Below are 57,671 nucleotides of genomic sequence, written 5' to 3' on the forward strand. Positions count from 1 at the left end.
ATTGATGCTCCATGACGTGAAACCAGCAATATTGATTGGTCATATCATATTTTAACTGAACTTCGGCAAACCAAGCATCGTCTCTTTTCTTTAATTCTTCAATGGTTTTTGCTCTTACTTCATTATAAATATCTAAATAATATTGAATAGGATGTCCTTTAAACTCGTCTCGTCCACCTTGATCAAGATTTAAAGCGTTGTTCCAAATTTTCTTTTCTTCTTCATTAAAATCTCTGTTTTCAAAAGTAAAAACCTGATAATATTTTTCGGCTGTGGCCAAATGCATCACCAAAGCTCCAATTCGATTTGCTTCTTCATCATGAAGATAATCGATTTCATATTGACTCATGTTTTTCACCGTTCTTTCTACACGAGCTTTTAAATCTTCGAGCATCGAGATCATGTCAGCTATTTTTGGAGAAGCACCTTCAACATTTCCAATTCTTGCTTGCGGACGTGGCTTAATTCCAGTTCCTTCCAATAATATGCTGCTTTTTCCGTCAACACTTGATTTATCAGAAGTGATTTTATATTCCTTAACTTTAACTATTGCATCTTTTGATGTTCCTAAACTCCATTTCGGAATATCTCCATTTTTTGCAGGAGTTTCAAAACTTGAATTTAAAACTGTAAAAGGCTCAAAAATTCCTTTATCATTTTCGATCAATAATTCAAATTTATCAAAATAGAATTTTCCGTTATTAATGCACAAGCCTCCAAAGCTTACCGATTTACTATTGGCATCCAAAGTTCCTTCTACAGTATAAGAATTCCATTCTTTAGACTTTACTGGTCTGTCTTGCATATTATCAAAAAAGCCTTCTTCATCGTTTTTAGTATCGACACGCGCCCAAACTCCCGCCCACGCATTTGGTTCTGAAGTTTCAACTTTAACCGAAGCTATTACTTTAAATTTCTTCTTGACTTTAGTCTGAATATCAATTGTTTGATTGAAAGATGTCCAATCACTAGAAATTACTTTTTGCGTTTGAGCATAATTTACACTGAAAAACAAAAACAGTAGTGGCATTATTAGCTTTTTCATTTTTGGAAAATTAATGTTACTGTAAATGTAATATTGTTTTCCTAAGTAATAACTTACTTTTCAAAAAAAACTTCATAAAAAAACCGTATCAGGCAGGATACGGTTTAAAATATTTAAAACTAGAAAAACTTCTTAGTTCGTTTTCATTGGCGGTAAATCGAACGCTTTTGAATCGTGTTCGAAGTTATTTCTGTGCGCTCCATCGCAAAATGGTTTGTTTGCAGAATGTCCGCAACGGCAAAGTCCTAATGCTTGTCTTCCTTGTAAACCGTAAAGTGTTCCTTCTGGATCCATGATTTCAAAATCGCCTTCAATTTTGATTGATCCGTTTTTATTGATGATTAATTTTGTCTTGCTCATAAATTTGTTTTTTTCGGGCGCAAAGATTGCGAATTATATTCTTATTTATAAACTCGAAACGTAGTTTAAACTGGTTCTATTTTATGTTTGTCTTGCCACAAAGACGCTAAGACGCAAAGTGTTTTTATTAAGTTGAAAATAATCTCACAACCCCGATAGTTATCACGAGCCGAAACGCAAATGATTTTTGAATTGCGTCCAGCTTTAGCTGGATGTCATTATAATGATTCTACAAAATGGCTTTAGCCAAAAATGAGTCTGTTTGGCTAAAGCCCTGCAACATTATATTACAAAACCTCCAGCTAAAGCTGGAGGCAATTCATATTTATTTTTTTTAAATCTTTTAAATCTGTGACAATAAAAAAACTAAAGCGTCTTGTAAACAAAATTCCTAAACTTTACATTTCCTTTTCCAATAGAGCAAAGACCAATTCTAAGTCCAAGAAAACCGCTTAAAACATTATGGTTATATCCCGAAACCTCAACAGAGTTTTCGATTTTTTTCCAATCTTTTCCGTCTAAGCTGTAAAACATATCAACTGTGTTTTTAATGTTTTTAAGTTTAAGAAAGACTTTTCGCGTATGCGTATTTTTCTCTGTCGGAAACTGCCAACCTCTCAAATTTGCTAAAATATTGTTTTGATCAGCTAATATTCCGGAGTAATATCTATTATCGTAAAAAAGCGTTAATCCACCAATGGCATCGCCTTCAATTTCCATTTCAACTTCTGCTGAATAAGAATGTCCACCAGGAACAACTACAAGAGGCGAACTGTTTCCTACTCCATCGCCTTTTCCTTCAATAGTCAATGTATTATTGGCAACTTTAAATCTTGAAGCTTCCATTCCATTATAAAATTTCCATTGCGGTTTAAGAGCCGAACCTTCAAAATTATCACTTAAAGAAAACTCAGGAAGCGTTTTCCCTTCTGGCTTTACAATTGGTTTATCAGTCTCGATATTATCTGGAATTTTATACCAGCCCTCTTTTGTCCATTCTACTGGCTGAAGCAAAGTCTGGCGACCTAAATTGTAATAATCCTTTTCGTAACCGTGAAAAATCATCCACCATTTTCCGTTTACATCTTCAAAAATGGTACTGTGTCCTTTTGACCACCAAGTTTCAGAACTGCTGTTGGTTCTCACAATCGGATTATGAGGCGAGTTTTCCCAAGGCCCAAAAGGAGATTTTGATCGTGCAGAAATCACCATATGACTTGTCGCTGGGCCAGCGGTTCCACCTTCAGCAACCGTTAAATAATAATATTCGCCTCGCTTGAAAAGTTTCGGCCCTTCCATACAAAAACATTCAATGCTCCACTCACGTGGAATTTTCCATCCATCGTAAACATGTTTTAATTCACTTGTTACCGAAAGTCCGTCTTTTGATAAAGCGACATAGCCTCCGTTACTGAAATATAAAAAACGGTTTCCTTTATCATCTGTAATATGTCCCGGATCAATATTCCCGATTTTCAAATCTACTGGTTCGCTCCAAGGGCCATTAATAGAATCTGCTGTAACGACAAAATTGGTATTATTCGCAGGGAAATAAATGTAATATTTGTTATTGTACTTTATTAAATCGGGCGCCCAAACGGCTCCAACATATTTATGAAGCGCATTTGTAACAGGTTCCCAATTCATTAAATCGGTCGAATGCCAAATTAAAAGCCCTGGATAATAATCGAACGAAGAATGAACGACATAATAATCTTTCCCGTCTCTCAATAAACTCGGATCTGGATAATCTCCAGCAAAAATTGGGTTTGAATATTGTCCCTGCTTTAAATTCTTTTCCGATTGTGATTGAGAATAACCGTAAAACGAAAACAGTACTAAAAAGGTTAGATATATTTTTTTCATGTTTTGATATTTTTTTTTCAAATATAGTCAAAAAGACTATAAGGTTTGTATTGAGGAGATTTTTTGTGATTGTTACGCAGAGATGCGCGGAGGATTTTCGCAGAGGTTCGCAATTTTTTATGAAAGAAGTTAAAATTAATCTCGCAAAGTCACAGAGACGCAAAGTTTTCGATTTATTTTGTCATTTCGAGGAACGAGAAATCTCCACAAGAAGCTCGACAAAGATTGGCTCTTCTAGGAGTGGAGTTACTAGCTGAGATTTCTCGTTCCTCGAAATGACAAACTGCATGGTTAATCCTCAACTTAAAACAAAAAACTTTGCGTCTCTGCTCCCGATAGCTATCGGGATTGCGAGATTAAAACATCATAATTCTCAGTAAAAACTCTGCGAATCTCAGCGCTTTTTCTTTGTGAATCTCTGTGTAATATTAAAATCTCAATTCTATTGCTTATTTTTGCACTCAATAAAATTGAATTATGATACAAGATCCAAAGAGATATACTATCACAGCGGCATTACCTTATACCAACGGACCTATTCATATTGGTCACTTGGCTGGGGTTTACGTACCTGCAGATATATATTCGAGATATTTAAGATTGCAAGGAAAAGATGTAGCATTTATCTGCGGAAGCGATGAACACGGAGTTGCAATTTCGATGAAAGCCAAGAAAGAAGGAGTTACACCGCAAGAAGTTATTGATAAATATGATGGAATTATTCGTAAATCGTTTGAAGATTTCGGAATTTCATTCAATAATTATTCTAGAACTTCTGCTAAAATCCATCATGATACGGCTTCAGAATTCTTTAGGACTTTGTATGATAAAGGAGATTTTATTGAAGAAGTTACTGAGCAATTGTACGATGCAAAAGCAAATCAGTTTTTAGCAGACCGTTTTGTGGTTGGAACTTGTCCGAAATGTGACAATCCAGAAGCTTACGGAGATCAGTGCGAAAAATGCGGATCGACTTTGAACGCGACTGATTTGATCAACCCAAAATCGACAATTACGGGAGAAACTCCGATTCTTAAAGAAACAAAACACTGGTTTTTACCTTTAGATAGATACTCTGATTTCTTAACTGAATGGATTTTAGTCGGACATAAAAACGATTGGAAAACGAACGTTTACGGACAAGTAAAATCTTGGATCGATGCAGGTTTAGAACCTCGTGCCGTAACACGTGATTTGGATTGGGGAATTGATGTTCCTGTTGAAGGTGCTGAAGGCAAAAAACTATACGTTTGGTTTGATGCGCCGATCGGTTACATTTCTTCTACTAAAGAATGGGCAGCGCGCGAAGGAAAAGATTGGGAACCATATTGGAAAGATGAAGAAACGAAATTGGTACACTTTATCGGAAAAGACAATATCGTTTTTCACTGTATTATTTTCCCAGCGATGCTTAAGGCTGAAGGAAGCTATATTTTACCAGACAACGTTCCGGCAAATGAATTCTTGAACTTGGAAGGAAACAAACTTTCGACTTCTAAAAACTGGGCGGTTTGGTTACACGAATATTTAGAAGAATTTCCAGATAAGCAAGATGTTTTGCGTTACGCATTGACATCTAATGCTCCTGAAACAAAAGATAACGATTTTACTTGGAAAGATTTCCAAGCGAGAAATAACAACGAATTAGTTGCTGTTTTCGGAAACTTCGTAAACCGTGTTGTGGTTTTAACCAACAAATATTACGATGGAATTATCCCAACTCCAAACGAATTTACAGAAGTTGACGAACAAACTTTAGCTGAATTAAAAGCGTATCCAGCCGTGATTTCAAGTTCGGTGGAGCGTTACAGATTCCGTGAAGCTTTGGGCGAATTGATGAATGTGGCTCGTTTAGGAAATAAATACCTTGCAGACGAAGAGCCTTGGAAAGTTATGAAAGACAATCCAGAGCGTGTAAAAACTCAAATGTATGTGGCACTGCAAATCGCTGCTGCGTTGAGCGTTTTGGCTGAACCGTTTTTACCTTTTACTGCTGCGAAACTTTCTAAAATCTTGAATTTGGCTGACCTTAAAGAACATTTTGCAGGTTTCAGTAAATTCTTGAAAGAGAAAAATCGTGATGCAAAAGACATCTTTATTGATAAAACGTTAGGTTGGAATGACATTTCTGAAAACTCAGATTTATTACCTGCAGGACATAAAATTGGTGAAGCGGAATTGCTTTTCGCTAAAATTGAGGACGAAGAAATACAAAAACAAATAGACAAATTGGAAGCGACAAAAACCGCAAATATTGCTGAAAACAAACAAGCAGAACCGCAAAAAGATTTAATTCAGTTTGAGGATTTTGCGAAAATGGATATTCGTATCGGAACTATTTTAGAAGCTGAAAAAATGCCAAAAGCAAACAAACTTTTGGTTCTTAAAGTAGATACAGGAATTGATGTTCGTACCATTGTTTCAGGAATTGCTGAGAGTTTTTCGCCAGAAGAAATCGTAGGAAAACGTGTTTCTGTATTAGCGAACTTGGCTCCAAGAGCTTTACGTGGTGTTGAAAGCCAAGGAATGATTTTGATGACAACAAATGCGGAAGGAAAATTGGTTTTCGTTAATCCAGATGCTGATGCACCGAATGGAGCGACTGTAAACTAATTTTATACATTTTATAAATGGCGTGAATCAGTTAATGCTAATTGATTCACGCTTTTTTGTTTAATTAAGTGTAAATTTATTCCCTCAAAATAAAATGTTCCTCAAAAAATTGAAATGAAAAAAATTCTTATTCTACTATTATCAATTGTTTTATACAATTGCAGCAGTGACAAAAATACTGTTGATGAAACTGAAATATCCGAAGTAAAATTAACTGCAACTATTATTGAACCTATAAAAGATAGGGATCTATCTTTTTATAATAATGGCGCTGCAGGTATTTTTGAAGATCCAACAGTTAAAAAAAAATTAAAAGCAAAAATAGTACTCTCTGATGATAGCAATTCCAAAACTAATTTAGCAATTAAGTGGAGAAGCAATATCGACGGATCACTTTATGAAGGAAAACCAGACAATAATTTAGAAAGTGAAATTAATATCAATTTGACTAAAGGATTACATAAAATTTTCTTTGAGGTTTACAGTAACAACAACCTTTTGATTAAGAAGGATTCCATAACAATTTCAAATGTAATTAAACTTGAAGCATCGAATGATACAGGCAGATCGATAAATTTAAACTGGTCTAAATATGAAGGAAACGACTTTATTTCTTATTTGGTGTATGGTAATAACTCCCAACCACTAGCTGAAATTACGGATATTAATAAATTAACTTACGAATATCTAGAGACAAAATCCTTAATCGAAAAACAGAAATATCAAATTGTAGTTAAAACTTCTAGCTCTCCAAGCGAAGTTATAGGAAGTAATATTGTCGAGATCATAACGGGTAATTTCATAGAATTTCAATACTATATTCCGAAAATGATTAAAGACGCTCAGAGATCAAAGATATATGCAATTGTTGCACCTCAATATAGCTCTGATAAAGCTGACAAATATGGTCTATTGATAATTGATAGTAAAAATTTTAAAATTGAATCCCATATTTTAACCAATGAAAGGTTTTCAGATTTGGACATTTCACCTGACGGTCAATATTTATATCTAACACAACGTTACATAGACAAATTAACGAAAATTGACTTATCGACAATGTCTGTATATAACTTTCCAACTCAAACAGACAGCTGGGGTTTTCATAAAATTGAAGCAGGAAATAATAATGTTTTATTTTGCCATAGAACACCTCCAACCTCAGGTGCCACGGGTATTTATACAATTAATGGGGCAAATGGAAATGCAATTAACATTAGTTACAATGCATATAGTCACGGAGATATAGAATTTAATAGTAAAAACGGCAAATTATATATGGGAGAAAGTAATACTTCTTCTGGAGTAATTTATGCTAATACATACATTAATCAGGAATTAAAAATTGAAAAGAATTATCCCGTATTTCCAGATGGAGTTTTATATCCGGAACCGTTTCTTTTTATTTCAGAAGATAATGAATCTATTTTTTGGGAAAAGTATCAACTGGATTTAGGTCTTCAAGTAAAAAGAGAATTTAATACGAAAATGATAGCCGCAAGTCCGTCAAATATCTATTTATCCGATCTAGAAAAAGTATATAACTATGATAATCTTTCTGTTATTTTCAGCTATCCCCCATTTCCATTAGATGATAATAGGAAATCCATTTTGTTTATTGATGACAACACTGTAATTACCTGTAAAACTTATCAACCAAATGTATTAGGAGAAGCTGCCCAAACTTATTTTTTCAAAATGAAAATTTAATAATTTCGGATTTACATTGAACAAACAAAGAAGCTTTTAAAGAATTAAATCAGAATCTATTTATTAAAGTAAAAAATGAAACTCACAAAACCAAGATTAGCCCTAATCTGCGGTATACTCTGCATATCCATTTTCCCGATATTGGTAAAACTACGTTTAACACCAGGATTGATTTCGGCATTTTACCGAATGTTTTTTGCTGTGATGCTGCTTTTGCCTTATGTTATTTTCAGCGGAAACTTCAAACTTCCAAAACTAAAATTTGCTCTTTTGGCAGTGCTTTGCGGTGTTTTATTCTCTTCTGATGTTGCGGTTTGGAATATTGCCATTCAGGAATCAAGCGCAACTCAGGCTTCGTTGCTGACCAATTTATCTCCCGTTTGGGTTGGTGTTGGTTCTTTCTTTTTTCTAAAAGCAAAACCTGCAACGAATTTTTGGATAGGAACATTAGTCGCTTTATTCGGAATGGTAACTTTGGTCGGTTTTGAGTTTTTTATCGATTTAAACTTCGATAAAGCATTTCTATTTGCCGTTTTATCTGGCATTCTGTATTCCATTTATCTTTTGGTCAGCAAAAATGTACTTTCAGAAGTCGATGTTCTTTCGTTTATGACGATCAGTTTATTCGCTTCAAGCATCTATTTAGGGATTTTATGCTACGCTCTAGGCGAACCTTTTACCGGATTTTCAAATGCGGGCTGGTTTGTACTCGTACTTCAGGCCGTAATTTGTCAATTGTGCGCTTGGCTTTCTATTAGTTATGCGACTCAGCACATGCGTGCAACGAGGGTTTCGCTAAGTTTATTGAGTCAAGCTGTAATTACCTCAATTTTGGCTTGGTTGTTTTTGGAAGAACAAATAACTTTACAGATGGTTTTCGGCGGAATCATTCTGCTTTTCGGAATCCGAATTACATTTTACGATAAAACAATTTCTTTAAAAGGGCTTTTTTCTAAGGATTAAGAAAAAGGTTTCACACAGATAACACAGATTTGAGCAGAATATTTTTTTATCTTAACAGAAAATCATTAGAAAAAATTAGTGTAATTCACGATTAGTTATCAGAAGTAGCTAAAAATTTATTTTAATTCGTGAATTCGTGGCGAAAAAAAATCTCACGCAGATTTAGCAGATTAGGCAGATCAAAATCTTTTTAATCCTAATAATCTGTGGCTAAAAATTAGTTTAATTCGTGAATTGCTTCGCCTGTTCGCTATCGCTCGGGTCGTGGCTAAAAAACTTGAAACAAAGAAAACTTTAAACTTGAAACAAAAAACTTATGTTACATAAAACTAAAATACCAAATCTTAAAGTAATCGCATTTGATGCCGATGATACTTTGTTTGTAAACGAACCTTATTTTCAAGAAACCGAACATAAATTTTGTGCATTGATGGAAGATTATCTTTCTCATCAAGGCATTTCGCAGGAGTTATTCAAAATAGAAATTGCCAATCTGCCTTTGTACGGTTACGGAATCAAAGGCTATATCCTTTCGATGATTGAAGCCGCAATGAATATTTCAAACAATACGATTCCAATGGAAGTCATTCAAAAGATCATTCAATACGGAAAAGAATTGCTAGAAAAACCAATCGAACTTTTAGACGGAATTGAAGAAACTCTCGCGGCTTTAAAAGGAAAATACAAATTGGTCGTTGCTACAAAAGGCGATTTAAAAGACCAGCACAGCAAATTGCATCGTTCTGGTTTGGGGCATTATTTTCACCATATCGAAGTAATGTCAGACAAACAAGAAATCGATTATCAAAAACTGCTTGGTCGTTTAGATATTCAAGCACATGAGTTTTTGATGATCGGAAATTCATTAAAATCAGATGTTCTTCCGGTTTTAGGAATTGGCGGCTATGCCGTTCATATTCCGTTTCACACTACTTGGGAACACGAAAAAATTAATCACACTATAGAACACGAGCATTTTAGTTCATTTGAAACTATTGCAGAAGTGGTTCCGAATTTATTATAATGAAAACACTTTTAGACCTAGAAAATTGGAATAGAAAAGAGCATTTTGCCCATTTTAAACAAATGGAAGAACCTTTTTTTGGTGTCACTGTAGAAATTGATTGTACCAAAGCGTATGAAACAGCAAAAAGCATCAATGCCTCTTTCTTCAATTTCTATTTGCATAAAACTTTGACTGCGGTAAACGCAATCGAAAATTTTAGATATCGAATTTCAGAAGACAAAATATACATTAACGACCAAATAGATGCATCGGCAACAATTGGTCGAGAAGATGGCACTTTCGGATTTTCTTTAATTGAATATCATCCAGATTTTAAAACATTCGAACAAATTGCATTAACCGAAATCGAACGCATCCAAAACACAACTGGACTTTTCACAAGATCTTTTGATGATGATAATCTAATTCATTTTTCGGCAATTCCGTGGCTGAATTTTAGTTCGATCACACATGCACGCAGTTTTACGTATCCAGACAGCTGTCCGAAAATTTCGTTTGGTAAAATGATGGTTTCCGTAACTGGAAAAAGAACGATGTCAATGGCGGTTTATGTTCATCACGGTTTAATGGACGGAATGCATGTTGGTCAATTTGTAGATCTTTTTCAAGAGCTTATGAATCAATAATAATCGGAATGATTTTTGCGCCTAAAAGCATATGAAACGAATTTTCCTTTTTTTGTTTTTAATCTCCAGTACTGTCCTGTTAAGTCAGACAGTGCTGACTTCTTATTCAATCGATTTAAAAAATAAATTAGGACAATCTGAGGTCATGGTTGGCGAAAATACCGCTACTCATGACATATTTGTTTTTGCCGCAAGTGCAGATAGCCTTTCGATATTAAAATACAATAGCGCCTTATTTTTAAGAGATAAATTTGTCACAAACCGTCAGTACACAGAAAACAGATCTTTGATGGGGTATAGTTTCAGCGAAGACGGAAATCCGACTTTGTATTGGTTTTCGAAAGAAGAAAAATCACTCATTTTGATCAAATATTATCTGGAAAACAAAACTTCTAGAGCATTAAAATTTCAAGCTCCACTAGACGACAACTATCTCTTAACGAATTATCAAAAAGATAACAACTTTTATTTATTGATGCAAAGCAAAACAAAACAGGCATTGACTGCTTTTGTTTTTAAAAACGGAATGGCAGAGGAAAGATTTCTCGATTTCAGCTCTTTCAAATTCATAGATAGAAAAACTCAGCCGAAAACATTCAATCAGATTTTAAATGAAAATCCGATCGAGAAAATGGACTCTGGCGAATACAATCCATTATATAAAGTAAGTGCCAAAAGCAAACTTTACACACTTCCAAACCGTTTGATTCTAACTTTAGATCAAAGTTTTAGAAAGACACAATTGTTTGATATTAATTTAGAAAATCAGGAAATAAAAGAAAAGACGTTTATGAAACCCGTTGGAGAGAAAAATCCAAAATCATCTAATTCTTATTACCATGAAAATAAGTTATATCAAATCAATGTAAATGCTGATGAACTTTTGTTTGATATAAAAGATTATGAATCAGGAGAATCTATAAAATCATTTACAGCTACAAAGAAAGATACTATCCGTTTTGCCAACTCACCTTTACTGATGCAAGTTGAAGACCGCGAGCCTAAGCTATTAAAGAATACGGCAAAGTTTTTAAAAGTAATGTCTTCTCTTGATGCTGGAATTTCAGTTTATAAAAACCAAAAAAATCTCTTTATCACTTTAGGAGGTTCGGGCAGTGATTTAAAATCGATTTCTATGAACGGTTTCAATTTTAATGATCCTTTTGGAGACTTCCCTTCAAACAGTTACTACAATATTGAGACAAACTATTCTGTTTTTTTCGAAAGTATCTGGACCAAAAAATTAGAATTAACACAAGAAACACATGAGCCTTTTGCCGCTGATAAAGTCTACTATTTTTTAGACTCTCATAAAGAAGCTGCACTTTCTAATACTCTTAAACTAAACAACTACACTATTTTAAGTTACTACGACGTTGTTGGCAAACAAATAGTGTTACGTAAATTTATTGACGGATTTAATTAACAAGCAACCCGCTCTCAAAGATTTAAAATCAAAAAACACGAGGTTATTTCCTGTAATTGCCATTGTTTTCTATTTACAATTTTGTTAATAGTCTTATTCTGATACTTTTTTAACTTTTAAAGAATGCCCTTACATACTATTTATTGTTGCTTTGGGTAAAAATTTAAAATTAAAGAATAATGAAAAAAGTTGTAATGACTCTTGCATTTGCCCTGGCGTTAACTGGAGTACATGCGCAAACAGAAAACAATAACACATTTAATAAATGGTCTATAGATTTAGCCGCAGGTGTTAATAAACCACAACGACCATTTAGTGATGGCTATTATACCAACACTTTAAATCCATGGACTGGAGATATAGGTGTTCGCTATATGTTTAACAACAAATTTGGTTTGAAAGCAGATTTTGGATACAACAGCTTTACTGCAAAAGGCAGCTCTATCGATTTTGATTCAAAATACTACAGAGCAGATCTACAAGCTGTTGCCAACCTAGGTCGCATCATGAATTTTGAAACGTGGACAAATACATTTGGTCTATTAGCACATGCAGGTTTTGGTTTAGGTCAAATCGAAAACAAAGATTATCACATAAAAGACAGAGTGGGTAACTTTATTGCTGGTGTAACGGGCCAAATCCGCCTATCAAACAGAGTGGCCTTAACAGGTGATTTCTCAACAATTTTAAATGCTTCTCAAGATGCTACTTTTGATGGCACTACTTTGAGAGATAATAGAGGATTTTCGGGAATTTTGTTTAATGGGACAGTGGGTCTAAATGTTTATTTAGGAAAAAATACTAAACATGCTGATTGGGTTGTGACATCAAATGATACTGATATTGCAGCACTGGAAAACAAAGTAGCAGATCTTGAAGAGCAAGTTAAAAAGATTCCAACTCAAAAAGAAGTAGTAATCGAAAAACAAATCAGCACACCAGCTACAGTTACAAATGATGAGCTAATCAAAAAAATAATTAATGACAAGTATTACAGTGTTTATTTTGATTTCAACAAAACAACTCCAATAGAAAACTCAACTGCTGCTATCGATGTGGTTTTAAACTATTTAAGAAGAAACCCTTCAGCATCATTAGATTTAGTTGGCTATGCTGATCAAGTTGGTAAAAATGATTATAATGAAAAATTATCATACACTAGGGCTTCTAACGTAAAAACTATTTTTGAAAAAGCTGGAATCGCTTCTTCTCGTTTAAATGTTATTGGCAATGGAGCTGATACCTCAATCCAAAAAGATTCTGAAGAAGCTAGGAGATTAGCTAGAAGAGTTACTTTTATTGTAAAATAATTTCTTTTAAAAATTGATTACAAAGCCCTTAAGAAAATCTTAAGGTTTTTTTTATTGTCTATTTTTAAGATTATAAAATCGATATTTTTTAAATCTGCAAACCTTTATAAAATCCAAAAGTCTAATGTTTTCGAGGTTTCTCAAAAGCGTAATGAATAATTTTTCTTAATTTTACAAAAAAAGACACTTATTATGCTAGCAAAAAATATCGAATCGGCCTTAAATAAGCAAATCCGCATAGAAGCAGAATCTTCGCAAACTTATCTTTCTATGGCTTGTTGGGCTGAAGTGCAAGGATTAGAGGGAATCTCTCAATTCATGTACACACAGTCAGATGAAGAGCGTGCACACATGCTTAAATTGGTTAAGTATGTAAACGAACGCGGAGGACATGCTCAGGTAACAGATCTTAAAGCACCAAAAACTACTTATACGACTTTCAAAGAAATGTTTGAAGAGCTTTATAATCACGAACTTTTTGTTTCGAAATCTATCAACGAATTGGTGCATATTACTTTTGAAGAAAGAGATTATGCCACACACAATTTCTTGCAGTGGTACGTTTCTGAACAAATTGAAGAAGAAGCTACAGCTAAGTCTATCTTAGATAAAATCAATTTGATTGGAGATGATAAAGGCGGACTTTATTTGTTTGATCGTGATATTCAGCAATTAACCGTTACAAGTTCAATCGCTATCAATCCAAAATAAAAAAAGTTAAAGTTTATTTAGAATATTTAAAAATAACTTTTTTGGTTTATATTTGTCTCTGTTTTTAAAATTCAGAGGAAAAAGTGAGCAAGAAAGAAAAAGACAAGGACAAAAAAAAGGATAAAAAGAAAAAGAAAAACAAAGATATCCTTGATAAAATTAAGAAGATCGAGAACTGTAAATCTTCTTGCTGTGAGAAATATAAAAAGAGCGAAAAGAAACGCTGCTCACGCTGTCCAATGTTTGATTTATTCAAAAAAACTGCTTAACGCGATATAGAAAAACCCATCAGATTTCTCTGGTGGGTTTTTTAGTTTTAAATTGCAGTCTATTTTTCGATTTTTAAATTCAACTATGGAAAACGCTATTACAATTCCCAAATCTAGTCTTGACTTTTTGCTTCAGCTGAAAGAAAACAATAATAAACCCTGGTTTGAAGAACATAAACCGCAATATTTGATAGAACTCAATCATATCGAAACTTTTGCTGGTGCTCTACTAAAGGAACTTTCCAAAACGGATGTTTTAGAAAATACCTCTGGCAAAAAAAGCGTTTACAGAATTTATCGTGACATTCGTTTTTCTAAAGATAAAACACCTTTTAAACACTATTGGGGCGGAAGTTATACACGTGCCACCGCTGCAAGACGTGGTGGTTATTATTTTCATCTGGAAAAAGGAAACAGTTTTTTTGCCGGCGGATTTTGGGGTCCAAATGCTGCAGATTTAAAACGTATAAGAATCGAATTTGCTCATGATCCAGAAACTTTTCAAAAAATATTGAATTCAAACTCTTTCAAAAGCAACTTTGGCACCTTGCAAGGAGAACAGCTCAAAACAAAACCAAAAGGATTCGATGTTGATCATCCTGCTATTGACTTGCTCCGTTTCAAACAATTTTTGGTTATAAAACGTTTTACTGATGACGAAATATTGAGTCCGCATTTTTTAGAAATGGCTTTGGACGCATTCAAAAATATGAGACCCTTTTTTGATTATATGAGCGAAGTACTTACAACTGATGCTAATGGTGTATCAATTTTATAAAAACAATCTACCAACCAGATATTCCTAGCGGAATACTATTTTTTATAACAAACCCGAACTTTGAAATTGTCGGATTTAGCAAATCATTTCCCGCTCCTAAAAATCATTCCGCTAGGAATGTCTCATCGGTAGAAATTCGATTTGGATTGTAGTTTTACGTTCCGTAGCAACGTTTGATTGGTGAAAAGGGTATGTTATTCCGCAAATCAGGTGTCCCTACAGGACACTACACAAACAAAATCATTTCTTTTCTACCGATGAGATATTCCTAGCGGAATATTATTCTTTATAGCAAACCCGAACTTTGAAATTGTCAGATTTAGCAAATCATTTCCCGCTCCTAAAAATCATTCCGTAGGAATGTCTCATCGGTAGAAATTCGATTTGGATTCTGGTTTTACGTTCCGTAGGAACGTTTGATTGGTGAAAAAGGTATGTTATTCCACAAATCAGGTGTCCCTACAGAACACTATGCAAACAAAATCATTTCTTTTCTACCAACCAGATATTCCTAGCGGAATATTATTCTTTATAGCAAACCCGACAGGTTTTTGAAACCTGTCGGGTTTAACTTGAACTTCTAGATAAAACCGGTCAAGTCTAACTATTTCGCAAAAGCATTATTTACTCAACAGCAAAATTTCATTTACAACCACTTCGGTTATATATCTCTTTTCACCATTTTTATCATCATAGCTTCTGTGCGTTAGTTTTCCTTCAACAGCAATTTCTTTTCCTTTCACGACATACTTTTCAATTATCTCCGCAGTTTTCCCCCAAGCAGTTATTCGATGCCATTCTGTTTGCTCTACTTTTTCGCCTTTATCATTTCTATAAATTTCATTTGTTGCGATTGTAAGATGTGCCACTTTTCTACCGCTTTCTAATGTTTTAATTTCTGGCTCATTCCCAACATTCCCGATTAATTGTACTTTGTTTCTAATTGCACTCATGGCGTATACTATTTTAATGTTACTATTAATTTGAATCGATTATCGAATTCAACACTGCAAAAATGACAAACCTCAACATTGACAGTCGGTTATTAACTGTTTACTATCGACTGTAACTATTTGTAACCGTTTGTAAATGGAATTTGTTTTTTGTATATTTGAGATAAATCTTACGATATGCAGGCAAAAATTAAAAAAGTAGAGTTAAGAAACCTTGAAATTGAAGACTATAGACAATTAAAGAAATCAATGATTGAATCATATCCAGAAATGGCCGATTCGTATTGGGGATCTGATGACATAGAAAGACTGCTTTCTATTTTCCCAGAAGGCCAGCTGGTGATTTTGGTTGACGGAAAAGTGGTTGGCTCTGCCCTATCTCTTATTGTCGATGAAAAACTGGTAGAAAAAAGACATAATTATCAGCAAATTAGTGGTAACTACACCTTCTCTACTCACAATCCGAATGCGGAAATTTTATACGGAATAGACGTATTTATTCACCCAAATTATAGAGGTTTGCGTTTGGGGCGCCGATTATATGATGCAAGAAAAGAACTTTGCGAGCAATTAAATTTAAAAGCAATCGTATTTGCAGGAAGAATCCCGAACTATAGAGAGCATGCTAAAAAACTGTCTCCCAAAGCATATATTGAAAAAGTACGAACAAAAGAATTGTATGATCCGGTTCTTTCGTTTCAGTTAAGCAACGATTTTCATGTATTGAGAGTCATCAAGAATTATCTGGAAGGTGACGAAGAATCGAAAGAATTTGCGGTTTTATTAGAGTGGAATAATATTTACTATGAGGATAGTCCGAAACTGATTAATTTAAAGAAAAACATTATTCGTTTAGGATTAATTCAATGGCAGATGCGTCCGCTTAATAATGTTGAAGCGCTTTTTGAGCAAGCCGAGTTTTTTATTGATGCCGTTTCGGGCTATGGCTCTGATTTTGCTCTTTTTCCAGAATTATTTATTGCGCCTTTAATGGCCGATTACAATCATTTATCTGAGGCCGAAGCCATTCGAGAATTGGCGCGCCACTCTGATCCAATTCGCAAGCGTTTCCAGGAATTTGCCATTTCATACAATATCAACATTATTACAGGAAGTATGCCTTATTTGGAAGGCGGAAATCTTTATAATGTTGGATTTTTATGCAAAAGAGATGGAACTTCAGAAATGTATACCAAAATTCATATCACACCAAACGAAGTTATACATTGGGGAATGAAAGGTGGATCGCAGTTTAAAACCTTTGACACCGATTGTGGTAAAATTGGAATTCTAATCTGTTATGATGTTGAATTTCCAGAACTTTCGAGACTTTTGGCAGATGAAGGAATGGATATTTTGTTTGTGCCATTTTTGACCGATACACAAAATGGTTATACTCGTGTAAAACATTGTTCGCAAGCCCGCGCCATCGAAAATGAGTGTTATGTAGCCATAGCAGGTTGCGTTGGAAATCTTCCGAAAGTAAACAATATGGATATCCAATATGCGCAATCTTCTGTATTTACTCCGTCAGATTTTGCTTTCCCAAGCAACGGAATCAAAGCTGAAGCAACTCCAAACACAGAAATGACGCTTATTGTTGATGTCGATTTGAACTTACTGAAAGAATTGCACGAACATGGTAGCGTTAAAACGTTAAAAGATCGTAGATCTGATTTGTACGAAATTAAAAAATTGAATTCATAAAAATTACAGTAGAAAAATGGCCATCATCAGAAAAAATCCTTTATTCGAAATTTATTTTGAAGAGGGTCATTTAGTACTAAATAATACTAATTACAAGAAAGATAATAGAGTAATTGACATTGAAAACATTCAAAGTTTAGAGCTTATAAGAAATTTATCTTTCTTAAATAAAATTATAGAAATGACATTTGGTCTAAATTTTCCAGCAAAATCTTACGAACTAAGAATAAATATGGAAAATGGCTTTAAAGATATTATTCTAACTGATTGTGATATAAACAAAGTTGAAACTTTAATCTATGAGATTAACCAAATAATTAATAAAATCTGATTTTCAATAAATTAATAACTGTTTCATGAAAACATGCCTCGAATGTTCTGCCAAAATTTTCGGCCGAGAAGACAAGAAATTCTGTTCTGATAGCTGTCGCAATGCCTACAATAACAAAATAAATAAAGATAGTACGAATTTCATGCGAAATATAAACAACAAGTTACGCAAAAATTACCGTATTTTGGCAGAGTTAAATGTAGATGGAAAATCTAAAGCTTCTCGAGACAAATTACTAACAAAAGGATTTGATTTTGAGTTCTTTACAAACATCTTACAGACCAAGACAGGAAATACATATTATTTCTTGTACGATCAAGGCTATCGCTCCTTGGACAATGATTATTTTATGCTTGTTAAAAAAGAAATATAGTTAGTATTTATTCACCATGAGAAAAAACCCCACCTCAATTCTAGCCATTATCTGCGTTTTAGCTTTACTTGGCATTATATACGCCACGATGATGCCACAAGGAATCTCTAAGGACGAAGAAGCGCTTGCTGAATTTTCGACCGAAAGAGCTTTTAATCAGGTTGAGATTATAGCGCAGAAACCGCACTATGTCGGATCAACCAATCACGAACTTGTTGCAAATTATCTTAAACTAGAATTAAACAGAATCGGATTAGAAACGAGTGTTCAGGAAGGTTTTACTTTAAACGACAAAGGTCTTTTGGTTAAGTCAAAAAATATCTTGGCTCGCATTAAAGGAACAAATAATACCAAAGCGCTTTTGCTCCTTTCGCATTATGACAGTGCTCCGCATTCTTTCTCAAAAGGCGCAAGCGACGATGCTTCTGGTGTCGCAACAATTTTAGAAGGTGTACGCGCCTTTTTATACTCAAAACATCCTCAAAAAAACGATATTATCATATTATTCTCTGATGCAGAAGAACTAGGATTAAACGGAGCTGCTTTATTTGTAAACCAGCATCCTTGGGCAAAAGACGTTGGTTTGGTTTTAAACTTTGAAGCAAGAGGAACTTCTGGACCAAGCTACATGCTCATGGAAACCAATAAAGGAAATCAGGCTTTGGTTGAGGAATTTACTAAAGCAAAACCTTCGCACCCTGTTTCAAATTCTCTGATGTACAGCATTTACAAAATGCTACCAAATGATACCGATTTGACTGTTTTTAGAGAACAAGGCAATATTCAGGGATTCAATTTTGCTTTTATCGATGGGCATTTCAACTATCACACGCAGCAGGATGATATACAGCATTTAAATAAAACTACATTAGCACATCAAGGCACGTACATCATGCCTTTGCTGAAATACTTTACAAACATTGATTTAAATCAAACAGAATCTACTGAAGACAATGTTTATTTCAATGCTCCATTTTCATTTATCAGTTATCCATTTACGTGGGTCATGCCTATGACACTGATTGCTTTTGGATTATTGGTTTTATTCATTTTTGTTGGAAAAGTAAAAAGAATTATCACTTTCACCGAAATATTCAAAGGTTTTGTTCCGCTTTTAGGATCTATTATAATTGCCGGATTGGTCACATTTTTAGGATGGAAACTTATTCTTGAAATTTATCCGCAATACTCTGATCTCCTAAACGGATTTACTTATAATGGCCATGCTTATATTGGTGCTTTTGTTACTTTGAGTATCGCGATCTGTTTTGCTTTCTACCATCATTTTTCTGAAGCAAAAACTACCATGAACCATTTTGTGGCACCTTTGCTACTTTGGATTATCATTAATGCATTATTAGCCAACAGCTTAACTGGTGCTGGCTTCTTAATTATTCCTGTTTATTTCGGAATATTATTATTCGGAATATTTGTGTTTACTCAACATTACAGCTTAGGAATGAATTTAATATTCTCTATTCCAGCTCTGGCAATTGTTGCGCCTTTTATTGTAATGTTCCCAATCGGATTAGGCCTTAAAATCTTATACGGAAGTGCGGTTTTGACCGTTTTATTATTCGGATTGTTACTTCCAATATTTGGAGCTTTCGCTAAAAAAGGAGCATGGATTGTGGTCTTCTTTATCGTTTCAATTTCATTTTTCGTTTACGCAGGATACAATTCAGGTTACGAATATGGCAAAGCCAAATCAAATAGTTTATTATATGTTTACAATGCCGACAACAATTCTGCTGTCTGGACTACTTATGATACGAATTTGGACGAATGGACTAAATCGTATTTAGGCGAGAAAAACCAAAAAGCAGTTGGATTGAATACGCTTCCGCTGACTAGCAAATACAATACAACCTTTACTTATAGTGCTATTGCACCTGTTGTTGATGTGCCAAAACCTACAATTCAGTTTTTAAGAGACAGCGTTATTGGGAATAATAGATACTTGAAAATTAAGATTACTCCAAACAGAAAAGTAAATCGTTATGACATTTTTGCCAATCCAAAAATGACTTTTTATAACTTTAAGGCAAATGGAGTTGCTACTTCAGGAGAAAAGACCAATCGTCTTGAGCGTGAAGGATCAAAAATATTATGTTACTATGTTGTAGGCAATGAACCGCTTGAAATGGATTTCTATATCAACAAATCGGCTGTTTTTGATATGGATTTAATTGAAAGCTCTTTCGATTTAATGAGCAATCCGCTCTTAAATGTCAAACCAAGAGAAAACTGGATGATGCCAACACCATTTGTGCTAAATGATGCTGTTCTTATTCAACAGAAAATCAAACGATATACGCCACCCGTAAAACCGATTGAACCTGTTGTTCCAGTAGATAGCTTAGCTGTTCCAAAAGACAGCATCAAGCCCGTTACTCAGCCGCAACCTTAATAAAAAGCTAAAAACTAAAGCTATGGCAACAAATATTTCTACAATCGTTTTGAATGCCCAAGTTGAAAAAGTCTGGAATGTATTGACAAAACCAGAATTAGTCAAACAATGGCAATACGGAAGCGATTTAATTACTGATTGGAAAATCGGCAATGAAATACGATTTAGAAATGAATGGGAAGGTCAAGTTTTTGAGCAATGGGGAACCGTTTTAGAAATTGTTCCAAATCAGAAAATCAAATATTCTTTGTTTTTTCCAAGACCCGGATTAGAGGATAAACCTGAAAATTATTTCATAATGACTTATGTTTTATCTGAAGAAAATCAGAAAACAAAACTCGAAATAATTCAAGAAGACAATCGTCCGGGAGCAGTTCAGGAGAAACCGCAAGGAGAGGAAAATCCAATTCTTCAGGCATTAAAAGCTGTAGTAGAATCTTAAAAATAAGGTTCAAAGAAGCAAAGTTACATAGGTACAAAGATTAAAAAAAGCACTATTGTATAGTGCTTTTTGCTTTTTAGATATGTTGAGAAACCTTTGAACCTATGTTACTTTGAACCTTCGCAGCAAAAAATTAGCAAGCGCATTCTATTTTTAAGCCTTGCTTCACTCCTTTTGTGCCTTCAGTTGCAAAACCATCGATTTTCCACCATTCTAGACCACCAATTAATTCTTTTACCTTAAATCCAAGTTTTGTCATATTCAAAGCACCTTTTGTAGAAGCGTTACAGCCAATTCCTGTGCAATACGTCACGTATAACACTTCTTTATCTAAATGTTTGGTCGTTTCTTCATTCATTTCGCGATGCGGAATATTAATCGCATTCGGAATATGCTCTTCGTCATAACTAAAAGCTCTTCTAGCATCGATTACAATAATTTTTTCGCCATTGTTTAAAGCTTCAAATAAATCTGAAGGATCCATTTCATAAGCTAGCTTGTTTTCGTAATGTTTAATTTGTGCTTCCATGTTGTTTAGGTTTTATTGATTTTGTTTTCCAAAAGTAGAGGATGATTTCATGCCATAAAAACGAAAAGAATTCATCAAAAGCATTACTTTTTTTCATACAAAAGCCAATCTAAAATTTTGTTTCTTTGTGTATTAATTCATCAAAAAATGGAAATTCGCCACTTAAAATTGATAAAAGCAATCGTAGAAGAAGGAAGCATCACGAAAGCGATCGATAAACTCCATTTAACGCAATCGGCTTTAAGCCATCAGCTCAAAGAGGCCGAATATCAATTGGGTACTGCTATTTTTTTGAGAGTCAATAAAAAATTGGTTCTCACAAAAGCAGGCGAAAAAGTTTATGATGTGGCCAATGAAATCCTTACGAAACTTGCTGAAACTGAAACACAGATTAAACAAATGGTTTTTGGAGAATCTGGCGAAATCAGGATTAGTACCGAATGTTTCTCGAGCTATCACTGGCTTCCATCGGTTTTAAAGCAGTTTCATCTTTTATATCCCAATGTAGAATTAAAAATAGTAGCCGAAGCAACACACATTCCGCTACAGAAATTATTAGAGAACACCATAGATATTGCCATTGTAAGCGACACCATTAAAGACAATCATATCAAATACACCGAGCTTTTTCAAGACGAAATGGTAATGGTAGTTTCTGAAAATCATTCTTGGGCTGACAAAAAATATGTAGTTGCAGAAGATTTCATCAACGAACATCTGATTATACATTCGCTTCCGCTGGAAACCGTTACCATTCATCAGTTTCTTTTGGCTCCAGCCAAAGTAAGTCCGAAGAAAATAACGCCAATGCCATTAACTGAAGCTTCTCTAGAAATGGTAAAAGCCGATATGGGTGTTATGTCAATGGCAAAATGGGCACTGCAGCCGCATTTAAAAAACAATCCGATTAAAGCAGTCAAAATTGGGAAGAATGGTTTGAAGCGAAAACACTTCATTGCGACACGAGCCAATGAGAATTACCCCGATTATTTTCATCACTTCATCAGCTTTTTACAAAACGAAATTAACTTACAATGGAATATTCAATAAGAAACTGTAAAGTCTCAGACCTCCCAAAATTGGTTGTTTTATGCCAAAAACACGCCGAATTTGAAAAAGCTGAATTTTCTCCTGAAGGAAAAGAAGAAGGTTTAAAGAATGCTTTATTCGGTCAGAATCCTAAATTATTCTGCCTGGTCGTTTCCTCAGAAGAAACTATCGTTGGTTACGCATCTTATACTTTTGATTTTTCTACTTGGAGTGCACAAACATTTCTCTACATGGACTGTTTGTTTTTGGAAGAAGAAACGAGAGGTTTTGGAATTGGCGAAAAGTTAATAGAAAAGCTAAAAGAAATCGGAACCGAAAATAACTGCGTCAATATTCAATGGCAAACACCCGAATTCAATACAAGAGCCATTAAATTCTATAACAGAATGGGCGCAAAAGGAAAAGACAAAGTCCGATTTACGTTAACTTTGTAAAAATTTGATCTCGCAAAGTCGCTAAGACGCAAAGTTTTTAATTCAAAAAGATTAGTTGCCTCCAGCTTTAGCTGGAGATTTTATAAGATGATTAGCGAGGCTTTAGCTTAAAAGTGGATTTCGGCTAAAGCCAATTTAAAGCAACTCATAATTTCATCCAGCTAAAGCTGGACGCAATTCAACAAAACCTTTGGACCTCTGCCGCTTTGTTCCTTTAAACCTCAAAATATAAAAATGACAAAAATAAGTATACTCGGCTGCGGCTGGCTAGGACTTCCTTTAGCAAAAAACTTAATAGCAAAAGATTATTTGGTAAACGGATCAACAACTTCAGAAAACAAACTTCCTATTTTAAAAGAGGCTGGGATAAATCCTTTTTTGGTGACTGTCGAAAGCGAAAATGTTTCTGAAAACATTACTGATTTTTTAGCGGAAAGCGAAATCTTAATAATAGACATTCCACCAAAATTGAGAGCAGTTGATCCAAGTTCTGAGAAGAAAGCTTTTGTCGAAAAAATTAAAAACCTGATTCCGTTTATAGAAAAATCAACAATTAAAAAAGTCCTTTTTGTAAGTTCAACTTCTGTCTACGGAGATGATAATAGCTTTATAACAGAAGAAACCATTCCAAATCCAGACACCGAGAGTGGCAAGCAATTGGTTTTAGCTGAAAATCTTCTTCAAGAAAATCAACATTTCGAAACCACAATTTTGCGTTTTGGCGGATTAATTGGCGACGATCGTCATCCTATTAAATTTTTAGCAGGAAAAGAAAACATCGAAAATCCAGATGCTCCCGTTAATCTTATTCATCAGAAAGATTGCATTGGCATTATTGAAGCAATAATAAATCAGTCCAAATGGAATGCGGTTTTTAATGCCGTTGCTCCTTTTCATCCAACAAGAGAAGAATATTACACTTCAAAAGCTATTGAAATGGATTTGGCTTTACCGAAATTCAGTTCTCAGCAATCTAATATTAAAAAGATGATTTCGAGTGAAAAGATAGAACGCACATTACAGTATAAATTTATCTTAGAAGAATATTAAAACTTTCAAATAAAGATTAAATAAAAACACTATTTTTCCTTCATAAAAAAATAAGTGTTTTCCCAGATGAAAAAATTCAGGTTTCTATTTTCAGTTAGCATTTTACTGTTTTCACTCTTTCAAGGTTTTGCTCAGACCGATTCTCTGTCGACTGCTCAGCCCAACGAAGAAAGAATAAAAAAATTTCACGCAGATATCAGAGTTAAAGAAAATGGAAACCTTATCGTTACAGAAAACATTACGGTTTATGCTGCTGAACTATTCATAAATCATGGAATTTATAGAGAGCTTCCTATGGAAAGCAATTCTTCGAAAGTTTCTAAAACCAATTTCTATAAAGTTCTAAGCGTATACAGAGGTAATTTGGAAGAACTGTATCACCTAAATATAGACTCCGAAAGATTTGGAATCTACATTGGAGATGAAGAAATGTATCTGCCAGAAGGGACTTATACTTATAAATTGACGTATGAAATTGAAGCACAAATACATTCTTATAGCGATTTCGATGAAGTGTATTGGAATGTTACAGGAAATTATTGGGCATTTGATATTGAAAATGTCACTGCAAAAATAACTTTACCGAAATCTGCAAAAGCATTTCAGACTGCTTGCTACACAGGTCTTTTAGGTTCAAAAGCACACGATTGCAATTCAAAAGTTATAGGCAATTCGATTTATTTTACTTCTAAAAATCTTAAAAAAGGAGAGGGTTTTACCGTTGCAGCAGGTTTTCCTAAAGGATTTGTTCATCAGCCTTTTTTTCGTCCGCATTATAAAATGGATGAATTTTTATCTCCAAGCAGAGTACTACTTGCTCTAGCTTTCGTCGCTTTTTGTTTTGCTTTTTACTATTTTTCTTGGAAACGTCATGGAGAAGATCCTTTATTGGATAAAACCAAGAAAATAAATTTAAAAAGCCTTTATTCTGCAACAGCTCTACAATACATAAAAGACAAAGGCGTTGATTCGAAAACGCTATTAATCACAATAATCAATCTTTCTATAAAAGGTGCTCTCGAAATTTTTGACAATGAGAAAAAAGTTTGGGACGATGATTTTAAATATTCACTTAAAAAAGGAAAAGAAACGTTTGGTTTATCTCATGAAGAAACCGCAGTTTTAGAAGCCTTATTTAGAGAAAATGATTCATTTGAGCTTGACAAAGAAACGTATTTGATTTTCGACAAAGCAAAAGAAGCGCTTGAAAAAAAATTAGAAAAGCAATATAACTTAGCCGATTATTTTTTAAGTAACTCCAAACAAATTCTCATAGGTTTTGTCATTACAATCTCTTCTTTAATGAGTTATTGTTACATTGATAAAGGAACTATCTATTGGGCTGTTATCTTTGGTTTTGTCCTTCTTATAATTACAGCATTGCTTGCTAAAGTAATCATCCAATCTTTCACAAAAGATTTTGGAATGGCTTTGCTGTGTATTCTCTTCTCCATTTTTACGGGTGGTTTTTGCTATGGATTATTCGCCGCAGTCAATTTAGACAAAAGCTACTCTGTCTTAAATTTGATTGTACTTTTCTCAATAATTTCAGGATTTAGCTTTTATTTAAGCATAATCGGCAAGTATACTAAATTAGGCGCCGAGATCAAATTTGAAATCGAAAGATGGAAAAAAGAATTACTTAATTATAAACCAGAAGAAAGCTCTGCAATAAGCGTTTACGAGGAAAATCTGCCATACGTGTTTGCCTTGGGAATTGAAGAAGAATGGAATTCAAAATTTGCAACTATTTTAGAAAAACTGAATTATAAAAATAACTGGATCAAAACAACTGGCAGCAGCTCTTCACAATTTACTTTAAGATCAATTACCCATTTTAGCTCTTCTTACGATTCATTTTCGACTTCTTCCAGCAGCGGAAGTTCTGGAGGAGGAAGCTCTGGAGGCGGTGGAGGAGGCGGAGGAGGCGGTGGCTGGTAAAATCCTTCTCAGATTTAACTTATATAATTTATCGATTTAAAAAAACTTTGCGAACTTAGCGATAAACTTTTGCGCCCTTGCGGTTAAAAATTATGGAAACAGTTTTCATCAATTCGCCTTTAGGAATCACCAAAATTATTGGAGATGAAAACGGCATTTCGATAATTTCGGTTTCTGATGTTGGCACTAATGATGTTTCTAAGGAAATTCCTGAAGTTTTGCAAGATGCCGTTTTGCAACTAAACGAATATTTTGAAGGCAAAAGAACCGATTTTGACTTAAAACTGAATCCGAAAGGAACCGAATTTCAGCAGAAAGTCTGGAAATCTCTTCTTGAAATTCCGTACGGAAAAACGGTAAGCTACATGGATCAGACCAAAAAATTGGGCGATGTAAAAGCAATTCGTGCTGTAGCCTCGGCAAATGGCAAAAATCCGCTTTGGATTGTAGTTCCTTGTCATCGCGTTATTGGCACAAACGGATCTTTGACCGGTTACGCTGGCGGATTGTCACGTAAAAAATGGCTTTTAGAACATGAAAGCCCGTCTTTACAGCAAAGTTTGTTTTAGTATTTTTTTTGCCACGAATTTCACGAATTACGCTAATTTTTCTACCCTTTGATCTTTTTATTTTTAAATTTCAATATTTAAAATCAGAAAATTCGCTCAATTAAATATTTCGTTATTTATAAAAAATCAAATTTGCGTATATTTATATCGGCAAAGAATTAGTGCAATTCGTGAAATTCGTGGCAAACCCATAGCAAAAAATATGATTGAAAAAATTAATCTCAACAATATTCTCTTCCTAGATATAGAAACGGTTCCTGAAGAAGAAAACTTCAATTCGCTCGACGCGGAAATGCAATCACTTTGGGATTTGAAAACGCAATATCAAAGAAAAGACGAGGTTTCTCCTGAGGAATTTTACGAACGCGCCGGAATTTGGGCCGAATTCGGAAAGATAATCTGCATTTCGGTTGGATTTTTTACCATCAAAGGAGATGTGCGCAATTTTAGAGTAACTTCTTTTTTTGGTGAAGAAAAGAAAATCCTAAAAGACTTTTCTAATCTAGTCAACAATCATTATAATCAGCCTCAACATTTGCTGTGCGGACATAATTCGAAAGAATTTGATATTCCGTTTATTGCCCGAAGAATGATCATCAATCAAATGCCAATTCCAGATAAACTGAATTTATTTGGAAAAAAACCTTGGGAAATTCCACATTTAGACACTTTAGAATTATGGAAGTTTGGCGATTATAAACATTATACATCTTTAAAATTGCTAACCAAGATTCTCGGCGTTCCATCGCCAAAAGGCGATATTGACGGAAGTCAGGTTGCTCATGTCTATTATGTCGAAAAAGATATTGACAGAATCATTACCTATTGCGAAAAAGATACAATTGCTGTAGCTCAGATTTTCTTGCGTTTACGTCGAGAAGATTTGCTAATTGATGATGAAATAATTCATGTATAACTTCTTTAGATGCTAAGATTCTAAGATTCTTTTGCATGAACTTATATAACTTTTATGGTTTAAAATGATTCATTCCGAAATTTCACATTATCGTATGGCTTCTCAGAAGCTTTATCAGGAAAACCAATGTTCTCCCGAGGAAATCGTGCATCATTTTGGTGCTATGCAGGCTCAAGATTATGCTATGGCAAAATGGGCAATTGGTTCACGCTGTAATTCTTCCGAAAAAATAATTGAAGAAGCTGTTAATTCGGGAAAAGTAATTCGAACTCATATTCTACGTCCAACTTGGCATTTTGTTTCTGCCGATGATATTTATTGGATGCTTGAGCTTTCTGCTCCACAGGTAAAACGCTTTACAGCTTCCGCAGCAAAAAAATTTGGTTATGATGAGAAAAAGCTAGATCAAGTTAACTCTTCTATCGAAAAACTATTAGCTGGAAATAATCATTTGACTCGGGACGAAATCATGCAAGAACTTGGCATAAAGAAAACTTCAAGTGAAGACTTTTTGAGCGCTGCCATTATGATGAATGCAGAATTGGATGGTTTAGTTTGTAATGGAAGAATGAAAGGCAAACAAATCACTTATGCTTTACTCGAAGAAAGGGTTCAAAAACCAAAAGCCAAAATGAGTAAAGAAGAAAGTTTAGCCAGACTCGCTCTGCGTTATTTTGAAAGTCACGGCCCAGCAACTTTACTGGATTTTTCGTGGTGGTCTGGTTTTGCGCCAACAATTTGCCAGAAAGCAATTAACGCAATTGAGTTGCAATTGAGCTCGATTACCATTGACAATCAGACTTATTTGTTCTCTAAAAACCGTTCGATCGAGGATAACTTTCGCGAAAGCGTACATTTTCTGCCAGCATTCGACGAAATTTTGATTTCATACAAAACGCGTGAAGTTTCATTTACCGGAAATCATCAATCGAAAACTTTTACCAATAATGGCATTTTTAAACCTGTCATTTTAGAAAATGGAAAAGTAATTGGAATCTGGAAACGAACCATTAAAAAAGATCATGTAAAAATTGAAACGGAGTTTTTTAATGAAACTGCCAGTTCGAAAAAAGAGATTTTGTTTGAAGGAATTAAAACTTTTGAAACTTATTTGGAAACCAAAGTTGTGATTGAGTAATTAATTTTTAAAGTTTAAAAAAAAATCAAAAATTATTAAATGAATAAAAAAACTATCGCCCTTATTTTCTCATTCTTAGGAATCGTTTCATTATTTCTTCCATATAATCAGGATATTGTAATTGCTTGTGGCAAAGACTTCGGTTCAAAAGAGTATTATCATAATAGTTTTATAAATTTCATTACAGAATCTTTTAATAAAACATTGAATATTAGCAATATAATTGAAGCTTTCCTCATTCTTATTATTTATTTTTCACTTATTTTTTCTTCAATACTATTTCTATTTAATAAAATCAAAATTTCTATTTTTCTTATTTTCATAACATTGTTCTTAATGACAATCTCTTTCGTTAGCTCAAGAAATGACTTGCTTTTTGGATATTATTTAATGGCTCTTCATCAAATATTACTTTTGTTTTACATCGTACAATCAAAAAACAAATTCGAACCAGCTTGAGTCTATCTTGAAAAATCAAATTTACTTTTGTAATTGTCATTGCAATTGATTTATTTAAATTTACAAAAAATTACAATTATGGTATTAAGCAGATTTTGGTTAGTTATTTTTATTTCTTCGATTCTTTTTATTGTAGTCAGTCTATTTACTGCCAATACTTATACCATTGATTCTGTTTTAAATGGAAAAAAAGACGATCCTGTTTTAGTTTCTGAAAAATACATCGAAGAGCTTCCCGCCTTCTTAAAAGACAGCATAAAAAAAGCGCCAGATCAGACCATGATCATCAATCGTGATACGCTAAATGCTGACACGACTTATGTTTACAAAAACAAAACTGTAAAAATTTACAGCGGACTTCAAAAATCGGATGGTTTACTGCCAACTTGTAAAAGCACTTTAGTCGATTTGATTTTGCCTCTTATTGCTTATTTAGCCTTTTTCTGCGGATTAATGGAACTTTTAATCGTTTCTGGAGCTTCTGGAAACTTGGCAAAAGCCCTAAGTCCGGTATTTGTAAAAGTATTTCCAAGCATTCCTAAAAATCACCCTTCAATATCCTACATGACCTTAAACTTTGCTGCCAATTTCTTGGGATTAGATTCTGCTGCAACACCATTTGGATTGAAAGCCATGGAAAGTTTACAGGAAATAAACCCTGAAAAAGATAAAGCCAGTGATGCACAAATCATGTTTATGTGTCTTCACGCTTCTGGACTAACTTTAATCGCAACTTCGATTATCGGTTATCGTGCGGCTGCAAATGCTAGCAATCCTGCCGATGTAATGTTGCCATGTATCATTACTTCGTTTATTGGAACTATTGCTGCTTTTTTAATTGTGGGAATCAAACAGAAAATCAATTTCAAAAGCGCTTCTCTTTTAATTGGTTTGATGGGATTAATTGCTGCAATTGTTGGTTTGTTGATGTATGTAAATCATTTAGATTTAATTGGAAAAAACTATTTCACTTCTAACCTTTCTGGATTAATATTATTGGCAATTATTGTATTTACGCTGATCTTTTCTTTTAGACATGAGAAAAAGTTCAGAGAAGCGGACACTACTGTTTTCGATACTTTTGTTGTTGGTGCCAATAACGGAGTTAAAACCGGAGTTACGATTTTCCCTTATGTTTTAGGAATGTTGGTTGCAATCTCATTATTCAGAAACAGCGGTTTATTCGAAATCATTAGTGATGCCATCGGATTTATCTTTTCGAATCTTGGCGTAAGCAAAGAAATTACAAATGCACTTCCCGTTGCCATGTTGCGTCCGTTTAGTTCTGCAGGTTCAAGAGGTTTCTTAATTGATTCTATGAATACTTTTGGAGCAGATTCTTTGACTGCTAGATTGAGCAGTATTTTCCAATGCAGTGCCGAAAGCACATTTTATGTTATTGCAGTTTATTTTGGTTCTGTAAACATTAAAAATACTCGATATGCGCTAGGTACGATGCTTTTGGTTGATTTAGTCTGCGTTATTACAGCAATTTTTGTGGCAACTTGGTTTTTCTAAGACCATCTAAAGTACAAAATTGGTCATTTCTTATTTTTCATAAACAACTTTAAAACAACAGATAACATTTGTTGTTTTAAAGTTTTGATATAAGTTACCCGTATGAATCGGACGCATTATCCTACATTATTTTAATATTTTTTATAAAAAACCTCTTATAATTTTATACTTTAGCCTTCTAACATAAATAAAACAATTAAATATTCCCCCAAATATGTTTAAATGGTTTTTAAGTAAAAAAAAGGAATCTAAGAATTCTGAGAAAATCGAATGCGCTGAAGAGCCAAAACCTACAGAAAAACCTGTATCAGCACAAAACAAATTCGATACCAACAAAATGGACTGGCTCATTAATGACTCGCTTCTTGCTTTTATGCCTCGCGAATTATTTATGCACTATTCTGATCCTAACACCGCACCAGATCCTCAGGATCCTTCCTGGCAAAATCAAGGACTGTATTTTTGGAAAGAAAAGGAAGCTTTTGAAAACAAATCGCTCCCAGAGTTTTTTGGAACTATGGACCAGAGATTATTTCTTATCAACGAAGTGCCAGATTATATTTCGCTTGTCTCAGGAAAAGCGATGCCTTGGTTTGGAATGCCTGGAGGTGGAGAAAAATTCTTTTTCAGATATGATGAGACTACACCCGTAACTTTAGAAGAAGCCCACAAACTCAATATTATCAATTATGTTGAAATTGTGGAATTGAATCAAGATAATCTGAGTGTTTTAAACGATAGGGATAATTATTGCTTTTTAATTGATCCTTACGAAGTGAAATACGAAGACCAGCTTTTTTATCTTAATGGTGAAAAAATCTCGCTCGCAGAGCTTTATCAAAAAAAGAAACTTTTAGTTCTATCTGTTGAATAAAATCACTTTTGAATTATAATTATGAAAATCCACACTCTTTTCTTACTACTTGTTTTAATAGGATGCCAAAAAACTAAACCTACAGATGCTGCAGCCCCAATTGCAGAAATTATTGAACCGCAAGAAACATTGGAGGTCACAAATGATGAAAAGATCATCAAAACCGACACTGTATCTATTTATACTGACGGAACAGAATCATCCACAGATTATATTCTAGCGCATTTGGTAAATCAAGAGGCAGACAAAGACAGTATTGTTACCGTAAAATACCGATTAGATTTTTACCAAAATAAATCCAAAACTGCTTCTTCAAAAATTGCAATTAAAGGTTTTCAAAAAGGTTCTGAGTGGATGGCTTCTTACGGATTGACATCTGAAAGTTCAAAAAATTCTCCATTTATACAAATCTCACTTGGATATCCTGCATGCGGTTATTCTCATGACCACTATCTGTACTACCTAAAAAACAGCGCATTACAATTGGTGCACCAATGGAGCACAATGACTGATAGCGGTTGGGGAAGCTGGGTAGAAATCGAAAATCCATCTACCTATTCTGATCCGAAATCCTTTTATTGCAAAACTGTTGCATTTGTACCTGCAGATGAAGATGAGAACGTAGACATGGGAATTCTTACACACTCAGATTCAATATCTTTCGAATTAAAAGACAGTAAATGGAAAAAGATGCTACTATCGGTAAAAGACAAACCATACTTTGAAAAAAAGATGACGTTTGATCAATTCAATAGCGTCGAATAAAATCATAAAACTGTCGAAGAGTGTTAATTCAAATTCTTTCTTAGGTAAATAATTTCTAAATTTGTAAAAAAACAAAACAATGATTGATTTTATATACCAAGATCCTTATCCGATCTTAAAGGATGATACGCAGTACCGCAAAATCACTTCTGATTTTGTAAAAGTTGAAAAATTTGGAGAACGTGAAGTTTTAACCGTTGATCCAAAAGGTTTAGAATTATTGGCTGAAGAAGCTTTGACTGATGTTTCGTTTATGTTGAGAACTTCTCATTTGCAAAAATTGAGAAAAATTCTAGACGATCCAGAAGCAACAGACAATGACCGATTTGTAGCTTACAATTTGCTTCAAAACGCATCTGTAGCTGCCGAAGGTCAATTGCCAAGCTGTCAGGATACGGGAACTGCAATTGTAATGGCCAAAAAAGGAGAAAGCATTTTTACTGGTGTTGATGATGCAGAATGGTTAAGCCGCGGTATTTTCAATACTTACCAGAAAAGAAATTTACGTTATTCTCAGATTGTTCCGATTTCGATGTTTGAAGAAAAGAATTCAGGATCAAATCTTCCGGCACAAATTGATATTTATGCAAAAAAAGGAACTTCTTATGACTTTTTGTTCATGGCAAAAGGTGGAGGATCTGCAAACAAAACGTATTTATACCAACAGACAAAATCTTTATTGAATGAAAAATCGCTTGACGAATTCATTCGCACAAAAATTAAAGATTTAGGAACTTCTGCTTGTCCTCCGTACCATTTAGCTTTGGTTATTGGTGGAACTTCTGCCGAAGCCAACTTAAGCGCTGTTAAAAAAGCTTCTGCTGGATATTATGATCATCTTCCAACTTCTGGAAACATGGCTGGTCAGGCTTTCCGTGATCACGAATGGGAAGAAAGAGTTCAGAAAATCTGCCAGGAAAGTGCCATTGGAGCGCAATTTGGAGGAAAATATTTCACACACGACGTTCGTGTAATCCGTTTGCCTCGTCACGCGGCTTCTTGTCCCGTTGGATTAGGAGTTTCTTGTTCTGCAGACAGAAACATTAAAGGAAAAATTACAAAAGACGGAATCTTCGTTGAGCAATTAGAAGTAAACCCAAAACAATTTTTACCAGAAACGGCTCCACATTTAGAGGCTCCAGTAGAAATTGATTTAGATCAGCCAATGGCAGATATTTTGGCAAAATTGTCTCAATATCCAGTTAAAACTCGTTTAAAACTAAACGGAACTGTAATTGTTGCCCGAGATATTGCTCACGCAAAAATTAAAGAATTGTTAGACGCTGGAAAACCAATGCCTGACTATTTCAAAAATCATCCAGTATATTATGCTGGTCCAGCAAAAACTCCAGACGGAATGGCTTCTGGAAGTTTCGGACCAACAACTGCTGGCCGTATGGACGTTTATGTGGATGAATTCCAGAAAAATGGCGGAAGTATGATTATGTTGGCAAAAGGAAACCGTACTAAACAAGTTACTGACGCTTGTAACAAATACGGCGGATTCTATTTAGGCTCTATCGGAGGTCCTGCTGCTATTTTGGCTCAAGACAACATTCTTAAAGTAGAAGTGGTTGATTTTGAAGAATTAGGAATGGAAGCCGTTCGTAAAATTACAGTTAAAGATTTCCCTGCATTCATTATCACAGACGATAAAGGAAATGATTTCTTTGCTAATTTATAATTTTTCTTAACCGCAAAGAGCGCAAGGATTTACGCAAAGTTCACAAAGAATTATATAAAACAAAAACCGCCTATTGGGCGGTTTTTGTTTTGAAATATATAGCGTGCCTTGCGTAAATCCTTGCGCTCTTTGCGGTTAAAGTACCATTATGCGCTTAAATCCTGTTTTTCAAAAGCTATAAAATGAGATATTTCGCCTTTTAGATTATATATTGGCGAAGCATCTATTTTGCATTTATAAGTCTGTCCGTTTTTTCGATAATTTTCAAGAGTTTTTGCAAAAGGAATCTGCTTTTTCACGGCTTCTCTTATATCTTTTAAATCCTTTTTGGAAGTTGCTGGGCCTTGAAACATTTTTGGAGTTTTTCCCAAAACTTCTTCCTCTTTGTAACCTGTCATTTTTTTTATTCCGCTTGACGCGAAAACAATTTTCAAATCAAGATCTGTCACCAAAACCACTTCGTTTTTGATTCTTTCCTGAATGTTAAGCTTCTTTTCGTCCCAGATAAATTCATTCGAAATTTTGCTTACTCTTTTCAAGTCATCACTTAATCCTTTTAGCTCATTTAGATATTCGTAATGAAAATCCCAAGCTAGGATTGGAACTGAATTTCGTTGCAGTGAATCATCAGAATTTTTATTTTTCATATCAAAACAATTCAAGAGATTGATAGATCCTTTTACTCAAAGATACAAGAAAAATCCTGTTATAAAAAGCTTAGCATCTTAATATACGCTTAATAAGCGTTATCAAAATGTAAATTTTAACTGAACGACAACTGCCTTTTTTACTTCAGTATTCAAATTACTCAGTGAAATTCCAAGCAGCCTAACAGAATCTTTCATTTTTTCCTGATACAATAGCTCTTCAACATTTTCCATAATCAAACTTTTATCAGAAATAAAATAAGGCAAGGTTTTACTTCTTGTCTGCTGCGTAAAATCGCTGTATTTAATTTTGAGTGTAATGGTTTTACCCGAAACATTATGTCTTTTTAAACGTTTTTCCAACGAACCAGCAATTCGTTCCAATTGTTCCATCATAAAAATTTCAGAAGACAGATTTACGTCAAAAGTGTGTTCTGCTGCTACAGATTTAGCAATTCGGGAAGATTTTACTTCACTATTGTGAATTCCTCTCACGACATGATAATAAAATGCTCCTGATTTTCCGAAATGTTTCTCTAAAAACTCTAAAGACTTACTTTTCAAATCGGTTCCAGTAAAAATCCCGAGCTGATACATTTTTTCTGTAGTAACTTTACCGACTCCATAAAATTTACGAATAGGCAAATCTTCCAAAAAAGCTTCTACTTCGTCAGGGTTAACCGTTTTTTGTCCGTTTGGCTTATTATAATCACTGGCAATTTTGGCCACAAATTTATTGACCGAAATACCTGCAGACGCCGTCAGCCCCACTTCGTTAAGAATCCTTGCTCTAATTTCCTGAGCTAAAAGGCTTGCGCTTGGATTTCCTTTTTTGTTTTTAGTGACATCCAAATAAGCTTCGTCAAGCGAAAGAGGTTCAACCAAGTCGGTATATTCATGAAAAATTTTATGGATTTTGGACGAAATCTCTTTGTAACGATCAAATCTTGGTCTGACGAAGATAATTTCTGGACAGTATTTTTTGGCTAAAACTCCGCTAAGAGCGCTTCGAACACCAAACTTTCTAGCTTCGTAACTTGCTGCCGAAACCACACCCCGATTCTCCGAACCTCCAACCGCAACTGGTTTTCCTCTTAACTCCGGATTGTCCATCTGCTCTACCGATGCATAAAAGGCATCCATATCAATATGAATTATTTTACGATATGTTGGTGTTTCAGACATATTGCAAATTTAAAAAGGAAAACCAATAAAAAAACGCCGTAAATAGTTATAAATCATATCAATTTTTAAAGAATGTGAATTCGATGAGAAAATAACTATACCCAAAAAAAAAGCCACAGTATAGAACTGCAGCTTTTTAAACTTAAAAATAAATTGACCTTATTTAAAATTGACTCTTATTGGCTTTGGTTCACTTATATATGGCCCCGTTCTTACTTGAACTGTTCCTTCAAAATAACTTCCATCATTAACACTAACAAAGAAAAAATCATCTTTACTTGTATTTCTAGGTATTGGATAATTAATCTCTGTACCTTCAGAATTCATATATTTAAAGCTCGGATCTGAATCATAAGCACTTAACAAAATTTCACCTGAACCAGATTGATCTTTAAAAATTAAAGAGGAAGAAGCTTGATATTTACGATAAGACGCTCCTGTAAGGAAATCCAAATTGAACTTATACCTAAAATTGCTTCCCTTAAGAACCATTGTTTCTCCACCTTTAAAAACATTTTTATTGATCGAAGTAAGCGCTGGCAATCGTTCGCTTTGTACCAATATATCTTTTTCAAAATAGGCTTCGGTCAAATTATTATATCTAACGGATAAATAATATCTACCTTCTGGAACTCCTACTGGAACAATAAATTCAATTTTTTTTGTTTCTGCATTTACAGAATAATCGATGTTATATTGTTTAAATGTCGTTACATCTTCTAATCTAATTCCTGATATTCCTGTTGTCGAAAGTGTACTTATAATTGTATTTTTTATATTATGAAAATAAAAATAATCCTCAGTTGGTTTTAACTCATCTGAACTGTAAGCAAATATTGTTGTATAATCTTCTGCATAAGGGTAGACAATTTCATTAAAAGTTTTGCTTCGCACTATAAAATGATCCGTGTAAAGCTGATTTGTAGTTTTATTTTTAATTACTAATGTATAGACTCCTTCATTTTTTGGCGCTGCCTTGAATGCAATTCTTTGAACATTTTTGTTAGAAATACTAATTCTCGTACTTTCAACTCTGTCTAGTGTCACAGGAACGTTAGTTCCATTTTCATCCGTAATTTTTAGATCCCAATTTCCTAAATTTTTATCAAAGCTGAAAGCTAAAAAAGTAATATCCCCACTATTTGCAAAAGGTGTCAGGACGTCTTTTTCAAATTCTAAAAATTCAAATTGTTCAGATTGATTGTCTTCACTAGAACATGAAAAAAAAGCTACAGAGAGAAGTAACAAGCAAATAAATTTTAATTTCATCTTAATACGTTTTATTTTATAATGAGCCGCAAATATAACATTAAGAAATTATTTTAGTAAGATAACTTTTTCAAATATTAAAGTTTAACATCTTATTATTTTTAAACAAATCATTTTCCCTATTTTTGTTCTTCTACTCGAAAAATTAAATAATGCGAACATTTGTTATAGGTGACATTCACGGCGGATTACTTGCACTTGAACAGGTACTCGAGAGAGCCAAAGTTACTACAGAAGATACTCTAATTTTTTTGGGCGATTACGTTGACGGCTGGAGTCAGTCTGTTGAAGTAATTGACTATTTGATTGATTTAAAAAGCAAACAAAATATCATCTGCATAAGAGGAAACCATGACCAACTTGCTTTAGAGTGGCTAGAAAACAGGCACGATGATCTAGATGAAGAAACATGGTTTAAACATGGCGGAAAAGCTACGGTTGAAGGCTACGCTAAAATCTCGGAAGAGAAAAAGAAAACTCATATCGAATTTCTAGAAAATCTTCAGGATTATTATCTTGACGATCAAAATCGTTTATTTGTGCATGCAGGTTTTACCAATTTGAATGGTGTGAAATGGGAATATTTTTCGAAACTATTCTACTGGGACAGAACACTTTGGGAAACTGCTCTTTCATTAGACCCAAAATTAAAGGAAGACGACTTACACTATCCTAAAAGATTTACCGTTTATAAGGAAGTTTATATTGGTCATACCCCAGTTACCCGAATCGGCGAGACGGTTCCTGTAAATAAAGCTTGTGTTTGGAACGTAGATACTGGAGCAGCATTCAGAGGTCCGCTTACAATTTTAAACGTTGACACAAAAGAATACTGGCAAAGTGAACCCTTAAACGAACTCTATTTTAACGAAAAAGGTAGGAATTAATTTATTTAAAACATTACATTTGCTGCCACAATAATTAATATTAAATTTTTATGAAAAAGGTTATTACACTTTTGTTTTTAGTGACATTCGGATTTGTTAATGCTCAAGAAGCTTTCAAAGGAAAGGGAGATATTAAAGTAAACGTAGGTGCTAATTTACAAGATGGTGGTTCTGGAATTCAAGGTTCTGTTGATTTTGGTTTAGGAGAAAATTTCTCTTTTGGTTTTGTTGCTAACTATATCCTAGGATTTGATAATTTTAATGGTTTCTACCACGGAAGTGCAGATGTTTATCACGATGCTGAACCAGATTTCTCAGATCGTTTTGATGCAAAAGCAAGAATCAATGCTAACTTATCTAGCGTAATTGGCGTAAAAGAACTAGACGTTTACCCAGGTTTAAGTCTAGGTTTACATAATTTTGGTGGTCATGTTGGAGGTCGTTATTTCTTTACTGAAGGATTTGGTGTTTTCACAGAAATCGGATTCCCAATTGCAAAATATGGTTCAAACAATGATCCTTTCTATCATTTGAATAATCAAGCTACTTTTAGTTTAGGAGCTTCATTTAATTTATAATATTTTCTTAGGTTCAAAGGCTCATAGAAGCAAAGGAACAAAGTTTTTATAAATAGAAAACCGCCCAATTGGGCGGTTTTTATTTTTTGCGTAATAAAAATTTATGATCTGCTGAACTTTCTTTTTAATGTGGCCATAAATTCATTAAGTGTAATTCCATTATTTTCTATTGAATCATCTTCTACTAATTCTGAAATATCTTTTTCCCTATATGGCACAAATAAAGACAAATACCAACTACCTGTATTTGTAATTGCACTTCCATTTAAAAATAACGTCAGAAGATAAAAGAACATTAAAAGCCTAACAAAAACAAAAAACTTTCTATAACCTTTACTCAAGTCATTCTTATTATTTTCTGATATTGCTTTTGCAGTAAAATATATTAATTGAACAATAAAAACTACTATTAGAATATTTGGCAAATATCTTAAACTGTCATAGTTAACTAACAACATTAATAGTGATATAACGATTGAAAATAAGGCATATGTTATAAACAAATAACCTCCCCATTTAATATCTATTTCAAACTTTTCCAAAGACATACTTTTTTAAATCAGAGCAAATGTAAATAAAAGACTATTTAAATTCTTCGGAATTGATTAAAATAAAAAGAGAACCTTCTCTTAAGAAAGTTCTCTTATCTAAATTTATTTTTAACACTTCAACTTTGAGTCTCTGCACCTTTGAGCCTTTGAACCTTAAAAAACCATTTCAGGAATTTCTCCTTCAATAATCAAATCGGCTTCTGTTGAGGCGATGATATGCTCAACTGAGACACCTGGCGCGCGCTCTAAGAGCTTAAAACCTTTTTCAGTTACTTCGAGTACCGCAAGTTCAGTTACGACCTTTTTAACGCAGCCTACGCCTGTCAATGGCAAAGTGCATCTTTTTAAGATTTTTGACTCTCCTGCTTTGTTCACGTGCATCATGGCAACGATGATATTTTCGGCAGAAGCTACCAAATCCATTGCGCCTCCCATTCCTTTTACCATTTTGCCTGGAATTTTCCAGTTGGCGATATCTCCATTCTCAGAAACTTCCATTGCTCCTAGAATCGTCAAATCTACTTTCTGGCTTCGGATCATTCCGAAACTAAACGCTGAATCAAAGAAACTTGCTCCAGGAAGTGTTGTAATGGTTTGTTTTCCCGCATTAATAATATCGGCATCCTCTTCTCCTTCAAAAGGGAAAGGCCCCATTCCTAGAACTCCATTTTCACTTTGAAATTCAACTGCTATATCTTCTCTAACGTAATTTGCAACCAAAGTTGGAATCCCAATTCCTAGATTCACGAAATAACGGTCTTTTACCTCTTTTGCAATTCGTTTTGCTATATCTTCTTTACTAAGTGCCATAAGTTTTTAATGTGTCTTTTTAATGTGCCAATTAGTCCATTTGATAATTAGAAAATGCTTAACACGATCTAAATTAATTATCTAATTGGCACATTGTCTAATTATCTAATAAAATAATCCCAAACTGCTTTTGTTACGTCCGCTATTATTTTTTCTGTATCCTCTCTTTTCTCTGTAATATCTTTCAAGTAAACTGACAGAATGAAATGTTTTCCGTTTGGAAGCTTTACAATTCCAATGTCATTCATTGCTACTCTCAGATTCGCATCATTAGTGCCCGAAATTCCAGTTCTATGTGCTAATTCGGTGTTTTCAGGAAGTCCAGCTTTCATCCAAGTGAGACCTCTTGAAGTTTCAACCATTATTTGATACAAATACTTTGTCGTTTCTTGTTTTAAAATTTCGCCTTTAAAAAACTTCTCGAGCAATTCTGTTGTTGCTATCGGAGTTGTGGTATTGACATAAAGATTCTTCCACGTCTTCATTTGGTCTTCGTTCACTTTAATAACGAAATCCTTGATACCCTGATCATTTATAAACTTTTGAATGTAATTTGTACCTCCGACTAAATTGATCAAAATGTCGCATCCGTTATTGTCACTATGCGAAACCGTGTAACGAAGTATTTTATCTAAAGTCAAATTCACATTTCCCTCTGGATAATCTACTTTCATCGGACTCCACGTATCTTCCTTTAAATCTTTCTTTTTTATAAAGATTTCTTGAGTAAGATTAAGTTTGCCTTCATCAACTTTATGCAAAACCGCTAGAGCAATATGAAATTTAAACACACTCATCATTGGCATTTTTAAATTCCCATTGATGCTTAAAGTATCCTTATTTTCAATGCCTTTCACAGAAACACCTAAAGTTGCACTTTTACTCGAAATAATTTGTTGTAATTGATTTCGAAGTTCATTCGTGCCTTGAGAAAAAACCTGAAACGATAAGAACGAAAAAAGAACTATACTAAATTTAGTCATATTTTTAATGTGTCAATTTTTGAATAATGAGTCAATTAGTCAATTTGATAATTAGATAATACCAAAACAATTATCTAATTGCCACATTTTCTCATTCACTAATTTCTAGCTCTTACAGTTCGTTGTTCAATCCTCTTTTCAAATTTTTCTCCTTGAAAGATACGCTGTACCATAATTCCCGGAATATGAATCTGATTTGGATCTAAAGTCCCAACTGGAACCAATTCTTCTACTTCTGCAATTGTGATTTTCCCAGCGCCAGCCATACAAGCGTTAAAGTTTCTAGCTGTTCCTTTAAAGATCAGATTTCCTGCTTCATCACCTTTCCATGCTTTTACAATGGCAAAATCGGCTTTGAAAGCTTCTTCCATAATATGCATTTTTCCGTTGAATTCGCGTGCTTCTTTTCCTTCTGCCACTTCCGTTCCGTATCCTGCTGGAGTAAAGAATGCAGGTATTCCTGCTTGAGCTGCACGACAGCGTTCTGCAAGAGTTCCTTGCGGAGTTAATTCAACCTCTAATTCTCCCGAAAGCATCTGACGCTCAAATTCGGCATTTTCTCCCACATAAGAAGAAATCATTTTTTTAATCTGCTTTTTCTGCAACAACAATCCTAAACCAAAATCATCTACACCTGCATTATTAGAAATACAAGTTAAATCTGAAATTGATGTGTTTACCAACGCTGCAATTGTATTTTCAGGAATACCACATAATCCGAAACCGCCAAACATGATGGTCATGCCGTTTTCAATCCCTTCAATAGCATCCTGAACGCTATTTACTTTTTTTGTTATCATAACAAACTATCTTTATTGCTGAATATTTTTGATAAAAATAAGATTTTTAGATTAAATTATAACGATTTCGTAAAAATAAAACCAAAAGAAAAATCCCTTTACAAATCTTTCAAAAGACTAGTAAAGGGATTGATATATAATTAGATAAGCATTATTGCAACAATGTTACAATTCAAACTCGTCAGTATTTTGTTCAGTTTGCGTAGTGTCTTTTACGACAGCTGGTCTTTGATAGCAATCTACTTTAATAGAAAGATTTGCTGGACGTTCAAATTCCGATTTTGAAATCTGAAGATCTTTATCGGCATAACACTTTTTCATATAATAACCCCAAACTGGTAAAGCTGCTGTAGCTCCTTGTCCGTAAGTCAAGCTTTTGAAACGCGCTGAACGATCCTCACATCCAACCCAAACTCCAGTCACTAAATTTGGAACCATTCCCATAAACCAACCATCAGACTGGTTTTGCGTTGTTCCAGTTTTACCTGCAATTGGATTTGTAAACATATATGGATATCCTGTCCAACGGTTATCTCCACTTCCACCGCCTTGCGTACGTAAACGCACACCAGAACCACTTTCTGTAACCCCTTCAAGCAATTTGATTACTGCAAAAGCAATATCTTTATTTAAAACGTCATGAGACTCTGGAATCGGCTCATAAATAACCTCACCGCTTTTATTCTCAATCCTGCTTAAAAACTGTGGTTTTACATAAACTCCTTGGTTTGCAAATGTGCTATACGCCGCAACCATGTCTTCAACCGTAATATCTACAGCTCCTAGTGCGATAGATGGCTGTACCGGAATTTCTGTTTTAACCCCTAATTTCTTCGTCAATTCTACAACTGCTTCAGGGCTTGTTCTGTCAATTAATTTAGCCGAAACTGTATTAATAGAACCAGCCAAAGCTTGTTTTAAAGTTACCATACCACGGTAAGTATGGTTTGAGTTTCTTGGCTCCCAATCTTCTGTTACGTGGTGGCGCCCTTTGTGAATCATAAACGGCCCGTCCAAAATGGAATCACAAGGAGACATATTCAATTCTTCAATTGCCGTTGCATAAACGAAAGGCTTGAAAGTAGAACCAACCTGTCTTGCTCCTTGTCCTACGTGATCGTATTGGAAATATTTATAATTAATACCTCCAACCCAAGCTTTAATTGCTCCTGTTTGAGGCTCCATCGACATTAAACCAGATTGTAAAAAGTGCTTGTAATAACGAATAGAATCTAACGGCGTCATTACTGTATCTCTTTCTCCTTTCCAAGTAAAGACACGCATTTTTGTTTTTACTTTGAATGAAGCAATAATATCATCTTCGCTTTTGTCCATTTCTTTCATCTGAGCCCAGCGAACAGAATTCTTCATTGCCTGCATCATGATTCTATCTGTCTCAGCTTGTGTGATATTTACGAATGGAGCATTTTTATTGTTTTTTTGATCAATATAAAACTGTTGTTGAAGATTTTGCATGTGTGCTGCAACAGCCTCTTCAGCATAAGTTTGCATTCTAGAATCTATCGTAGTATAGATTTTAAGACCGTCTTTGTAAATATCGTAGTCAGATCCGTCTGGTTTTTTGTTTTCTGCTACCCATTTCTTCATATAATCACGAAGATACTCTCTAAAATAAGTGGCTATACCTTCACGGTGGCTTTCTAGCTTAAATTTCAAAGTAATTGGCAAAGCTTGAAGTCTTTCTTTTTCAGCTTCAGAAATCATTTTTGCTTTTGCCATTTGAGATAAAACCACATTACGGCGATTCTTCACTCCTTCTGGATTTCTAACGGGATTGTATAAACCTGAGTTTTTGAACATTCCAACCAAAATAGCCGATTCATCAACTGTCAAGTCTTTTGGATCTTTAGAAAAATAGGTTTGTGCTGCAGAACTTACTCCAACAGAATAATTTCCGAAGTCATAAACATTGCAGTACATCGCTAAGATTTCATTCTTAGTATATTGTCTTTCCAGACGAATAGCGATAATCCATTCTTTTATTTTTTGCACAATCCTGAAAGGAAGGAATTTAGACCCTTCACCGTGAAACAATTGTTTTGCAAGCTGTTGTGTCAATGTACTTGCACCACCGTTTGTTCCTAAACTAAAAACGGCTCTTAAAGTTCCGCGTCCATCAATTCCTGAATGCTCATAGAAACGTGCATCTTCAGTTGCAACAAGCGCTTCAACCAGATTTTTAGGCAAATCCGAATATTTAAGCTGAGATCTATTGGTTTTGAAATATTTACCTAATACTACTCCGTCAGAAGAAATAATCTCTGTCGCAAGGTTTGAATCTGGATTTTCTAAATCTTCAAACGAAGGCATAGATCCAAATAAACCCCATGAGGCAAATAAGAAGAAAGCTAAAACCCCTAATAAAGAGTAAGCAAATACCCTCCAGAATTTCTTCTTGTAATAATTAATATCCTTAGTTTTATTTGATGGATTGTTTTTTTTAGCAGCCATAACTATTTTTCTAATCTTTTTGTTCTATTCTAAAACCAACGTCTGTAATTCCTTGTAAAGCTTCAACTCCAGGAATTTTACCTGATTGTCTAACAGCTTGTTTGATATGAACTTTATATTTTCCTGTAAATTTTACATCTTCTTTGTAAAAGAGCTTACTTTCTTTTATATCAGAAAATCCATTTCCTAATAAAGTCCCGTCTGGTGCTGCCATTTGATATTCTAACGTATCTACTTTTGTGAAACCGCTTGGGGTTTCTAAAGCTACAATCAAAAACAAATTATTAAACGGATAATTATTATTATCTCGTATGTTTACAAAGGCATTGTATTTTTTTGTAGAATCTAAAACCGGCAGATCAAAGCTTATAATACTGTCTTTGTGCCAAGCGCTTCCAACAGATTTATACTCATCAAATACTCTTTTTTTATCACAAGAAAAAAGAAGTATTGCTGCCAAGAGAAGAATTCCGCTATTTTTTATTCTCATTTTTAGTATTCGTTATTGGTTTTCTAGGTTCAGCAGGTTTATTTTCATTTGAATTCTGCTTATTCGGATTGTTTTTATTCGAATTATGCTTTTTCTTATGATTTGGCTTGTTTGGATTTGGTTTATTCCCAGCATTTCCATTGTTCGCATTTCCAGCGTTGTTCGGATTATTATTTCCTGCTGGTTTAGCATTATTCGCATTTTTTTCCTGCTGTGGTTTTACCGGAGTTGCAACACCTGCTGGCTCAGCATTTTGTTTACGTTTGCGATTTGGTTTTTTCTTTCTTTTTGGCTGATCAAAGCGAGTTAAACTCTCCTGACCCATTGCATTATTAAAATCTTTTTCTGGTTCTGCAACTACCTCAACAGCAAAATCTTCTAAAGAAGAAACTTTATTTTTCAGTTTATTTTCAGCGATAATTTCTTTTACCTGATCAATTTTTAAAACATGCCAATTTGCAAAATTGTTTGTATACGCAAACCACATTAATCCTTTAAAAATATCTTGTTTTTGGCAGACAGCGTCTCCTTTTTCCGTAATCAATTTGGTATCGTAATCAGGAAAATCTTTTAAAGCATCCATATAAGTGTCTAATTCATAGTTTAGACAGCATTTTAATTTTCCGCATTGCCCCGCTAATTTTTGCGGATTCAATGACAACTGCTGATAACGAGCTGCAGAAGTATTCACGCTTCTAAAATCTGTTAACCAAGTAGAACAGCAAAGTTCACGTCCACAAGAACCAACTCCACCTAAACGAGCCGCTTCCTGACGGAAACCAACTTGTTTCATTTCAACTCTAGTACTGAATTCTTTAGCAAAATCTTTAATCAGCATTCTAAAATCGACACGATCATTTGCTGTGTAGTAAAAAGTCGCTTTAGATCCGTCTCCTTGAAATTCGATATCCGAAATTTTCATTTCCAATTTGTGCTGAATCGCCAATTCACGCGCACGAACCTTCATTGGTTCTTCACGATCACGGGCAACAGACCAAATATCAATATCTTTTTGAGATGCTTTTCTATAAATTTTTGGAACGTCATTACTTTCGTAATTCACCCCTTTTTTCTTCATTTGAATCTTTACCAATTCTCCTGTAAGGGTCACAATTCCAATATCATGTCCTGGCGAAGCAACAGTTGCTACAATATCGCCAATACTTAAAGTTAATTTCTCTGAATTTCTAAAAAATTCCTTGCGTCCGTTTTTAAAACGAACCTCAACACAATCAAAAATCGCCTCTCCATTGGACGGACTCATGTTAGAAAGCCAGTCAAAAACCGTCAATTTATTGCAGCTATCGGTGCCGCAAGTCCCATTATTTTTACAACCTTTTGGTGCGCCACCATCTGAGGTTGAACAACTTGTACATGCCATAATTATATATGTAGTGCTGCCAGATTGCAGCTTAAGTTCATAAACGTTTGATCGGTAAAGATAGTATTTTTTTTATTTTGCTTTTTATTGATAAAAACTAAAGAGCTGTTAAATAAAAAAACAAGTTTTTTTGTACGCAAATTTTTCCCAAATTTCCCTTCCGTTTTCCTTTTTTTAAAATATTTTCTCGAAAAATCCTATCTCTGTCAGTTTTATCACTTAAAACAAACTTTTAACTTTTTATCCTGAAATATATTTAGCAATTTTATGTTTTATCTTACAACAAGATTTGAGAAAGCCCAATTTTAGGCTAATTCAAATCTTAATTTTCATTTTAAAAATTAATCAGAATGCAAACACAAAACCAGATTGAAAATTTCCTTTTTCAGGGAAAATTTGACGAGGCCAGAGAATGTCTAAATAACGGAGAAAAATTTAATGAGCAATATCTAAAAAACAATTTTTCGCAGATTGCAGCCAAAATTATAGACGCCAAAGAAATTGATTTCATCGAAAAACTAATAAAAGCGGGATTTATTGAAACCGATATTTACGAATTGGACAGTTTTGATCAATCCATTTTTAAACCGCTGACTTTATATTTAAAAGATGACGAAGATTCGATTACTTTTTTTAAAGAATTAATGTCGAAAATGGATAACCTTAACGACGAAATCAGCGATAAAACCCTTCTTGGTTATTTTCTTGAAAAAGGTATTTCACCAAAAATAGTTCAAGTTTTAGTTGATGTTTTTGGGGCTAACACTCAGTATAAGAACAATGCAGGAGAAAATTTCATTTATACTGTTTTGAATATTTACGGTCTAAATCCTGAAAAAGTAAAAGAATATATTACCATTTTGATCGATAATGGCGTTGACATCAACGAGAAAAATATTGTTGGAACTACTCCGTTAATGTGCGCCGTTAAAAGAAATCGAAAAGAACTTCTTCCATTTTTATTAGAAAATGGTGCCGATGCCAATGAAACCGATAACCAAAACAATACGGCTTTTTATTATGCCGTTGCAGAACAGTTTTCGTATGACATGTACGATGCCTTAGCATCAGTCTCTTCGCCAAATTTTAATATAGTGAATAAAGACGGCCGAACGTTGTTCACCAATTTCATCAGTTCGCTATCTGTTTCTCCAAATAATATAACTTTTTTAGAAAGATTATTATCTGATGGGGTCGATGTGAATTTCTGCGCGCAATATTACGGCCAGCCAAAATCAGGTATTGATTTTATTGTCGAAAAGAAATCGGACATCTTGAAATCGGTTTTAGAGAATGTTTCTTTAGATGTAAACGAACAAGACAATGAGGGAAATACCATTTTGCATAAAGTCTGTGCTTACAATGTTAATTACGATGCAGAAATGGCAAAAGAAACCTATAGAAAAGTAAAACTGTTATTAGATCAAGGTGCCGACATTTCGATTACAAACGACAAAGACGAAACGGCTTTAATGCTTGCTTCTGGAGATAACCTCAAGATCAAAACCGTTGAACTTTTAATGAAACAATAAAACGATCATTTATTTAAAATTATTCAAACATGTCAATGTCATTTATAGTTGCCTGCGAAAATGGGAACCGAAAAATAGCCGAATTGCTGCTTCAAAATAAAGAAGTAGACATAAAATATACTGATGAAAAAGGAAGAACTGCTCTTCATTATGCTGCACATCGTGGTTATCTCGATATTGTAAAAATTCTAAGCGAAGAAGGTGCCGATATTAATTACGAAGATCATCAGGGAGAAACACCTTTGTACTTTGCCTGTCTTCAAAAACAAAAACAAACGGCGCTGCATCTTTTAGAAAACGGAGCAGAAATCACGAAGAATGATAAATACGGAAATAGCCTGCTGCATTTAGTCGTTCAGACAGCTCAAATTGAAATTGCAACAAAGTTGCTTCAATCTGGAATCGATGTTAATTTACTGAATAACAATGGAGAAACTCCACTCTTATTGGCCTCTGCAAAATTAAATAGAGAAATCATACAACTGCTTTTAGACAATGGCGCCGATATTAATGTAACCGATAAACAGGGAAATACGCCTCTTATTTATGCTTGTTATACCAAATCGATTCCGATGGTGACTTTGCTTTTAGATAACGGTGCCGATATAAACCATACGAATCATTCTGGTGAAAATGCACTTTTAATTGCTTGCTATGAAACCAATAGAATGTTAGCTAAATTATTGATTGAAAGAGGATCAGATGTATTTACTTCAAGCAATAATGGATATTATCCTGTTTGGTACGCTTGCGCGAATAATCAAAAGGAAATCGTGGCTTTGTTTTTAGAAAACGGAGTTGATGTGAATTATAGCAAACCAATGGCTGAAGACACTTCTTCAATGAATGATTATTTGGATTGGATTGTAAGCGCCACAAATATTTCGAACGAATCGAGCTTTACCTTAAACAGTTCATACAACTATGGCGGAGAAAGCCTATTGCATGTGGCAACCAAAAAAGGAAACCTTAGCATGGTGAAGCTGCTTATTGAAGCTGGAGCAAACATCAATATTCAAGACGAATCTGGAAACACACCGCTCCATTACAGCGCTGCTAATGGAAAGAAAGATGTTGTAAAATATTTATTAGACAACAAAGCCGATGCTTCAATCGTAAACGTAAAAGAACAAAAAGCAATTGATTATTCTAACGTAAAAGGTTTTAATGAAATCACTGAAATGATTTTGAAATATGCTCCGTCAGGAACTATTGTAAACCCGATAAATACTCCGCAACAACCCGAAACGCCAAAAACAGAAGCTTCAAATTCGATGGAAGCAAAGAAAAAGGCATTATTAGATTTAAAGGAACTTCTAGATGCCGGAATCTTAACTTCGGAAGAATTTGATGTTGAGAAAAGCAAAATTTTAAAAGGATAAATATAAATAAACACAAAATGAAAAAAATCTTAAATGCCACAACTCTATTTTTAGTATTAATTGCCGGAAGCTTAGTTTCTACATCTTGCACCAATCTTTCACCAGAAAAAACCTTTGAAATTGCTGCTTTAAATTCGAATTTATTATCTCGTTTTGGAAGTAAAGAAATCAACGAAAAGCTTCAATCTGAAGCACAAGTTTATGATGAAACTCAAAAAAAGATGATTCCGTCTACTTATCAAGACTCTTTTAAATATGATATAACGAATTTAGAAACCCGATTAAAAACAATTCAGGACATACCGGAAGATGAAGACAACAAAGAACTTCTTCAAGCATCTAAAGACTTATTTACTTATGCAATTACAAAACAAAAAGAAGGCTATTTGCCAATTGCAAAGCTGAAAGATGAAAAAGCTTCGCCAGAACAAATTGAAAAAGCAATTGCTGATTTTGACGCTTCAACTCAAAAGGATATTGATGCGAAGTTTACCAAATTGATGAATGTGGCACAAACTTATGTTGATAAACATAATATTAATGCTAAAATTGGAATGTAAATTTCTCTTATCATAAACAACAAACCCCATTTTGTAATGTTACAAAATGGGGTTTGTTGTTTTAATTTATAGATTTTAAGTCTCCTTAACCGTAATAATTTTCACTGGACAAGCTTTTGCAGCCAATTCACAGCTTTCAACAATGGCATGATTCGGAGATTTCAATGTAAAAAAACCTTTTGCATTCTGCGAATGAATGAGAACCGATTTCCCATCTTTTTTAGACATTTGAAAATGAACTGGATCCATTTCAACGCAATAATTACAGCCAATGCACTTATCTCTTTGTAAAGTTATGATAACCATTACGCCTCAACAATTTTATATAATTTGTCAGACATCCTAATTCTGAATGGCAACTTGAAAGTACAATCATCTCCTTTTGTGGCTTTTTCTACTGTAAGGTCATTCACAAACATTTCGTCGATAATCATCTCTTGAGCTCCAGTACTTGGTCCTGTTATCAATATTTTATCTCCGACTTTAATATCGTAAGCTTCTATTGTGAACTGCCCAACTTCTGCTTTTGGGAAATAATGTGTCCCTTTTCCAACATAAACCTTTTTCTGAGTCGCTGCAGATCCAGGAATATCGCTCCATTCTCCTAATTCTTGTCCTAAATAATACCCAGACCAGAAACCGCGATTATAAACTGTTTCCAAAGCTTTCATCCATTCTGCAGTTTTTTCTTTTGAAAAAGTACCTTCATAGTAAGAATCAATTGCTTCACGATAGGTTTTGGTTACCGTTGCCACATATTCTGGTGCACGGCCGCGTCCTTCGATTTTTAAAACCTTTATTCCGGAATCGATAACCTGATCTAAGAAATCCAGTGTACATAAATCTTTAGGCGACATCATGTATTCGTTATCCAATTCGATTTCAAAACCAGTTTCCTGATCGATAACCGTATATTTTTTTCTGCAGTTTTGTTTGCAAGCACCACGATTGGCAGATGAATTATGCGAATGCAGACTCAAATAACATTTTCCCGAAACTGCCATACACAAAGCCCCATGTCCGAAAATTTCGATTTCAACTAAATTTCCATTTGGCCCTTTAATCTGTTCTTTCTCAATTTGGTCTGTGATATTTTTTACTTGACGCAAACTCAATTCACGACTTAAAACCATTGTATCTGCAAATAAACTGTAGAATTTAATGGTTTCAATATTCGTGACATTCAACTGAGTCGAAATATGAACTTCCATTCCTATTGACCTTGCCATCGCAATTACAGCTTGATCAGAAGCAATTACAGCTGTAATATTAGCTTCTTTAGCTTTTGTCAATAATGTTTTTACTACCGATAAATCGTGATCGTAAATAATTGTGTTTAATGTAAGATAGCTTCGAACGTTTTTGGCTTCGCATCGATTGGCAATTTCTTTTAAATCGTCAATCGTAAAGTTCACCGTTGAACGTGCACGCATATTAAGCTGTTCAACTCCAAAATATACAGAATCACAGCCATTGTCTAAGGCAGCCTGAAGTGACTCAAAATCTCCCGCAGGAGCCATGAGTTCAATTGTATTGTTAATTGTCATTTTTGATTTTATTATTTCAATGAAATGATTTTTAATCAGTCATCTAACAATTGGCAAAAATACTGTGGGTGTAGATTAGATTTCTATGATTTATATCATAGTTTATGTTTTAAAAATTATTCGCAGTAGCCCAATGATAAATCATTTGCTATGTCCATAATTGTAACGCAATCTTTATCAAATATAGCCCACGGTTTCAACCTTGGGAACACAATGGGCATCCTTAACGTTACGCAACAATACGTTTCCCACGGTTGAAACCGTGGGCTATGTTCTCTATATTGTGATATTTTTTATGTTTTGAGATCGATTTAATTTTCAAACCCATGCAGTTTTACAAATTCATCAAATTCCTGCTGTCCATCCTTTTTGAGATGATGCTGCTTTTGTTTTTTAATGTAATTAAAAACAAGATCAAGCTGAGACTCGCTTACAGCAAAAGCCGCATAGCCCTTTTGCCATGCGAATTTTTCAAGAATTAGATTTTCTCCATTTATACAATGAGATGAAACTCCTTTCGCTTGACGAATTACATCCGAAATAGATTTTTGGGGATTCAATAAAAATAAAACATGTACATGATCAGGCATTCCGTTTATGATTCTAACAGGACAACCCAATTCAATTAACTCATTGTGAATATAATCGTGTACCTTTTTTTCAATTGAAAAGTCAATTAATTCCTTACGGTTTTTGGTTGACCAAATGGCGTGAATCCATAATTTGGCAAAAGAATGTTACATTGTAAAGTAGCGTTAAAAACCGCTAATTTACAATTTTATACAATTTATCTGACAAACGAATACGAAATGGAACCTCAAAAGTAACTTTATCACCAATCTTAGCAGTTTGAGTTTCTGCACCGTTAACAATAATTTTTTCTAAAACCAATTCCTGATCTCCAGTAGTTGGACCAGAAATTAAGATTTTATCACCGCTGTTTAATTCGTGATTTTCTACTGTAAATTGTCCAACTTGAGCTTTTACATAATAATGTTCGGCTTTTCCAAGAAGTACTTTCTTTACTTTTATTTTCTGACGGATATCGGCCGGCTTTTGAGCTGTAGCCAAAGCAGTTTCTGGCAATTCACCTGAATGTTTAAATTTCAAATTTTCAGATTTTCCTTTTCTGAACACTTTGTTTCCAACTTGTTTTCCAGTTCTTAAACGAACTTGGTCAACTAATGGCATATGGATAATCTCTAAACATTCTGTAGAACAACAGTTTTCCATTGCCGCTTTACAATCATCACATTGAATGAACAATAAATGACAGCCATCGTTTTCACAATTGGTGTGATTATCGCAAGGTTTTCCGCATTGGTGGCATTGCGAAATAATATCATCCGTAATTCTTTCGCCTAGACGATTATCAAATACGAAGTTTTTACCAATGAATTTACTTTCTAAACCTTCTTCTTTCAATTGTTTAGCGTAATTGATAATTCCGCCTTCTAACTGATAAACGTTTTTGAAACCTTGGTGTTTAAAGTAAGCACTCGCTTTTTCGCAACGAATACCTCCAGTACAATACATTACCAGATTTTTATCGTCTTTGTGATCTTTAAGCTGTTCGTTGATAATTGGCAAACTCTCTCTGAAAGTTTCAACATCTGGAGTAATAGCATTTTTAAAATGCCCAACTTCACTTTCGTAATGATTTCTAAAATCAACCACAATTGTGTTTGGATCATCGAGGATTTCGTTGAATTCTTTGGCTTTCAAGTGAACGCCAATATTAGTAACATCAAAAGTATCATCGTTTAAACCGTCGGCAACAATTTTGTGGCGTACTTTGATCGTCAATTTCAAAAATGAATGGTCATCATGTTCAACAGCAACATTCAATCGGATGCCTTTCATGAAATCGTATGCTTCAAGCGTTTCTCTAAAAGCTTCAAAATTTTCGGCAGGAACACTCATTTGAGCATTTATTCCCTCACTGGCAACATAAATTCTACCTAATGCATCAAGGGCATTCCAGGCTACGAATAAATCATTACGAAATTTTTGTGGATCTTGAATTTTGGCATACGCATAGAAAGACAACGTAAGTCGTTGTTGTCCTGCATCATCGATCATGATGGCTCTTTCTTCTGCGCTCAAAGTGTTATACAGTTGCATGCTATAAACAGTTTTAAGTTAAGAATGTATGTTTTCTAGATTTTCTTTAAAATCTGCGGCAAATTTAGAGTTTATTTTGAGATTAAAAATGATCTTTCCCTAATTATCTGATTTTTTTAACATCTTTCAGCTCTTTATAAATTGATTTACAGTATATTTCAATGCTTTTGATGTTCTTTTGCAGAAAGCTGTACCAGATCATCCACAGAAACAGAACGGCTAATATGCCCAAAAAGAATTTCAAGATTTTCTGCACGAAGGCTATCTCTAACATCAGAACGGGCTTCTGCAATTTTTAGGGTAATATTTTTTGCCTGCAAATCAATAAACAAATTCTTTAAGAAACGTGCGCCTGCAATATCGACTCGCGGTGACGAATTGAGGTCTAATATTACTGTTTTTAAAGAACCTTGCTCGCTGTAGATTTTTTCTAAGATTCGCTCTTTAATATATTCTGCATTAAAATAAAATATGGAAGATTCTACTCTAACAATCAATATATGTTCTATCTCCTCATTATCGGGATGTCTTTTCAGATCTGTATAAATTCTCGTTCCTGGAACCCTTCCTAAAAAAGCTACATGCGGTTTTGACGCAGCTTTTAATAATAGCAATAAAGTTACAAGAGTTGCAAGCAAAACTCCAGCGAGAATTCCCCAGATCAATACTCCTGCAAACGCAATCATCACAACAGCAAATTCTTGTTTGTTTATTTTATAAAGATGTCTCATTTCTTTCCAATCAAAAAGCCCTCTTATAGCTACTAGAACAATGGCGGCTAAAATTACGGTTGGCAGATTTTGAAGATATCCTGTCAAAAACAAAAGACAACAGGCAATAGCACCCGAAGCAAATAAAAGTGACAAAGGTGTTTTAGCCCCTGCGGCATCATTTACCGCTGATTGAGACAAACCACCCGCAACAGGATAGCCGTGTCCGAGTGAAACGGCAGCATTAGCAACTCCAAGTGCCAGAAGTTCTTGGCGTGGGTCAATAACATAACCGTTTTTTTGTGCTAAGGTTCGTCCAGCAGAAACGCTTTCTATATAAGATAATAAAAAACAAGCCATTGCGAGTGGCAAAACTCCCTCGACATCTCGAATTCGCAGAGAAGGCACATGAAATTCAGGGAGTCCTGTCGGAATAATTCCAACTGTATTAAATTCTGCATATTTTAAAGATGTAGTCGAAATAAGGATAATAGATAAAATGACAATCAATATTGCTACAGGAAACTGCGGAGCCACTTTTTCTCCTATTATTAATACTAGAATTGCAATTATTCCGAAAATAAAAATAGCCGTATTCATTTCTGGTATTTGATGAAAAAGAATAACAATCCGTTCAAGAAAATTATCACCTCCTCCTTTAACTCCAAATAATTTTGGCAATTGAGTTAAACCAATAGTAATCGCAGCTCCCGCTTTGAACCCCACCAGAACAGTTTCACTAATAAAATTGATAATTCCACTTAATCTTAGCAGATAAGCTACAATTGCCATTCCTGCAAATACTAATGCTGTAAGCGACGCAATTTCTGACCAGCGCTGTACATCGCCATTTGCCATACCAGCTATAGTTGTGCCTACTAATAAAGAAATGGCGGAGGTCGGCCCAATTGCAAGTTGCTTGCTAGAACCCAACAAAGCATAAAATATTCCGCCAATGAGGTATCCGTAAATTCCGTATTGAGGAGGTAAACCTGCAAGCGTTGCATAGGCGAGAGAAACAGGAATTCCGTAAGCTGCAAGAGTTACGCCTGCAATAAAATCTCTTTTGAGATTCTTTTTTTCATAATTTTTAATCCAATCTAGTGAGGGTAAAAGCTTAGAAATCATATTAAAAAGATTAAGATAGTAGTAATTCACAATTATAAATGAATGTTTATAGCTGCGAAAGGTTACTCTTTCTCTTCCAACAATGCTTTTTTAACCTCATTGAGTTCTGCTATTTTTTCTGGACTTACTTTAGGATATTCCAAATCCATTTCGTCTAAAGCGTGAATGATTGCAGAAGCAATCGCAATTCGAGCATAAGATTTATCATCGGCAGGAATGACATACCAAGGTGATTTTTTGGTAGAGGTGTTTTTAATTAATTCTTCATACGCATGCATATAATCGTCCCAATAACCTCGTTCTTTGGCATCGGCAGCGCTAAATTTCCAATTTTTATCAGGATTGTCCACCCTTTCAATAAATCTTCTCTTTTGTTCGTCTTTAGAAACATTTAAAAAAAACTTAATGACAACTGTTCCGTTTCTGTTCAGATATTTTTCAAAGTTGCGAATGTCTTCAAAACGATTATCCCAAATATCTTTGGTAATCAGCTTCTCAGGAAGTTTTTGCCCTCTCAATATCTGTTCGTGAACACGAACCACTAATACTTCTTCATAGTAAGAACGATTGAAAATTCCGATTCTTCCTCTTTCAGGAAGATGTTTTTGACAACGCCATAAATAATCATGATCTAACTCTTCTGAACTTGGTCCTTTAAAAGAAGAGACTTGACAGCCTTGCGGATTTATCCCAGACATGACATGTTTGATCGCACCATCTTTGCCAGCTGCGTCCATGGCTTGAAAAATAATAAGAACCGACCATTTATCTTGTGCGTACAAAATATCCTGCATGGCGGCGAGAGCTTTGACTCCCATTTTTAATGTTTTTTGAACCGAGACTTTTTCCGCTTCACCAGAATAAGATGTTGGTTTATCTTTTAATGTGAAGTTCTTATCGTCTCCAACACAATATTGCTCAGAAAATTTTTTTGCCCGATGTAATAATTCCTTTTTATTTAATTTTTTTAAATCGTTATCATCATCTTCATTTTTTTTGTGTTTTTTCTTGTTATTTTTTGACATGATTGCAAAAGTTTTTGAATTATTAGTACTAGTTCATTACATAATTTATTCTTACAAAATTGCAGTTTATCGGCATTAAATGACATTTCATCCTGTTTTTCACTATCAATTGATATACAAACAGATAAAATTTTAACTAAAATTAACAAAATTCGTACAATATTTAATCATCTAACCAAAAAAATGCTAACTTAGCTATTGCACATTATTGGTTTTTAGTCAGTTGTATTTAATGAATTTTATATAAAGAATTTAACAATGAACAAAATCTATTCTTCAGCAATTTTATTAAGTTTCTTATTTTTTTCTTGCAAAAAAGAAACCCCGCCAGCGCCCAAACCTTTAGAAATTTCAGTTACTTCAGTTTTACAGCAAGATGTAGATTTAGAATCTGAATATACGGGGCAGACTTTTGGTCAATCTGATATACAAATTAACCCCCGAGTTGATGGTATTATCGAAAGTATGAATTTTAAAGAAGGAAGTTTTGTCAAGAAAGGACAGGTTCTTTATACAATTGATCCTTTACCATACAGAGCCAAACTTAACGAAGCTCAGGGTGTTGCCGCAGAATCGCAGGCGAGATTATCTAAAACCAAATCAGATTTGGACATGATAACTCCTTTAGCCAAAATGAATGCGGTCAGCCAACGAGAATTGGTTTCAGCAAAAGCTGCATATAACGCTTCTTTAGCCCAAATAAAAGCTTCAGACGCTTCGGTTCAAAATGCTCAGATAGAATTGGGCTATTGTCAAATTTTAGCACCAATTTCAGGATTAATAGGTATTTCTAAAGTCCGCGTTGGTGATTATGTAAGACCTGGCGCCATGTCTATTTTAAACACTATTTCTGATCTTGGTGATGTAAGAGTACGATTTACAATTAGCGAACAGGAATTTCTGCGTCTTTTTAGAGAGTTTAGCAAACCAAATTCTGCTTTAAAAGGCTCTGGCGCTACTGTAACTATAAAACTATCTGACGGTTCTATCTATCCTGAGAAAGGAAAAGTAAGTTTTGCCGACAGACAGATTGATCCTTCTACAGGAGCAATCACATTTGAAGCTACATTTCCTAATCCTGACAAATTACTCCGTCCGGGACAATATGTAAAAGTGGCATTGCTTACAGATATTCGCAAAGACGCCATTGTGATTCCGCAACGCGCAGTCATTGAAGTTCAAGGAATCTATCAAGTATATGTAGTAGGCAATGATAACAAAGTGCAAATGCAAATTGTAAAACCAGGCCCTTCTGTTAAAAACGGTTACATAATTGAAGAAGGATTGAAACCTGGCGACAAGATAGCCATGGGAGGTACTTCGTTATTGAAAAACGGAAGTGTCATTACTCCTAAAATCGTTCAATGGCAATTGGGCGATCCAGAAACTGTAGCTGCAAAGTAATCTAAATCACATACTATTATGGGAGAATTTTTCGTCCGAAGACCGATTGTTGCCATTGTAATTAGTATTATCATTGTGATACTTGGATTACTGGCATTACAAAAAACACCTATTTCGCAATATCCGGATATTAATCCGCCTGTTGTAAAAATCACTACTTCTTTTACAGGAGCAAATGCGCTGAATGTGGAGCAAGCAGTAGCTACTCCGATCGAGCAAAAAGTGAATGGTGTCGAAAATATGTTGTACATGAAATCGATCAATACTTCTGATGGGGCTTGTACCATTGAGGTAACTTTCGACGTAGGAACCAATCTGGACAACGCCAATATGCTTACGCAAAACAGACAAAACCAGTC

The 57,671-nt window shown here is 34.3% G+C and carries 53 protein-coding genes and 1 pseudogene (2 of these 54 cut by a window edge); 33 read left to right on the top strand and 21 right to left on the bottom strand.

The window, feature by feature from the left end:
- From DM397_RS11305 to DM397_RS11315, 3 genes are all read right to left on the bottom strand, one after another.
- Nucleotides 1–1,045: the 5' portion of a DinB family protein gene (locus DM397_RS11305; RefSeq protein ID WP_111377640.1), read on the bottom strand. Its footprint begins 95 nt before the window's first position; 1,045 of the gene's 1,140 nt are visible here — the first part of the coding sequence; it begins with the start codon at nt 1,043–1,045; its stop codon lies beyond the left edge, outside the window.
- 132 nt (nt 1,046–1,177) lie between these two features.
- Entirely contained in the window at nt 1,178–1,405 is a 228-nt protein-coding gene (locus DM397_RS11310) for a CDGSH iron-sulfur domain-containing protein (RefSeq protein ID WP_111377641.1), read from the bottom strand.
- Between the two features lie 366 nt (nt 1,406–1,771).
- Nucleotides 1,772–3,271, bottom strand: coding sequence for a family 43 glycosylhydrolase (locus tag DM397_RS11315; RefSeq protein WP_111377642.1), 1,500 nt, complete (start codon nt 3,269–3,271; stop codon nt 1,772–1,774).
- Nucleotides 3,272–3,748: 477 nt separating this feature from the next.
- Between DM397_RS11315 and metG the strand changes: the two genes are divergently transcribed.
- The 9 genes from metG (at nt 3,749) to DM397_RS11365 (ending at nt 14,704) form a co-directional block, all read left to right on the top strand.
- A complete protein-coding gene (metG, locus tag DM397_RS11320) occupies nt 3,749–5,884 on the top strand; it encodes a methionine--tRNA ligase (protein ID WP_111377643.1) in 2,136 nt (711 codons plus the stop codon).
- Nucleotides 5,885–5,998: 114 nt separating this feature from the next.
- Nucleotides 5,999–7,594, top strand: a complete 1,596-nt coding sequence (locus tag DM397_RS11325; RefSeq protein ID WP_111377644.1) for a YncE family protein — start codon at nt 5,999–6,001, stop codon at nt 7,592–7,594.
- Between the two features lie 75 nt (nt 7,595–7,669).
- The gene (locus DM397_RS11330; RefSeq protein WP_111377645.1) at nt 7,670–8,557 is read left to right on the top strand and encodes a DMT family transporter; all 888 of its coding nucleotides are present in this window, start codon (nt 7,670–7,672) and stop codon (nt 8,555–8,557) included.
- Nucleotides 8,558–8,873: 316 nt separating this feature from the next.
- On the top strand, nt 8,874–9,581 hold the full coding sequence (locus DM397_RS11335; RefSeq protein ID WP_111377646.1) for an HAD family hydrolase: 708 nt from the start codon (nt 8,874–8,876) through the stop codon (nt 9,579–9,581).
- Entirely contained in the window at nt 9,581–10,210 is a 630-nt protein-coding gene (locus DM397_RS11340; RefSeq protein ID WP_111377647.1) for a chloramphenicol acetyltransferase, read from the top strand. Before DM397_RS11335 ends, DM397_RS11340 begins: the two co-directional genes overlap by 1 nt.
- Before the next feature lie 31 nt (nt 10,211–10,241).
- On the top strand, nt 10,242–11,636 hold the full coding sequence (locus DM397_RS11345) for a hypothetical protein (protein WP_111377648.1): 1,395 nt from the start codon (nt 10,242–10,244) through the stop codon (nt 11,634–11,636).
- A gap of 179 nt (nt 11,637–11,815) precedes the next feature.
- Nucleotides 11,816–12,946, top strand: coding sequence for an OmpA family protein (locus DM397_RS11350; RefSeq protein WP_111377649.1), 1,131 nt, complete (start codon nt 11,816–11,818; stop codon nt 12,944–12,946).
- A 192-nt stretch (nt 12,947–13,138) separates the two neighbouring features.
- On the top strand, nt 13,139–13,657 hold the full coding sequence (locus DM397_RS11355; protein ID WP_008465537.1) for a ferritin: 519 nt from the start codon (nt 13,139–13,141) through the stop codon (nt 13,655–13,657).
- 354 nt (nt 13,658–14,011) lie between these two features.
- A complete protein-coding gene (locus DM397_RS11365; protein WP_111377650.1) occupies nt 14,012–14,704 on the top strand; it encodes a DUF2461 domain-containing protein in 693 nt (230 codons plus the stop codon).
- 620 nt (nt 14,705–15,324) lie between these two features.
- Here the strand turns inward: DM397_RS11365 and DM397_RS11370 are convergent.
- A complete protein-coding gene (locus tag DM397_RS11370; RefSeq protein WP_111377651.1) occupies nt 15,325–15,657 on the bottom strand; it encodes a single-stranded DNA-binding protein in 333 nt (110 codons plus the stop codon).
- A 177-nt stretch (nt 15,658–15,834) separates the two neighbouring features.
- On the opposite strand from DM397_RS11370, the gene DM397_RS11375 reads away from it, so the two are divergent.
- From DM397_RS11375 to DM397_RS11395, 5 genes are read left to right on the top strand one after another with little or no spacing between them, the layout of a single operon-like run.
- On the top strand, nt 15,835–17,364 hold the full coding sequence (locus DM397_RS11375) for a bifunctional GNAT family N-acetyltransferase/carbon-nitrogen hydrolase family protein (RefSeq protein WP_111377652.1): 1,530 nt from the start codon (nt 15,835–15,837) through the stop codon (nt 17,362–17,364).
- Between the two features lie 16 nt (nt 17,365–17,380).
- A complete protein-coding gene (locus DM397_RS11380) occupies nt 17,381–17,695 on the top strand; it encodes a hypothetical protein (protein WP_111377653.1) in 315 nt (104 codons plus the stop codon).
- A 25-nt stretch (nt 17,696–17,720) separates the two neighbouring features.
- Nucleotides 17,721–18,068 (top strand): hypothetical protein, encoded by a 348-nt coding sequence (locus DM397_RS11385; protein WP_008465546.1) that lies wholly within the window; start codon nt 17,721–17,723, stop codon nt 18,066–18,068.
- 16 nt (nt 18,069–18,084) lie between these two features.
- Nucleotides 18,085–20,478 (top strand): M28 family peptidase, encoded by a 2,394-nt coding sequence (locus DM397_RS11390; protein WP_111377654.1) that lies wholly within the window; start codon nt 18,085–18,087, stop codon nt 20,476–20,478.
- A 22-nt stretch (nt 20,479–20,500) separates the two neighbouring features.
- The gene (locus DM397_RS11395; protein ID WP_111377655.1) at nt 20,501–20,920 is read left to right on the top strand and encodes an SRPBCC family protein; all 420 of its coding nucleotides are present in this window, start codon (nt 20,501–20,503) and stop codon (nt 20,918–20,920) included.
- 133 nt (nt 20,921–21,053) lie between these two features.
- Here DM397_RS11395 and DM397_RS11400 read toward each other — a convergent pair whose 3' ends face one another.
- Nucleotides 21,054–21,449: a rhodanese-like domain-containing protein gene (locus DM397_RS11400; RefSeq protein ID WP_111377656.1), complete on the bottom strand. Its 396-nt coding sequence runs from the start codon at nt 21,447–21,449 to the stop codon at nt 21,054–21,056.
- Between the two features lie 147 nt (nt 21,450–21,596).
- On the opposite strand from DM397_RS11400, the gene DM397_RS11405 reads away from it, so the two are divergent.
- From DM397_RS11405 to DM397_RS11460, 12 genes are all read left to right on the top strand, one after another.
- Nucleotides 21,597–22,499 (top strand): LysR family transcriptional regulator, encoded by a 903-nt coding sequence (locus DM397_RS11405; RefSeq protein WP_111377657.1) that lies wholly within the window; start codon nt 21,597–21,599, stop codon nt 22,497–22,499.
- Nucleotides 22,484–22,933 (top strand): GNAT family N-acetyltransferase, encoded by a 450-nt coding sequence (locus DM397_RS11410; RefSeq protein WP_111377658.1) that lies wholly within the window; start codon nt 22,484–22,486, stop codon nt 22,931–22,933. Before DM397_RS11405 ends, DM397_RS11410 begins: the two co-directional genes overlap by 16 nt.
- A 234-nt stretch (nt 22,934–23,167) precedes the next feature.
- The gene (locus tag DM397_RS11415) at nt 23,168–23,983 is read left to right on the top strand and encodes an SDR family oxidoreductase (protein ID WP_111377659.1); all 816 of its coding nucleotides are present in this window, start codon (nt 23,168–23,170) and stop codon (nt 23,981–23,983) included.
- 66 nt (nt 23,984–24,049) lie between these two features.
- Nucleotides 24,050–25,924: a DUF2207 domain-containing protein gene (locus tag DM397_RS11420; protein ID WP_111377660.1), complete on the top strand. Its 1,875-nt coding sequence runs from the start codon at nt 24,050–24,052 to the stop codon at nt 25,922–25,924.
- A 92-nt stretch (nt 25,925–26,016) separates the two neighbouring features.
- Nucleotides 26,017–26,493 carry a methylated-DNA--[protein]-cysteine S-methyltransferase gene (locus tag DM397_RS11425; protein WP_111377661.1) on the top strand — a complete coding sequence of 159 codons (477 nt, stop codon included), beginning with the start codon at nt 26,017–26,019 and terminating at the stop codon, nt 26,491–26,493.
- 202 nt (nt 26,494–26,695) lie between these two features.
- Nucleotides 26,696–27,409, top strand: coding sequence for a 3'-5' exonuclease (locus DM397_RS11430; protein ID WP_111377662.1), 714 nt, complete (start codon nt 26,696–26,698; stop codon nt 27,407–27,409).
- A 64-nt stretch (nt 27,410–27,473) separates the two neighbouring features.
- A complete protein-coding gene (locus DM397_RS11435) occupies nt 27,474–28,547 on the top strand; it encodes a winged helix DNA-binding domain-containing protein (protein WP_111377663.1) in 1,074 nt (357 codons plus the stop codon).
- A 39-nt stretch (nt 28,548–28,586) separates the two neighbouring features.
- Nucleotides 28,587–29,006, top strand: coding sequence for a hypothetical protein (locus DM397_RS11440; RefSeq protein WP_111377664.1), 420 nt, complete (start codon nt 28,587–28,589; stop codon nt 29,004–29,006).
- 78 nt (nt 29,007–29,084) lie between these two features.
- A complete protein-coding gene (locus tag DM397_RS11445) occupies nt 29,085–30,524 on the top strand; it encodes a nucleoside recognition domain-containing protein (RefSeq protein ID WP_111377754.1) in 1,440 nt (479 codons plus the stop codon).
- Nucleotides 30,525–30,738: 214 nt separating this feature from the next.
- On the top strand, nt 30,739–31,398 hold the full coding sequence (locus tag DM397_RS11450) for a hypothetical protein (protein ID WP_111377665.1): 660 nt from the start codon (nt 30,739–30,741) through the stop codon (nt 31,396–31,398).
- 21 nt (nt 31,399–31,419) lie between these two features.
- Complete coding sequence (locus tag DM397_RS11455) at nt 31,420–32,163, top strand: hypothetical protein (RefSeq protein ID WP_111377666.1); 744 nt, start codon at nt 31,420–31,422, stop codon at nt 32,161–32,163.
- A gap of 79 nt (nt 32,164–32,242) precedes the next feature.
- The gene (locus DM397_RS11460; protein ID WP_111377667.1) at nt 32,243–33,847 is read left to right on the top strand and encodes a fumarate hydratase; all 1,605 of its coding nucleotides are present in this window, start codon (nt 32,243–32,245) and stop codon (nt 33,845–33,847) included.
- 146 nt (nt 33,848–33,993) lie between these two features.
- Here DM397_RS11460 and DM397_RS11465 read toward each other — a convergent pair whose 3' ends face one another.
- The 3 genes from DM397_RS11465 to DM397_RS11475 all read right to left on the bottom strand — a co-directional run bounded on the left by DM397_RS11465 (nt 33,994) and on the right by DM397_RS11475 (nt 36,948).
- Nucleotides 33,994–34,494 carry a PAS domain-containing protein gene (locus DM397_RS11465; protein ID WP_111377668.1) on the bottom strand — a complete coding sequence of 167 codons (501 nt, stop codon included), beginning with the start codon at nt 34,492–34,494 and terminating at the stop codon, nt 33,994–33,996.
- Between the two features lie 102 nt (nt 34,495–34,596).
- Nucleotides 34,597–35,679: a DNA polymerase IV gene (dinB, locus tag DM397_RS11470; protein ID WP_111377669.1), complete on the bottom strand. Its 1,083-nt coding sequence runs from the start codon at nt 35,677–35,679 to the stop codon at nt 34,597–34,599.
- Between the two features lie 159 nt (nt 35,680–35,838).
- On the bottom strand, nt 35,839–36,948 hold the full coding sequence (locus tag DM397_RS11475; RefSeq protein WP_111377670.1) for a hypothetical protein: 1,110 nt from the start codon (nt 36,946–36,948) through the stop codon (nt 35,839–35,841).
- A gap of 152 nt (nt 36,949–37,100) precedes the next feature.
- Here DM397_RS11475 and DM397_RS11480 point away from each other — a divergent pair, with 152 nt between their 5' ends.
- Entirely contained in the window at nt 37,101–37,835 is a 735-nt protein-coding gene (locus DM397_RS11480; protein ID WP_111377671.1) for a metallophosphoesterase family protein, read from the top strand.
- Between the two features lie 50 nt (nt 37,836–37,885).
- Nucleotides 37,886–38,413 carry a DUF6646 family protein gene (locus DM397_RS11485; RefSeq protein WP_111377672.1) on the top strand — a complete coding sequence of 176 codons (528 nt, stop codon included), beginning with the start codon at nt 37,886–37,888 and terminating at the stop codon, nt 38,411–38,413.
- A gap of 101 nt (nt 38,414–38,514) precedes the next feature.
- Here the strand turns inward: DM397_RS11485 and DM397_RS11490 are convergent, their stop codons facing one another.
- From DM397_RS11490 to DM397_RS11520, 7 genes are all read right to left on the bottom strand, one after another.
- Complete coding sequence (locus DM397_RS11490; protein WP_142479081.1) at nt 38,515–38,955, bottom strand: hypothetical protein; 441 nt, start codon at nt 38,953–38,955, stop codon at nt 38,515–38,517.
- A gap of 162 nt (nt 38,956–39,117) precedes the next feature.
- Nucleotides 39,118–39,774 carry a CoA transferase subunit B gene (locus tag DM397_RS11495; protein WP_111377674.1) on the bottom strand — a complete coding sequence of 219 codons (657 nt, stop codon included), beginning with the start codon at nt 39,772–39,774 and terminating at the stop codon, nt 39,118–39,120.
- Nucleotides 39,775–39,875: 101 nt separating this feature from the next.
- The gene (gene bla / locus DM397_RS11500; protein ID WP_111377675.1) at nt 39,876–40,757 is read right to left on the bottom strand and encodes a class A beta-lactamase, subclass A2; all 882 of its coding nucleotides are present in this window, start codon (nt 40,755–40,757) and stop codon (nt 39,876–39,878) included.
- Nucleotides 40,758–40,855: 98 nt separating this feature from the next.
- On the bottom strand, nt 40,856–41,557 hold the full coding sequence (locus DM397_RS11505; protein WP_111377676.1) for a CoA transferase subunit A: 702 nt from the start codon (nt 41,555–41,557) through the stop codon (nt 40,856–40,858).
- Between the two features lie 165 nt (nt 41,558–41,722).
- Entirely contained in the window at nt 41,723–44,029 is a 2,307-nt protein-coding gene (locus DM397_RS11510) for a penicillin-binding protein 1A (RefSeq protein ID WP_111377677.1), read from the bottom strand.
- A gap of 10 nt (nt 44,030–44,039) precedes the next feature.
- The gene (locus DM397_RS11515) at nt 44,040–44,519 is read right to left on the bottom strand and encodes a gliding motility lipoprotein GldH (RefSeq protein ID WP_111377678.1); all 480 of its coding nucleotides are present in this window, start codon (nt 44,517–44,519) and stop codon (nt 44,040–44,042) included.
- A complete protein-coding gene (locus DM397_RS11520) occupies nt 44,503–45,900 on the bottom strand; it encodes a PSP1 domain-containing protein (protein ID WP_111377679.1) in 1,398 nt (465 codons plus the stop codon). Before DM397_RS11520 ends, DM397_RS11515 begins: the two co-directional genes overlap by 17 nt.
- 350 nt (nt 45,901–46,250) lie before the next feature.
- On the opposite strand from DM397_RS11520, the gene DM397_RS11525 reads away from it, so the two are divergent.
- From DM397_RS11525 to DM397_RS11535, 3 genes are read left to right on the top strand one after another with little or no spacing between them, the layout of a single operon-like run.
- Nucleotides 46,251–47,432 (top strand): ankyrin repeat domain-containing protein, encoded by a 1,182-nt coding sequence (locus DM397_RS11525; protein WP_111377680.1) that lies wholly within the window; start codon nt 46,251–46,253, stop codon nt 47,430–47,432.
- 35 nt (nt 47,433–47,467) lie between these two features.
- Nucleotides 47,468–48,814: an ankyrin repeat domain-containing protein gene (locus tag DM397_RS11530; protein WP_239457842.1), complete on the top strand. Its 1,347-nt coding sequence runs from the start codon at nt 47,468–47,470 to the stop codon at nt 48,812–48,814.
- Between the two features lie 17 nt (nt 48,815–48,831).
- The gene (locus tag DM397_RS11535) at nt 48,832–49,374 is read left to right on the top strand and encodes a hypothetical protein (protein ID WP_111377682.1); all 543 of its coding nucleotides are present in this window, start codon (nt 48,832–48,834) and stop codon (nt 49,372–49,374) included.
- 75 nt (nt 49,375–49,449) lie between these two features.
- Here the strand turns inward: DM397_RS11535 and DM397_RS11540 are convergent, their stop codons facing one another.
- From DM397_RS11540 to DM397_RS11565, 6 genes and pseudogenes are all read right to left on the bottom strand, one after another.
- Complete coding sequence (locus DM397_RS11540; protein WP_111377683.1) at nt 49,450–49,680, bottom strand: ferredoxin; 231 nt, start codon at nt 49,678–49,680, stop codon at nt 49,450–49,452.
- Nucleotides 49,680–50,921 (bottom strand): peptidase U32 family protein, encoded by a 1,242-nt coding sequence (locus tag DM397_RS11545; protein ID WP_111377684.1) that lies wholly within the window; start codon nt 50,919–50,921, stop codon nt 49,680–49,682. Before DM397_RS11545 ends, DM397_RS11540 begins: the two co-directional genes overlap by 1 nt.
- Before the next feature lie 311 nt (nt 50,922–51,232).
- Nucleotides 51,233–51,658 (bottom strand): annotated as a pseudogene (tnpA, locus tag DM397_RS11550) (IS200/IS605 family transposase); the annotation flags it as partial.
- A 28-nt stretch (nt 51,659–51,686) separates the two neighbouring features.
- On the bottom strand, nt 51,687–53,045 hold the full coding sequence (gene trhO / locus DM397_RS11555) for an oxygen-dependent tRNA uridine(34) hydroxylase TrhO (RefSeq protein ID WP_111377685.1): 1,359 nt from the start codon (nt 53,043–53,045) through the stop codon (nt 51,687–51,689).
- 158 nt (nt 53,046–53,203) lie between these two features.
- Complete coding sequence (locus DM397_RS11560) at nt 53,204–54,883, bottom strand: SulP family inorganic anion transporter (protein ID WP_111377686.1); 1,680 nt, start codon at nt 54,881–54,883, stop codon at nt 53,204–53,206.
- Between the two features lie 62 nt (nt 54,884–54,945).
- Complete coding sequence (locus DM397_RS11565) at nt 54,946–55,908, bottom strand: polyphosphate kinase 2 family protein (protein WP_111377687.1); 963 nt, start codon at nt 55,906–55,908, stop codon at nt 54,946–54,948.
- 258 nt (nt 55,909–56,166) lie between these two features.
- Between DM397_RS11565 and DM397_RS11570 the strand changes: the two genes are divergently transcribed.
- Complete coding sequence (locus DM397_RS11570; protein WP_111377688.1) at nt 56,167–57,312, top strand: efflux RND transporter periplasmic adaptor subunit; 1,146 nt, start codon at nt 56,167–56,169, stop codon at nt 57,310–57,312.
- Nucleotides 57,313–57,330: 18 nt separating this feature from the next.
- Nucleotides 57,331–57,671, top strand: the 5' end (the start) of a protein-coding gene (locus tag DM397_RS11575; protein ID WP_111377689.1) for an efflux RND transporter permease subunit. The gene runs 2,833 nt beyond the window's last position; 341 of the gene's 3,174 nt are visible here — the first part of the coding sequence; its start codon is at nt 57,331–57,333; its stop codon lies beyond the right edge, outside the window.

It is taken from the genome of Flavobacterium nitrogenifigens, assembly GCF_003254565.1.
Lineage (GTDB): Bacteria > Bacteroidota > Bacteroidia > Flavobacteriales > Flavobacteriaceae > Flavobacterium > Flavobacterium nitrogenifigens.

What these genes read in the sequence shown, in the direction of transcription:
- DM397_RS11440 (WP_111377664.1), top strand. Translation starts at nt 28,587, where the DNA reads ATGAATAAAAAAACTATCGCCCTTATTTTCTCATTCTTAGGAATCGTT.
- DM397_RS11335 (WP_111377646.1), top strand. Translation starts at nt 8,874, where the DNA reads ATGTTACATAAAACTAAAATACCAAATCTTAAAGTAATCGCATTTGAT.
- DM397_RS11420 (WP_111377660.1), top strand. Translation starts at nt 24,050, where the DNA reads ATGAAAAAATTCAGGTTTCTATTTTCAGTTAGCATTTTACTGTTTTCA.
- DM397_RS11445 (WP_111377754.1), top strand. Translation starts at nt 29,085, where the DNA reads ATGGTATTAAGCAGATTTTGGTTAGTTATTTTTATTTCTTCGATTCTT.
- DM397_RS11350 (WP_111377649.1), top strand. Translation starts at nt 11,816, where the DNA reads ATGAAAAAAGTTGTAATGACTCTTGCATTTGCCCTGGCGTTAACTGGA.
- DM397_RS11480 (WP_111377671.1), top strand. Translation starts at nt 37,101, where the DNA reads ATGCGAACATTTGTTATAGGTGACATTCACGGCGGATTACTTGCACTT.
- DM397_RS11380 (WP_111377653.1), top strand. Translation starts at nt 17,381, where the DNA reads ATGGCCATCATCAGAAAAAATCCTTTATTCGAAATTTATTTTGAAGAG.
- bla (WP_111377675.1), bottom strand. Translation starts at nt 40,757, where the DNA reads ATGACTAAATTTAGTATAGTTCTTTTTTCGTTCTTATCGTTTCAGGTT.
- DM397_RS11390 (WP_111377654.1), top strand. Translation starts at nt 18,085, where the DNA reads ATGAGAAAAAACCCCACCTCAATTCTAGCCATTATCTGCGTTTTAGCT.
- DM397_RS11450 (WP_111377665.1), top strand. Translation starts at nt 30,739, where the DNA reads ATGTTTAAATGGTTTTTAAGTAAAAAAAAGGAATCTAAGAATTCTGAG.
- DM397_RS11520 (WP_111377679.1), bottom strand. Translation starts at nt 45,900, where the DNA reads ATGGCATGTACAAGTTGTTCAACCTCAGATGGTGGCGCACCAAAAGGT.
- DM397_RS11545 (WP_111377684.1), bottom strand. Translation starts at nt 50,921, where the DNA reads ATGACAATTAACAATACAATTGAACTCATGGCTCCTGCGGGAGATTTT.
- DM397_RS11565 (WP_111377687.1), bottom strand. Translation starts at nt 55,908, where the DNA reads ATGTCAAAAAATAACAAGAAAAAACACAAAAAAAATGAAGATGATGAT.
- DM397_RS11395 (WP_111377655.1), top strand. Translation starts at nt 20,501, where the DNA reads ATGGCAACAAATATTTCTACAATCGTTTTGAATGCCCAAGTTGAAAAA.
- DM397_RS11495 (WP_111377674.1), bottom strand. Translation starts at nt 39,774, where the DNA reads ATGGCACTTAGTAAAGAAGATATAGCAAAACGAATTGCAAAAGAGGTA.
- DM397_RS11415 (WP_111377659.1), top strand. Translation starts at nt 23,168, where the DNA reads ATGACAAAAATAAGTATACTCGGCTGCGGCTGGCTAGGACTTCCTTTA.
- DM397_RS11410 (WP_111377658.1), top strand. Translation starts at nt 22,484, where the DNA reads ATGGAATATTCAATAAGAAACTGTAAAGTCTCAGACCTCCCAAAATTG.
- DM397_RS11505 (WP_111377676.1), bottom strand. Translation starts at nt 41,557, where the DNA reads ATGATAACAAAAAAAGTAAATAGCGTTCAGGATGCTATTGAAGGGATT.
- DM397_RS11570 (WP_111377688.1), top strand. Translation starts at nt 56,167, where the DNA reads ATGAACAAAATCTATTCTTCAGCAATTTTATTAAGTTTCTTATTTTTT.
- DM397_RS11405 (WP_111377657.1), top strand. Translation starts at nt 21,597, where the DNA reads ATGGAAATTCGCCACTTAAAATTGATAAAAGCAATCGTAGAAGAAGGA.
- DM397_RS11375 (WP_111377652.1), top strand. Translation starts at nt 15,835, where the DNA reads ATGCAGGCAAAAATTAAAAAAGTAGAGTTAAGAAACCTTGAAATTGAA.
- DM397_RS11455 (WP_111377666.1), top strand. Translation starts at nt 31,420, where the DNA reads ATGAAAATCCACACTCTTTTCTTACTACTTGTTTTAATAGGATGCCAA.
- dinB (WP_111377669.1), bottom strand. Translation starts at nt 35,679, where the DNA reads ATGTCTGAAACACCAACATATCGTAAAATAATTCATATTGATATGGAT.
- DM397_RS11485 (WP_111377672.1), top strand. Translation starts at nt 37,886, where the DNA reads ATGAAAAAGGTTATTACACTTTTGTTTTTAGTGACATTCGGATTTGTT.
- DM397_RS11400 (WP_111377656.1), bottom strand. Translation starts at nt 21,449, where the DNA reads ATGGAAGCACAAATTAAACATTACGAAAACAAGCTAGCTTATGAAATG.
- DM397_RS11310 (WP_111377641.1), bottom strand. Translation starts at nt 1,405, where the DNA reads ATGAGCAAGACAAAATTAATCATCAATAAAAACGGATCAATCAAAATT.
- DM397_RS11355 (WP_008465537.1), top strand. Translation starts at nt 13,139, where the DNA reads ATGCTAGCAAAAAATATCGAATCGGCCTTAAATAAGCAAATCCGCATA.
- DM397_RS11515 (WP_111377678.1), bottom strand. Translation starts at nt 44,519, where the DNA reads ATGAGAATAAAAAATAGCGGAATTCTTCTCTTGGCAGCAATACTTCTT.
- DM397_RS11525 (WP_111377680.1), top strand. Translation starts at nt 46,251, where the DNA reads ATGCAAACACAAAACCAGATTGAAAATTTCCTTTTTCAGGGAAAATTT.
- DM397_RS11330 (WP_111377645.1), top strand. Translation starts at nt 7,670, where the DNA reads ATGAAACTCACAAAACCAAGATTAGCCCTAATCTGCGGTATACTCTGC.
- DM397_RS11340 (WP_111377647.1), top strand. Translation starts at nt 9,581, where the DNA reads ATGAAAACACTTTTAGACCTAGAAAATTGGAATAGAAAAGAGCATTTT.
- DM397_RS11530 (WP_239457842.1), top strand. Translation starts at nt 47,468, where the DNA reads ATGTCATTTATAGTTGCCTGCGAAAATGGGAACCGAAAAATAGCCGAA.
- DM397_RS11365 (WP_111377650.1), top strand. Translation starts at nt 14,012, where the DNA reads ATGGAAAACGCTATTACAATTCCCAAATCTAGTCTTGACTTTTTGCTT.
- DM397_RS11315 (WP_111377642.1), bottom strand. Translation starts at nt 3,271, where the DNA reads ATGAAAAAAATATATCTAACCTTTTTAGTACTGTTTTCGTTTTACGGT.
- DM397_RS11540 (WP_111377683.1), bottom strand. Translation starts at nt 49,680, where the DNA reads ATGGTTATCATAACTTTACAAAGAGATAAGTGCATTGGCTGTAATTAT.
- metG (WP_111377643.1), top strand. Translation starts at nt 3,749, where the DNA reads ATGATACAAGATCCAAAGAGATATACTATCACAGCGGCATTACCTTAT.
- DM397_RS11535 (WP_111377682.1), top strand. Translation starts at nt 48,832, where the DNA reads ATGAAAAAAATCTTAAATGCCACAACTCTATTTTTAGTATTAATTGCC.
- DM397_RS11435 (WP_111377663.1), top strand. Translation starts at nt 27,474, where the DNA reads ATGATTCATTCCGAAATTTCACATTATCGTATGGCTTCTCAGAAGCTT.
- DM397_RS11370 (WP_111377651.1), bottom strand. Translation starts at nt 15,657, where the DNA reads ATGAGTGCAATTAGAAACAAAGTACAATTAATCGGGAATGTTGGGAAT.
- trhO (WP_111377685.1), bottom strand. Translation starts at nt 53,045, where the DNA reads ATGCAACTGTATAACACTTTGAGCGCAGAAGAAAGAGCCATCATGATC.
- DM397_RS11425 (WP_111377661.1), top strand. Translation starts at nt 26,017, where the DNA reads ATGGAAACAGTTTTCATCAATTCGCCTTTAGGAATCACCAAAATTATT.
- DM397_RS11430 (WP_111377662.1), top strand. Translation starts at nt 26,696, where the DNA reads ATGATTGAAAAAATTAATCTCAACAATATTCTCTTCCTAGATATAGAA.
- DM397_RS11510 (WP_111377677.1), bottom strand. Translation starts at nt 44,029, where the DNA reads ATGGCTGCTAAAAAAAACAATCCATCAAATAAAACTAAGGATATTAAT.
- DM397_RS11385 (WP_008465546.1), top strand. Translation starts at nt 17,721, where the DNA reads ATGAAAACATGCCTCGAATGTTCTGCCAAAATTTTCGGCCGAGAAGAC.
- DM397_RS11460 (WP_111377667.1), top strand. Translation starts at nt 32,243, where the DNA reads ATGATTGATTTTATATACCAAGATCCTTATCCGATCTTAAAGGATGAT.
- DM397_RS11325 (WP_111377644.1), top strand. Translation starts at nt 5,999, where the DNA reads ATGAAAAAAATTCTTATTCTACTATTATCAATTGTTTTATACAATTGC.
- DM397_RS11465 (WP_111377668.1), bottom strand. Translation starts at nt 34,494, where the DNA reads ATGAAAAATAAAAATTCTGATGATTCACTGCAACGAAATTCAGTTCCA.
- DM397_RS11475 (WP_111377670.1), bottom strand. Translation starts at nt 36,948, where the DNA reads ATGAAATTAAAATTTATTTGCTTGTTACTTCTCTCTGTAGCTTTTTTT.
- DM397_RS11560 (WP_111377686.1), bottom strand. Translation starts at nt 54,883, where the DNA reads ATGATTTCTAAGCTTTTACCCTCACTAGATTGGATTAAAAATTATGAA.
- DM397_RS11345 (WP_111377648.1), top strand. Translation starts at nt 10,242, where the DNA reads ATGAAACGAATTTTCCTTTTTTTGTTTTTAATCTCCAGTACTGTCCTG.